The following is a 55,978-nucleotide window of genomic DNA, read 5'->3' as shown; positions in this document are numbered from 1 at the left end:
TCGACGACCGCACCCATGTGCTGAGCCTGCAGGCGAGCCACGACGACGCGCTCGCGCTGCTGCGCACCCATGCGGCGGGCACGGCGCAGTTGCAGCTCGATATCCATTTCACCGGCAGCGTGGACGCGATCCGCGCGCTCAACCAGGGCCGCTGCGTGATGGCGGGCTTCCACACGCTGGAGAACCCGCCGCGCGGCTCGCTGGCGCAGCGCACCTACCAGCCGCTGCTCAAGCCGGGCCAGCACAAGCTGATCGGCTTTGCGCGGCGCACGCAGGGGCTGCTCGTGGCGCCGGGCAATCCGCTGCGCCTGCGCTCGCTGGCCGACGCGGCACGCCTGCGCGCGCGCTACGTGAACCGCGCCATCGGCACCGGCACGCGCGTGCTGCTCGACGACCTGCTCGCCCAGGCCGGGCTCGACGGCACCGCGCTCGCGGGCTACCACGAGCGCTGCGAAACCTCGCATGCGGCGGTGGCGCATGCCGTGGCATCGGGCCAGGCCGACGTGGGCCTCGGGCTCGCATCGGCGGCCGATGCCGAAGGCCTGGGCTTCGTGCCGCTGGTGCACGAGCGCTACCACCTCGCCTGCCTCAAGTCGGCGCTCGACCAGCCCGCCGTGCAGGCGCTGGTGCAGGTGCTGCGCAGCGCCGGGTGGCAGCACCTGCTGGGCACGCTGCCCGGCTACGAGACCGCAGGCAGCGGCGAAGTGCAGTCGCTGCGCGCGCTGCTGCCCTGGTGGACCTTTCAACGCGAGAAGGAGCACGGAGCGCATTGACCGACCAAAGCAGCAGCAACACCCTCTACAGCGACATCCCTGCGCGGCTCGACCGCCTGCCTTGGTCGCGCTGGCACTGGCGCGTGGTGATCGCGCTCGGCGTCGCCTGGATTCTCGACGGGCTCGAGGTGACGCTGGTCGGATCGATCGGCGCGGTGCTCGAACGGCCCGACACGCTCGGCCTGAGCGCCACCGAGATCGGCCTGTCGGGCTCGGTCTACATCGCAGGCGCGGTGATCGGCGCGCTGCTGTTCGGCCGCCTCACCGACCGGCTCGGGCGCAAGAAGCTGTTCCTCGTCACGCTGGTGGTCTACACGCTCGGCACCTTCGCCACCGCGTTCTCGCCCGACTTCGCGTTCTTCGCGGTCTGCCGCTTCGTCACCGGCCTGGGCATCGGCGGCGAATACGCGGCCATCAACTCGGCGGTGGACGAACTCATCCCCGCGCGCGTGCGCGGCCGCGTGAACCTCGCGATCAACGGCAGCTTCTGGGTCGGCGCCGGACTGGGCGCCGGGCTCAGCCTGGTGCTGCTCGATCCGCAGGTGATCGGGCCGGTCTGGGGCTGGCGCGTGGGCTTCGGGCTCGGCGCGGTGCTGGCGGTGGCGATCTTGCTGGTGCGGCGCGACGTACCCGAAAGCCCGCGCTGGCTTGTGGCGCACGGCCGCGCCGACGAGGCGCTCGCGATCGTCGAGCGCATCGAGGCCGAGGTGCGCGTGCAGCATGGGCCGCTGCCGGCCCCCTCGACGAGCCGCGTGGCCTACGGCGGCGAGCGCCGCAGCCCCACCCTGCGCGAAGTGGCGCAGGTGCTGTTGCACCGCTACCGTGCGCGCAGCGTGGTCGCGATGGCGCTGATGGTGTCGCAGGCCTTCTTCTACAACGCGATTTTCTTCACCTACGCGCTCGTGCTCACGCGCTTCTACGGCGTGGCCGAGGAGAACGTGGCGCTCTACATCTTTCCGTTCGCGCTCGGCAACGTGCTGGGTCCGCTGCTGCTCGGGCCGCTGTTCGACAGCGTGGGGCGGCGCAAGATGATCGCGCTGACCTACGTGCTGGCCGGCATCGGCCTCGCGCTCACGGGCTGGGCCTTCATGATGGGCTGGCTCGACGCGCGCAGCCAGGCGCTGTGCTGGTCGGCGGTGTTCTTCCTGGCCTCGGCCGCCGCGAGCTCCGCCTACCTGACGGTCAGCGAGGTCTTCCCGCTCGAGATGCGCGCCATGGCGATCGCGATCTTCTATGCCATCGGCACAGGCGCGGGCGGCTTCGTGGCGCCGCTGCTGTTCGGCATGCTCATCGAGACCGGCAGCCGCGGCGCGGTGACGGTCGGCTACGCGATCGGCGCCGTGCTGGTCATCGTGGCGGGGCTGCTGGCGCTGCGCTATGCGGCCGACGCCGAACGCAGGCCGCTCGAGGAAGTGGCGCCGCCGATGTCGACAGGCCCGCACGGCCGTTGACCTGTTCGGGGGTGGCGGGTCACAGGCTACAAGTCCGGAAGCCGAAGAACCCGTCGTCGCGTTCGGGCATCGCGAAACTGCGGCGCCGCAGCGACCGCAGCCGCGCGCGCGTCGCGAACGAGGCGCCGCGCAGCACGCGCGCGCGGCCGAAGGCGGGCACGGGGTCGAACTCGCTGCCCGCACTCCAGGGATCGGCGCGAAAGCCTGGCCACGGCCGCAGCGTGCCCGCCGTCCATTCGTGCACATCGGCCCAGCGGAAGCCGCGCCGCGCGGCAGTGTGGGCCGCGATCTCCCATTCGACCTCGGTCGCGATGCGCCGGCCGGCCCAGCGCGCCCAGGCATCAGCCTCCCACCAGCTCAGGTGCACCGCGCTGTGATGGCCCGCGGCGCGCACCGTGGCGCCAAAGCGGTGTTGCAGCACCGAGCCGCCGCCGGTGCCGATGCGTGCCGCGCCGATCTGCTCGACGTGGCGCGGACTGCGACGCCCCTCGGCCTGCTGCCCGAGCCAGCGCCAGCCTTCGGGATGCCAGAGCGCCTCGCGGTCGTAGCCGCCCTCGTCGACGAACTCGATGTACTGGCTCCAGGTCACGGGCTGCGCGTCGATCTCGAATTCGGGCACCTCGAGGCGTTGCAGGCCGGTCTCCTGCGCAAAGGCGAAGCCGCCGCCCTCGCCCGCGCCGAGCGCCCATGGCGTGGCGGGCAGCAGCAGCGGCTCGCGCACCACGGCGGCTGGCGGCTGGCCGATGCCGAGCGGCAGCCCCAGCGTTTGCGCCATCACGATGAACTGCTCGCCGCGCAGGTCTTCGTGGAACAGCGCCAGGCGATAGAAGTAGAGCCCCGGATCGGTCTCGGCCGCATGCTCGAGCAGTTCGAGCGTGCTCTCCAGGGTCTCGAGCAGGTAGGCCCGGGTGTGCGCCAGGTCGGGCAGGTCCGACGACCCGCCCTGCGCCGGGTTCCACCATTCGTCGGCCTGCGGGTCGATGGCGGCGAGTCGGGTCGGGCGCACCGGGCAGTCGGCGCCGAAGGCACGCTGGGTGTTGCGGCCGATCCACCATTCGGCGAACCAGCCGATGTGCCCGGCGAGCCAGAGCGGCGGCACCACGTCCGGCTCGCCCGCGGGCACCGGCAGCCTGGCCGATCCCAGCGCCTGTTCGTAGAGCGACAGCAGGTGGAGCGTGTGGTTGCGCGCGTCGATCAGCGCCAGTGAGAGCAGGTCGCGCCCGGCCCGATGCATCTCGGGCGAATCGATGCCGGCGGGCACGGAGATCGCCGGATCGAATGCGGAGCGCGGTGCCTGGGCCATGGTCCGCATTATCGGCACCGTCCCGCGGGTAGCCCCTGAAGGTATTCCCCTGGGTAGTTCATTAGAATTCAGCCCGCCCTCCCGCACCCGACCCATCGGCGCACAACGCCGGTGCGTCGGGTGCATTCGTATCGGGGGCTTCCAATACAAAGATGGAGATGTGATGCAAGGCTTGCTCAAGCTGTCCCGGGCCATTGACTGGCTCAATGCCCAAGTGGGCAAATACGCCATCTGGCTCATCCTAGCGGCCACCGTGATCAGCGCACTCAATGCGGTGGTCCGGAAGGTCTTCAACATGAGTTCGAACGCGTTCCTCGAAGTGCAGTGGTACCTCTTCGCCTGGTCGTTCCTGGTTGCGGCGGGCTTCACGCTGCTGCACCGCGAGCATGTGCGCATCGACGTGGTCAACAGCCGCCTGTCCAAACGCAAGCAGGTGTGGATCGACATCATCGGCTTCGCCTTCTTTCTCACGCCGCTGTGCCTCACGGTGCTGTACCTGTCGACGCCGGTGGTGCTCCAGATGTACCAGTCGGGCGAGACCTCGGGCAATTCGGGCGGCCTGATCCGCTGGCCCGTGTGGGCGGCGCTGCCGGTGGGCTTCATGCTGCTGATGCTGCAGGGCTGGTCCGAGCTCATCAAGCGCATCGCATTCCTGCGCGGCGAGGGGCCCGACCCGATGGGCCGCCTGACCGACAAGACGGCCGAGGCCGAACTCATCGAAGCCCTGCGCCTGCAGGCCGAGGTCGAGGCCGCCAAGGCCGCCGCCGAGCCCAAGCCACAGCACTGACCCCGCCAGAACCACATCATGGAATTCATTGCTGCCAACTTCGCCCCGATCATGTTCGCGGGGCTGATCTGTTTCCTGCTGCTCGGCTTTCCGGTGGCTTTCAGCCTCGGCGCCTGCGGCCTTTTCTTCGGTCTCGTGGGCATCGAACTGGGCGTGTTCCAGTCCTCGGTGATGGCATGGCTGCCGCAGCGGCTCATCGGCATCATGGCCAACGACACGCTGCTGGCCGTGCCCTTCTTCACGCTCATGGGGCTCATCCTCGAGCGAAGCGGCATGGCCGAGGACCTGCTCGACACCGTCGGCCAGGTCTTCGGCCCCATGCGCGGCGGCCTGGCGCTCGCGGTGATCTTCGTCGGCGCCCTGCTGGCGGCGACCACCGGCGTAGTGGCCGCCTCGGTCATCTCGATGGGCCTGATCTCGCTGCCGATCATGCTGCGCTACGGCTACGACCGGCGCCTCGCGAGCGGCGCGATCGCCGCCTCGGGTACGCTGGCGCAGATCATCCCGCCCTCGCTGGTGCTGATCATCATGGCCGACCAGCTCGGCCGCAGCGTGGGCGACATGTACAAGGGCGCGTTCCTGCCCGGCTTCATGCTGATGGGCCTGTACGTGCTGTACGTCGTGCTCCTCGCGATCTTCAAGCCGTCGCAGGTGCCTGCGCTGCCGCCCGAGGCGCGCACCTACCGTGAGCCCAACGGCAGCGGCGGCTACATCTCGCTGGTGGGGCTCACGGCGCTGTCGGCCGTGGTGGCGGTCTGGCTGGCGCGCAACATGGAAGCGGTGCACACCTGGATCCAGGGCCGTGAAGTCACCTTCGTGGCCACCGACGAGAAGGTGGTGGTGGCGCTGTGCGGCGGCGTGTTCCTCGCACTGGTGATCGCCCTGGCCAACAAGGCGCTCAAGCTCAACCTGCTGTCGCGACTGGCGGAGCGCGTGACCTTCGTGCTGATCCCGCCGCTGCTGCTGATCTTCCTGGTGCTGGGCACCATCTTCCTGGGCGTTGCCACGCCGACCGAAGGCGGCGCAATGGGCGCCATGGGCGCGCTGATCATGGCCTGGGTGCGCCGCCGGCTGAGCTTCTCGCTGCTCAAGCAGGCGCTGGCCGCGACCACCAAGCTGTCGAGCTTCGTGATGTTCATCCTGATCGGCGCGACGGTGTTCAGCCTGGTGTTCCAGGCCGCCGACGGCCCGATCTGGGTCGAGCACCTGCTCTCCTCGCTGCCGGGCGGCGCCGTGGGCTTCCTGATCGTGGTGAACATCCTGGTGTTCTTCCTGGCGTTCTTCCTCGACTACTTCGAACTGTCGTTCATCGTGGTGCCGCTCCTGGCGCCGGTGGCCGACAAGCTTGGTATCGACCTGATCTGGTTCGGCGTGCTGCTCGCGGTCAACATGCAGACCTCGTTCATGCATCCGCCGTTCGGCTTCGCACTGTTCTTCCTGCGTTCGGTGGCGCCCGAAAAGCAGTACGTCGACCGCGTGACCCAGAAGGTCATGGAGCCGGTCACCACGATGCAGATCTACAGGGGCGCGATTCCCTTCCTGCTGATCCAGCTGACGATGGTGGGCATCCTGATCGCGTTCCCGCAGATCGTGACGGGCAGCCTCGAGAAGGCGCCGAACGTCAATCTCGAGGACATCGGCCGCCAGATGCGTGAAAGCCTCACGCCCGAAGGCGGCGGACTCGCGCCCGAGCCCTATGGCTCCGAAGTGCCGACCTTCGGCAGCAGCCCTGCGCCGGAAGAACCGCCGCCGTCGGCTGAACCCGCCGAACCGGCGGAGAGCGCAGAGAGCGATCCGCTGAAGGCCATGGAAGACGCGCTCAAGCAGCAGGAGGGCAAGAAGCCCTGACCTGCCGCCAGGCACTGACGGCAAAAAGGCCGGCCACTCTTGCGAGTGGCCGGCCTTCTTTTTTGTCGTGCGCCCGACGATTGCTCGCCGGTGCGTCCGGTCAGATCTTGACCGAGTTCATGTACTGGTTGAACGGGTACTCCGAGAAGCGGTTCCACAGGATCTGGTCGCGCTGGAAGGCGCGCATGTCCTGGTGGATCTTCTTGAACTCGGGCGACTTGCCCTCGTGCAGGGCGAACACTTCCATCGAAGCCTTGAAGCCGGCGTCCATCACTGCCTTCGGGAAGGCCTTGAGCTGGGTCTTGTCGGCCACGAGCTTCTTCAGCGCGATGGGGTTGTACGCGTCGTACTTGGCGAGCATGTCGCGCGCGGCAACCTTGGTGGCCGCGTTGAGGATCGCCTTGTTCTCGTCGGACAGCTTGGCGAATGCCTTGTTGTTGATGAAGAACTCGAGGTCGGCGCCGCCTTCCCACCAGCCGGGGTAGTAGTAGTACGGCGCAACCTTGTTGAAGCCGAGCTTCTGGTCGTCGTGCGGACCGACGAACTCGGCCGCGTCCAGCGTGCCCTTCTCGAGCGCCTGGTACACGTCGCCGGCCGGCATGTTCTGCGAGATCACGCCCAGCTTGGCCATCGCCTCGCCGAACACGCCGCCGCCCATGCGCATCTTCAGGCCCTTGAGGTCCGCGACGGTCTTGATCTCCTTGCGGTACCAGCCGCCCATCTGCGTGCCGGTGCTGCCGGCGCTGGCGGTGTGGAAGTTGTAGTTGGCGAAGAAGGCATCGAGCAGCTTGCGGCCGTTGCCGTATTCCTTCCAGGCGTCGTTCTGGCGTGCGGTGAGGCCGAAGGGCACGGCGCAGCTGAACGCAAAGATCGGGTCCTTGCCGGTGAAGTAGTAGGCGGCGCTCTGCGCCATCTCGAGCGTGTCGCCCTGCAGGGCATCGACCACGCCGAACGCGGGCATCAGTTCGCCGGCGGGGTGCGCCGAGATCTCGAACTTGCCGCCCGACATGGCCTTGACCGTCTTCGACAGCATTTCGGCGCTGCCGAAGATGGTGTCGAGCGAGCGGGGAAAGCTCGATGCGAGGCGCCAGCGGACGGCGGCCTGCGCGTGAACCGCGGGCGCAATGCCGGCAGCCAGAACGCCGGCGATGCCTGCGTTTTTGATGAGAGAACGACGATCCATTGATTTCACTCCGGGTGCTTCAGAAAAAACGAAACGCGGCTTGTGACCGCGTTGGGGACTTTTGTGAGTCTTCGCGATTGTAAAAACCCGCTTACACCCGGCTCGCCGGGGTTTACCCTGCGACCGCGCCGAAGCGCTGGGCGATGGCGGCCTCGATGCCGGCCGCGTCGAGCCCGATCGACGCCAGCAGCCCGGCCGGGTCGCCATGCTCGATGAAGCGGTCGGGCAAGCCCAATTGCAGCACCGGCTTCTGCACGCCCGCAGCCTGCAGCGCCTCGAGCACCGCGCTGCCCGCGCCGCCCATGACCGCGCCCTCCTCGAGCGTGACGATGGCCTCGTGCGTGCGGGCGGCCTCGAGCAACAGCTCGACGTCGAGCGGCTTGGCCCAGCGCATGTTGAGCACCGTGGCGTCGAGCGATTCGGCGGCGGTGAGCGCCGGATAGAGCAGCGTGCCGAACGCGAGGATCGCAATGCGCCGTCCCTGGCGGCGCACCTCGCCCTTGCCGAAGGGCAGCGCGTCCAGCGCAAGGTGCGGCACCACACCGGCGCCCGCGCCCCGCGGATAGCGCACCGCCACCGGATGGTTCTGCTCGTAGGCGCTCGTGAGCAGTTGCCGGCATTCGCGCTCGTCGGCCGGGCAGGCGATGCTCATGTTCGGAATGCAGCGCAGGAACGGGATGTCGTAGGCGCCCGCATGGGTGGCACCGTCGGCGCCCACGAGGCCCGCGCGGTCGAGCGCGAACACCACGGGCAGGTTCTGGATCGCCACGTCGTGGATCAGCTGGTCGTAGGCGCGCTGCAGGAAGGTCGAATAGATGGCGACCACCGGCTTCAGGCCCTCGCACGCGAGGCCGGCCGCGAAGGTGACCGCATGCTGCTCGGCAATGCCCACGTCGTAGTAGCGGTCGGGGAAGCGCTGCTCGAATTCGACCAGCCCCGAGCCCTCGCGCATCGCGGGCGTGATGCCCACGAGCCGTCCGTCGTGCGCCGCCATGTCGCAGAGCCACTGGCCGAAGACCTGGGTGAAGGTCTGCTTGGCCGGCGCGGCGGACTTGACCAGGCCGACCTGCGGATCGAACTTGCCGGGCCCGTGGTAGGCCACCGGATCGGCCTCGGCCAGCTTGTACCCCTGCCCCTTCTTGGTGACCACGTGCAGGAACTGCGGGCCGTCGAGGTGCTTGAGGTTCTCGAGCGTAGGCACCAGCGAGTCGAGGTCGTGGCCGTCGATCGGTCCGACGTAGTTGAAGCCGAACTGCTCGAACAGCGTGGCCGGTACCACCATGCCCTTGGCATGCTGCTCGAAGCGCTTGGCCAGCTCGAACAGCGGCGGCGCGGCGCGCAGCACGCTCTTGCCGACGTTCTTGGCCGCGGCGTAGAAGTTGCCGCTCATCAGTTGCGCGAGATAGCGGTTGAGCGCGCCCACGGGCGGGCTGATCGACATGTCGTTGTCGTTCAGGATCACGAGCAGCTTGCAGTCGCACACGCCCGCGTTGTTGAGCGCCTCGAAGGCCATGCCGGCGGTGAGTGCGCCGTCGCCGATGATCGCGACCGTGTGGCGGTCCTCGCCCTTCTGCTTGGCCGCCATCGCCATGCCGAGTGCGGCCGAGATGCTGGTCGACGAGTGCGCGGTGCCGAAGGTGTCGTATTCGCTCTCGGTGCGCTGCGGAAAGCCCGAGATGCCGCCGATCTGTCGCAGCGTGGGCATGCGATCGCGCCGGCCGGTCAGGATCTTGTGCGGATAGGTCTGGTGGCCCACGTCCCACACCAGCCGGTCGTGCGGTGTCTCGAACACATGGTGCAGCGCGACCGTGAGCTCGACCGTCCCGAGGTTGGAGCTCAGGTGGCCGCCGGTGCGCGAGACGTTGTCGAGCACGCAGGCCCGCACCTCGTCCGCCAGCTGCTTGAGCTGGGCCCGGTCGTACTGCCGGATCGGCGCCGGGTCGTGGAGCGTGGAAAGCAGCGGTGCCATGGGTTCGTCGTGGGTCTTCTTGTCCATCGGTGGTCAGTTCATCGGTCGCGGTCGACGACCATGTGGGCCAGCGCGCGCAGCGCGGCCGTGTCGGCGAGGCCGCTGCGTTCGAGCGCGGCGAGCGCCTGGGCGAGCAACTGGGCCGCCTGCGCGCGCGCGCCCTCGAGGCCCCAGAGCGAGACGTAGGTGGGCTTGTCCGCGGCCGCATCCTTGCCGGCCGTCTTGCCGAGGGTCTGCGAGTCGGCCGTCACGTCGAGGATGTCGTCGACCACCTGGAACGCCAGGCCGATCGCGGCTCCGTATTCGCGCAGCGCGGCGACGGCGCCGGGCGGCATCGTACCGGCCGCGCAGGCCGCGCCCATCTCGACGCTGCCTTGCAACAACGCGCCGGTCTTCAGGCGGTGCATCTCGCGCAGCTGGGCTTCGTCGAGCGCCATGCCGACACTGGCAAGGTCGATGGCTTGGCCGCCCGCCATGCCCTGGCTGCCTGCGGCGCGCGCGAGCAGCCGGCACAGGGTGGCCTGCATCGCCGTGGGCACCTCGTCGCCTTCGGGCGTCAGCAGCTCGAAGGCCAGCGCCTGCAGCGCGTCGCCGGCCAGCAGCGCATCGGCTTCGCCGAACTTCACGTGGACCGTGGGCTTGCCGCGGCGCAGCACGTCGTTGTCCATGCAGGGCAGGTCGTCGTGCACCAGCGAATACGCATGAATGAGTTCCGCCGCGCAGGCCGCACGCAGCGCCGCGGCGGGATTGCCGTCGACCGCCTCGCTCGCCGCCAGCACCAGCAGGGGCCGCAGGCGCTTGCCACCGTCGAGCACTGCATAGCGCATGGCATCGCCGAGCAGCACGGGCGCATCGACACCGACCCAGGCCGACAGCGCCGATTCGACGCGTGCGAGGTGCGGTTCGCTCCAGCGCGCGAGGCGCGCCGAGTCCCAGTGCCCGGCCAGACGTTCAGCGCTCATTCGGCGGCCCACGGCTTCAGCGCGCCGGCATCGAGCACCTTGATCTGGTCTTCGACCGCCTGGAGCTTCTCGCGGCAGAAGGCGAGCAGGGCGGCGCCACGCTGGTAGCTGCCCAGCAGTTGGTCGAGCGGCAACTGGCCCGACTCGAGCTCTGCAACCAGCTTCTCCAACTCCTGGAGCCCGGCTTCGTAGCTGGCCGGCAGCGGACCTGTGTCGGGCGAGGCTTCCGGGCTGGACGAAGCGGAGGGAGTGACCTTGGGCATGCGAGGGAATGTGAATGAAACATGGCATTTTAGGACGGGGAACCAGCGGGCTGCCGCCGGGCCTCGACCTTGGGCCGGCGCGATGACGCCCCCTTGGGTACAATGCCCGATTCCCCCGCCGGCAGCGCCGGCACAACTCTCGGGCCGTCGCATTGCCGCACGGCGCCCTTCCGTCTTTCTCTTTTCTCCCTGTGGGGAGCTTGGTCAGGTCCTCCATGTCTGATTTAAGTCTTCAACTGCAGCAGGCCGCGAGCCAACTTCCAGTTTCAGCGTACTTCGACGACTCGCTCTACGCGCGCGAGATGCAGACGCTCTTCGCCCAAGGCCCGCGCTACGTGGGTCACCGGCTGGCCGTGCCCGAACCGGGCAACTTCCACACCTTGCCGCAGGAGCACCAGGGCCGCGCGCTTGTGCACACGCCCAAGGGCGTGGAGCTCATCTCCAACGTGTGCCGCCATCGGCAGGCGCTGATCCTGCAGGGCCGCGGCCAACTCGACAGCCAGGCGGGCGGCAACATCGTGTGTCCGCTGCACCGGTGGACCTACGCGGCGAGCGACCCGCGCACCACGGGCACGCTGATCGGCGCGCCCCACTTCGACCAGGACCCCTGCCTGAACCTGCACAACTACCCGCTCACCGAGTGGAACGGACTGCTGTTCGAGGCCAACGCGCGCGACGTGGCGGCCGACCTCGCCACGCTGGGGCCGCGAGCCGAACTCGACTTCGAGGGCTATGCGCTCGACCACGTCGAGCTGCACGAGTGCAACTACAACTGGAAGACCTTCATCGAGGTCTACCTCGAGGACTACCACGTGGGCCCCTTTCACCCGGGCCTGGGCAGCTTCGTGACCTGCGACGACCTGCGCTGGGAATTCAACAAGAATTTCTCCGTGCAGACCGTGGGCGTGGCCAACCGGCTCGGCCGCGCCGGCAGCCCCGTCTACCAGCGCTGGCAGGAGCAGTTGCTCAAGTACCGCGAAGGCAAGCCGCCGAAGTTCGGCGCCATCTGGCTCACCTACTACCCGCACGTCATGATCGAGTGGTATCCGCACGTGCTGACCGTCTCCACGCTGCACCCGGTGGGGCCGCAGAAGACGCTCAACATGGTCGAGTTCTTCTACCCCGAGGAAATCGTCGCCTTCGAGCGCGAATTCGTCGAGGCCCAACGCGCTGCGTACATGGAAACCTGCGTCGAGGACGACGAGATCGCCGAGCGCATGGACGCCGGGCGCCGCGCGCTGATGCTGCGCGGCGAGAACGAGACCGGCCCTTACCAGAGCCCGATGGAAGACGGCATGCAGCAGTTCCACGAGTGGTATCGGCAGACGATGCATGCCGCCTGAGGCGATGACCGCTGCGCTGGCGGGCAGGGGCGACTGATGCAAGCACTGTGGATGGTGCTGGGCGCCTTTCTTTTCGCAACCATGAGCGTGGTCGTCAAGATTGCATCGGCCTGGTTCAACAGCGGCGAGATGGTGCTCGGGCGCGGGCTGATCGGCATCGTGTTCCTGTGGCTGCTGGCGCGCAGCCGCGGCGTGTCGATGGCCACGCGCTACCCCGGCATGCACGCCTGGCGCAGCATCATTGGCGTGGTGTCGCTCGGCGCGTGGTTCTACGCCATCGCCCACATGCCGCTCGCCACGGCCGTCACACTCAACTACATGAGCAGTGTCTGGGTCGCGGCCTTCCTGGTCGGCGGCACGCTGCTCGCCTGGGTGCCGGTGCGCGGGCGCGACGGCCGCGTCGAGCGCCCGCCGCTGCAGGGCACGCTCGCGGCCACGGTGCTCGCGGGCTTCGTCGGCGTGGTGCTGATGCTCAAGCCCACGGTGGACGACAGCAACGGCTTCGCGGGCATGCTGGGCCTGCTGTCGGGCCTGACGGCCGCCTTCGCCTACATGCAGGTGGTGGCGCTGTCGCGCATCGGCGAACCCGAGCTGCGTACCGTCTTCTATTTTGCGGTGGGCTCGGCCGTGGCCGGCGCATTCGCGACCGGCGCCACCGGGTTTTCGGGCAACGGCGCATGGACGTGGCAGCATGCGCTCTGGCTGCTGCCCATCGGCCTCCTGGCCGCCCTCGGCCAGCTCTGCATGACACGCGCCTATGCCACTGCCAAGACGCAGGCCGGCACCCTCGTGGTCGCCAACCTGCAGTATTCCGGCATCGTCTTTGCGGCGTTCTACGGCGTGGTGCTGTTCGACGACCGCATCGACGCCACCGGCTGGGCCGGCATGGCGCTCATCATCGCGAGCGGCATCGCGGCCACCGTGCTGCGTCAGCGCGCCGTGCCCAAGGCGCCCGCCGAGGAACACTGACACGCCGGCGCATCAAACCGATCAACGCGACAGCGAAGGAACTTGCCATGTACACCACCCTCGTCAGCGTCGAACAACTCCGCGCGCTTCAAGCGGGCGACACGCCCTTGATGGTCTTCGACTGCACCTTCGACCTCATGGCGCCCGAAGCCGGCGCAAAGCAATATGCGGCGGCCCACATCCCGGGCGCAGTGCATGCCGACCTCGACGACAACCTGAGCGCGCCGCACGGCAGGCCCGGCGCGCACGGTGAGGTGGTGGTTGCACAAGAAGACGGCGTGCCGGCCTCGGGCGGGCGCCATCCGCTGCCGAGCCGCGAGAAATTCGCGCAGTGGCTGTCGAGCGTGGGCTTTTCCAACGACATGCAGGCCGTGGTGTACGACCGCAACGGCGCCAACTACTGCGGCCGGCTCTGGTGGATGCTCAAGTGGATGGGCCACGATGCCGTGGCCGTGCTCGACGGCGGCCTGCAGGCGTGGCAGGCCGCAGGCGGCGAAGTGACCGACCGCGAGGAGCCGGCGCGCTTCCAGTCGAACTTCGTCGCCAGCGAGCCGCTCGCTCGGCTCGTGACCACCGACGACGTGGTCCGCCGGCTCGGCCAGCCCGGCCAGAACTTGATCGATGCGCGTGCCGCCGCACGCTATCGCGGCGAGGTGGAACCTCTGGACCCGATCGCGGGTCACATCCCCGGGGCCCTGAACCGGCCCTTCGCCGAGAACCTCGGCCCCGACGGCAAGTTCAAGCCGGCATCGCAGCTGCGTGCCGAGTTCGAGGCGCTGCTCGCGGGACGCGATCCGGCGACGGTCGTGCACCAATGCGGCAGTGGCGTGAGCGCCGTGCCCAACCTGCTGGCGATGCAGATCGCGGGGCTGGGAACGACCGCGCTCTATGCCGGCAGCTGGAGCGAATGGAGCAACACCCCGGGGCTGCCGACCCGGCAAGGCGCAGAACCATGAAACGCATTCGACTCCGACGCACGTCGTCCGGCTTCGCCCTCGCAATGGCAGCAGCATTGGCTGCCGCCTGCGTTCTTCCTGCACAGGCCCAGCACCAGCATGCGCATGTGCATGGCCAGCTCACGCTCGACGTGGCCGTCGACGGCCCCACGGTGGTGATCGCCATGGAATCCCCGCTCGACAACCTCGTGGGCTTCGAGCGCGCGCCGCGTACCAACGCCGAGAAAAAAACCTCCGAGGACGCCGTGGCCCAGTTGCGCGCGGCCGACAAGCTCTTCGCCATCGATCCCGCGGCCAACTGCAAGCTCGGCCCGGTCGAGCTGCGCTCCAGCGCGCTGGGCCTGGGCCAGCCGGACCCCGCCGAGGCCGCGGGCCATGCCGACCTGGACGCCACCTTCTCCTTCAACTGCACCAGCGCAGCCGCGGCCAAATTCATCGACGTGAACCTCTTCTCCGCCTTCAAGGGCATACGGCAGATCGACGTGCAGGTCGCCACGGCCCAGGGACAGTTCAAGCGCCAGCTCAAGCGCCCGGGCGGCGCCAAGGCGGCCCAGCCGGTTCGCCTCGGCTGGGGCCAATGAGGCCGTGAGCACCCTCGCCGCGGGCCAAGCGAAGCCGCTGCGCGTGGTGCTTGCCGCCGAAGGCCTGCGCTTTGCATGGCCCGGCGCGACGCGGCCCTGCATCGACATCGAAGCCTTCCGCATCACCGCCGGCGAATCCGTCTTCCTGCACGGGCCGAGCGGCTGTGGCAAGAGCACGCTGCTGTCGCTGCTGGCCGGCGTGCTGGTGGCGGACGAAGGCCGCGTGAGCCTGCTGGGCCACGACTGGTCGAAGCTTTCGGGCGCGGCGCGCGACCGCTGCCGCGTGGCGCATGTGGGCTACATCTTCCAGCAGTTCAACCTGCTGCCGTACCTGAGCGTGGTCGACAACGTGCTGCTGCCCTGCCGATTCTCCGAGCGGCGCAGCAACCAGGCGGCGCAGCACGGCGGCAGCGCGCGCGCCGAGGCCGAGCGCCTGCTCGGCGACATGGGCCTCGAGCGCAGCCTCTGGCAGCGCCCGGCCATGCAGCTCTCGGTGGGCCAGCAGCAGCGCGTGGCCGCGGCACGCGCGCTCATCGGCCAGCCCGAGGTGGTGATCGCCGACGAACCCACCTCGGCGCTCGACGAGGACCGGCGCGAAGCCTTTCTCGACGTGCTGCTGACCGCCTGCGCACTGAACCAGAGCGCGCTCGTCTTCGTGAGCCACGACCAGCGCATCGCCCAGCGCTTTGCGCGCCACGTGCTGCTGCCCGAGATCAACCGCGCGGCGGCGGGCGCGTCGGAAATGATATGAGCGCCCTCTTCTCGATCGCCTGGCGCAGCGCCTGGAACCGCCGCTTCACGCTCGCGCTCACCGTGTTCTCGATCGCGCTGTCGACCTTCTTGCTGCTCGGGGTCGAGCGCATCCGCACCGAGCTGCGCCAGAACTTCGCCGCGTCGGTCTCGGGCACCGACCTGATCGTCGGCGCGCGCACGGGCTCCACGCAGCTGCTGCTGTATTCGGTATTCCGCATCGGCTCGGCCACCAACAACATTGCGTGGAAGAGCGTGCAGGCGCTCGCCGCGCACCCGGGCGTCGACTGGGTGGTGCCGCTGTCGCTCGGCGATTCGCACCGCGGCTTTGCCGTGCTTGCCACCTCGCCCGAGTACTTCATGCGGTTCCGCTACGGCAACCGGCAGCCGCTCGTGCTGCGCGAGGGCAAGCCCTTCGACGCGCTGTTCGACGCGGTGGTCGGCGCCGAAGTGGCCGACCGGCTCGGCTACCACGTGGGCCAGAAGATCACGCTCGCCCATGGCGGCGGCGAACTCAACACCGCCGAGCATGCCGACAAGCCCTTCACCGTGGTGGGCGTGCTCGCGCGGACCGGCACGCCGGTCGACCGCACGGTGCACATCGGCCTCGAGGCGATGGAGGCGATCCACCTCGAGTGGGTGGGCGGCGCACCGATGCCGGGCGTGAAGATCCCGGCCGAGCAGGTGCGCAAGTTCGACCTAACGCCGAAGAACGTGACGGCCGCGCTCGTGGGCCTGAAGAACCGCGCCGCGGTGTTCGGCGTGCAGCGCTGGATCTCGACCTACAACGGCGAGCCGCTCATGGCGATCCTGCCCGGCGTGGCCCTCGACGAACTGTGGAGCGTGATCGGCGTGGGCGAGAACGCGCTGCTCCTGATGTCGGCGCTGGTGGCGCTCGTCAGCCTCGCGGGGCTGGTGTCGGTTGTGCTGGCGGGGCTCAACGAACGGCGGCGCGAGCTCGCGGTGCTGCGCGCCGTCGGCGCCGGCGGGCGCCATGTGCTGGCGCTGCTCGCGCTCGAAGGCGCCATGGTCACCGTGCTCGGCGTGGCCTTCGGCGTGGCGATGGCGGTGCTCGGCATTGCCCTGCTGGCGCCATGGCTGCAGTCGCAGTTCGGGCTGACACTGAGCCTTTCGGAACCTACACTGAACGAATGGCTGCTGCTGGCGAGCCTGCTGGCCGCGGGCTGGCTGGCAAGCCTGCTGCCCGGAATCCGCGCGTACAGGCTGTCGCTGGCGGACGGGCTTTCTCCGAGGATCTAGAAACATGAACACCCCCCGACTTCGCGGCTTCCGTTCCTGCGCCGCCCTGGCGCTGGCCAGTTCGCTGCTCACGGCTGCGGCCTGGGCCGCCGAACCCGCGCCCAAAGACACCACCGCCACGAACCCGCTCGGCGGCAAGGGGGGTGCGCCGGCGGCCGCAGCCAAGGCTGCCGCCGGGCAGCCACGCCAGATCAGCTGGGAAGAACTGGTGCCGAAGGACTGGGATCCCGCCAAGGAGTTCAAGGGCATCGACCTGAGCGCGCTCGAGGACGGCGACCCGCGCGCGAACGAGCTGCTCATGAAGATGCAGGAAGTGTCGAACAACGCGCCCACCAACCCGGCGATGAACGGCGTCGACGTCAAGATCCCGGGCTTCATCGTGCCGCTCGAAGAGGTCAAGGGCGAAGTCACCGAGTTCCTGCTCGTGCCCTACTTCGGCGCCTGCATCCACACCCCGCCGCCGCCCGCGAACCAGATCCTGCACGTGGTGACGCCCAAGGGCGCCAAGTTCCGCGCGATGGACACCGTGTGGGTCACGGGCAAGCTGCAAACCAAGCGCAACGATTCGATGATGGGCGTGAGCGGCTACCACGTGAGCGCCACGAGCGTCACCAAGTACACGGGCGGCGCGAAGTAAGGCGGCTCAGGCCTTTCGGCCTCGGGCGGCGCCCTTCGGCGCCAGCGCCGGCGCCTCGCGCGCCGACTTCATGTGCCCGCTTTCACCCGTGGTCATGCCCACGATCTTCGCGAGCTGGCGGCTCACGCTCTTGTACGCATGGCCGATGCGGCTGTCGAAGTACAACGAGTCGCCGCGCGCGAGGCGCACCACCTCGCCGTTCTCGAAATGCACCTCGATCTCGCCTGAGAGCACATAGGCAAACTCTTCGCCCGCATGTCGCACGAAGTCTTCGGGGCCATGGATGCGGCGCGCGTGCACGGTGCCGACGATCGGGCTCATCTGCTTGCCGGCCGCGGTGGTGCCGAGGAACTCGTAGGCGATCGAAAGCCCCCGGTACACCACGCCCTTGCCCGCGCGCGTGACCACCGGGCCGCCGAGCTGCGCGGGCTTGATGCCGGCCCCGGCGAACATGGCGTTCATGTCCATCTCGAGCGCGCGCCCCAGCGCGGTGAAGTTCTCGTAGCCGAGTGCGAGCTGACCGCGCTCGGCGCGCGAGATGGTGGTGATCGACACGCCCGATCTCTCGGCCAGCTGCGCCAGCGTCCAGCCGAAACGCTTGCGCGCACTGCGCAGCCGGTGACCGAAAGTGGTGCGGTCCAGTGTGGGCGGCTCGTCCTTCGGCTTGGTCCCCGCTCTGGTCACTGTGTGTGGATTCACGCTTGGCTTTCTCTTGTGATGCATCGCGATTCTGCCAGTGGGCAGCACGCCATCCATGGCAACCCGGATGACGCAGGCGCGGAAGTTGCGTATCCGCAAATTGCATTCACGCAAATTTCACCGATGCGGTGCGTCATGGTTTCCCCTTGGTGCGTTGCAAATAATTTGCGTATCCGCAAAATCCTGCCTACACTTTTCGCCAATGACTTCCAGCACACCCGCGCCCGTTGTGGCAGCCGACTACCTCGTGATTGGCGGCGGCATTGCCGGGGCTTCGGTGGCCCATTGGCTCGCGCCGCACGCGCGCGTGATCGTTCTCGAACGCGAGGCCCAGCCGGGCTACCACGCCACCGGCCGCTCGGCCGCGCTGTTCATGGAAAGCTACGGCACGCCGCAGGTGCGGGCCCTCACCATGGCGAGCCGCGCGTTCCTGCGGAACCCGCCCGAGGGCTTTGCCGAACATCCGCTGCTCACGCCGCGCGGCGCCATGATGGTGGGCAGCGCCGCGCAGTCCGCCGTGCTCGATGCGCACTGGAACGTGCTGCGCGCCATGGACCGCGAGGCGATGCGCCTCAGCGGCGCCGAGGCCATCGCCATGGTGCCGGCGCTGCGCCCCGACCAGGTCGACGGAGCCGTCTACGAGCCCGATGCCGCCGACATGGACGTGCACGCCATCCACCAAGGCTACCTGCGCGGCATGCGCCAGGCCGGCGGCAAGCTGGTGTGCGACGCCGGCGTCACGGCCATCGAGCGCATCGGCGAACGCTGGCGCGTGACGGCCGGCGGCGTTGCCTACGAAGCGCCGGTGCTGCTCAATGCCGCTGGCGCCTGGGTCGACGCCATCGCGCAGCTGGCCGGCGTGCGGCCCATCGGCATCGAGCCGCGCCGTCGCTCGGCCTTCATCTTCGCGCCGCCCGAGGGCGAGAACGTCGCGCACTGGCCCATGGTCTTCAGCGCCGACGAGGGCTGGTACATCAAGCCCGATGCCGGCATGCTGCTCGGCTCGCCGGCCAATGCCGATCCGGTCGACCCGCAGGACGTGCAGCCCGAGGAGCTCGACATCGCCATCGCGATCCACCGCATCGAAGAAGCCACCACGCTCGCCATCCGCCGGCCCACGCGCACCTGGGCCGGCCTGCGCTCCTTCGTGGCCGACGGCGACCTCGTCGGCGGGTTCGAGCCCGGCGCGCCGGGCTTCTTCTGGGTCGCGGCGCAAGGCGGCTACGGCATCCAGACCTCGGCGGCGATGGGCGAGGCCTGCGCGGCCCTGGCCCGCGGGCTGCCGCTGCCCGAACGCATCGCGTCCTTCGGGCTCACGGCCGCCATGCTCGGCCCCGAGCGGCTGCGCAGCGCGTCGCCCGCCTGACAAGAACAACCACCCCCTCGAACGAAAGACCATCCCATGCGTGTCTTCAGCGCCTCGCTCGCCACCGAGACCAACACCTTCGGCCCGATGCCGACCGGCCTTGCCTCCTTCAAGGACCGCGGCTATTTCGCGGCCGGCAAGCACCCCGATGCGATGACGCTGTTCTCGGGCCCGCTGTGGGCCGCGCGCATGCGCGGCGCCGACAAGGGCTGGCAACTGTTCGAGGGCATGGTGGCCGGCGCACAGCCCAGCGGCACCACCACGCGCCACGCCTACGAGACGCTGCGCGACGAGCTGCTGGCCGACCTGCGCGCGGTGATGCCCGTCGACATGGTGCTGCTCGGCCTGCATGGCGCGATGGTGGCCGATGGCTACGACGACTGCGAAGGCGACCTGCTGGCACGCGTGCGGCAGATCGCCGGGCCCGGCGCGGTGATCGGTGCCGAGCTCGATCCGCACAACCATCTCACGCCCGAGATGGTCGCGAACGCCGACCTGATGATCTCGTTCAAGGAATACCCGCACACCGACGTGCTCGAGCGCGGGCTCGAGCTGGTGGACCTCTGCGCCGCAATGGTCGAGGGCAAGGTCAAGCCGGTGGCGGCGGTGGTCGACTGCGACATGATCGTGACGGTGCACACCTCGCGCGAGCCGGCGCGCGGTTTCGTCGAACGCATGCAGTCGCTCGAGGGAAAGGACGGCGTGCTGTCGATCTCGCTCACGCACGGCTTCTCGTGGGGCGACGTGCCCGAGATGGGCACCAAGGTGCTGGTCTACACCGACGGCGACCAGGCCAAGGCCGATGCGCTCGCGCGCCAGCTCGCCGACGAAGTCATCGCGATGCGCGACGGCCTCACCGTGAACTACCCCGGCATCGATGCCTCGCTCGACGAGGCGCTGGCATTCGACGGCGGTCCTGTGGTGCTCGCCGATGGCGCCGACAACCCCGGCGGCGGCGCCGCCAGCGACGCGACCTTCATCCTGCGCCGCATGGTCGAACGCGGCATCGCCAATGCGGCGCTCGGCCCGATGTGGGACCCGATCGCGGTGCGCATCGCCTTCGACGCGGGCGTGGGCGCCCAGCTGGCCATGCGCCTCGGCGGCAAGATCAGTCCGCTCTCGGGCGACCCGATCGATCTCGAATGCACGGTGAAGGCGCTGCGGCCCGACCTGGTGATGACGGGGCTTGCCGGCACGCCCACGCTGATGGGCGACAGCGCCCTCGTCGAAGCCAACGGCATCGAGATCGTGCTGATCACGCTGCGCAACCAGGCCATGGGCACCGACCTGTTCACCCAGCTGGGCTGCGACCTCGCGGCCAAGAAGATCATCGTCGTGAAGTCGTCGCAACACTTCTACGCGTCGTATTCGAAGGTCGCGAAGCACGTGATCTACGCCGGCGCGCCGGGCGCGGTCACGCTCGATCTCAACACCCTGCCCTACCGCAAGGCGCGGCTGCCCAAGTGGCCGATCGGCGTCGCCGCTTGAGTTTTCCTTTCTTCTTTTGCCCCACCGGAGTACCGACCATGAAACGACGAACGCTCGCAGTCCACGCTGCTGCTGTTGCCCTGGCGCTTTCCGCCGCGTGCCTGCCGGCGCTGGCACAGGCACCCGCGAACAAGACACTCAAGGTGGTCGCGCATGCGGATCTGAAGATCCTCGACCCGACCTTCACCACCGCCTACATCTCGCGCAACTTCGGCTACATGGTGTACGACACCCTGTTCGCGCAGGATGCGTCGGGCAAGCCGCAGCCGCAGATGGTCGAGAAATACACGGTCTCGAAGGACGGCAAGGCCTGGAACTTCACGCTGCGCGAGGGCCTCAAGTTCTCCGACGGCAGCGCCGTCACCTCGGCCGACGCGGTGGCCTCGCTGCAGCGCTGGGCCGCGCGCGACAGCCTCGGCCGTGCCATGACCGCGGTCGGCGCCGAGTGGAAGGCCACCGATGCGCGCAGCTTCACGCTCACGCTCGCCGAGCCCTTCGGCATGGTGCTCGATGCGCTCGCCAAGCCCTCGGGCTTTCCGCCGGTGGTGCTGCCCGAGCGGCTCGCGAAGATGTCGGCGACCGCGCCGCTGTCCGAGGTGCTGGGCTCGGGCCCGTTCGTCTTCAAGCGCGATGAATGGGTGCCGGGCAACAAGGCGGTGTTCGTGCGCAATCCGCACTACGTGGCGCGCAGCGAGCCGCCCAACGGCCTCGCGGGCAGCAAGAAGCCGCACTTCGACCGCATCGAGTGGCTCTACCTGCCCGATTCCAACAGCGCCATCGCGGCGCTCAAGCGCGGCGAGGTCGACCTCGTCGAGCAGTTGCAGCCCGACTACATCGCGCCGCTGCGCACCGACAGCAGCATCAAGATCGGCTCGGGCGGCGCCTACCAGGGCTTCCTGGTCATGAACCAACTGCATCCCCCGTTCAACAACCCGAAGGTGCGCCAGGCGCTGCTCGCAGCGGTGAACCAGGAGCGCTTCGTCGCGGCCATGGGCTATCCGCTCGACATGCGCATGGCCTATTGCCCCACCTTCTTCATCTGCGGCAGCCCGAACGAGACCGCGGCCGGTGCCGAGCCCTACCGCAAATCCGACGTCGCCAAGGCCAAGAAGATGCTGGCCGACGCGGGCTACAAGGGCGAGAAGGTGGTGCTGCTGGTGCCGAGCGACGTGCCTTACCTCAACGCCGAGGCGCTGATGGCCGCCCAGACCATGAAGAGCATCGGCATCAACGTCGATGCGCAGAACCTCGACTGGGCTTCCATCGGCGCGCGCCGCGCCAAGCGCGATGCGCCCGAGGCCGGCGGCTGGAACATGTACGTGACGGTGGCCGGCGAGTTCGACGTCAACTCGCCGATCAGCAACGCCTACCTGGGTGCAGCCTGCGGCAACACGCTGCCGGGCTGGCCGTGCGACAAGCCGCTCGACGAGCTGCGCACCGCCTGGCTGAAGGAAACCGTGCCCGCCAAGCGGAAGGAGCTGCTCGACGCCTTCCAGGTCCGCGCCTACGAGGCGGTGCCCTACATCAACGCCGGTCAGTACTCGGCCGCCTTCGCCGCGCGTGCCGACCTCAAGGGACTCGACAAGCTCTGGGCCGGCATGCCGATGTTCTGGGCGCTCAGCCGATAGGCAACGCAGGCACCGCCATGGGCTACATCGTTCGACGCGTCATCGCGACGCTTCCCGTCATGGCGGTGGTCGCCGTCGTGGTGTTCCTGCTGATCCACCTGTCGCCGGGCGATCCGGCCGCGCTGATCGCGGGCGACCTCGCGAGCGTCGAAGACATCGAGAAGCTGCGCACCGCGCTCGGGCTCGATCTGCCGCTGTGGCAGCAGTTCGTGCTGTGGCTCGGCAAGCTCTTCACCGGCGACCTCGGCACCTCGATCTTCACGCAGGTGCCGGTGTCGCAACTGCTGGGCCAGCGGCTGGAGCCCACGGTCTCGATCGCTGCGCTCACCATGCTGATCACGCTCGTGGTTGCGGTGCCGCTGGGCACGCTCGCGGCCTACCGCGCGGGCACCTGGGTCGACCGCCTCGTGATGCTGTTCGCGGTGCTCGCGTTCTCGGTGCCGGTGTTCCTCGTCGGCTATCTGCTGATCTATGCCTTCGCGATCCAGCTGCCGTGGTTTCCGGTGCAGGGCTACGTGCGCTTCGCCGACGGGCCCAGCGAATGGCTGCGCTCGCTGGTGCTGCCGTGCGTGAACCTCGCGCTGGTGTACATCGCGCTCGTGACGCGCATGACGCGCGCCACCGTGCTCGAGGTGCTGCATGAAGACTACATCCGCACCGCGCGCGCCAAGGGCCTCGGCGTGCTGCCCGTGCTCGGGCATGCGCTGCGCAACGCGGCGATCCCGATCGCCACCACCGTCGGTGTCGGCATCGCGCTGCTGATCGGCGGCGTGGTGGTCACCGAGACCGTGTTCGCCATTCCGGGCGTGGGCCGGCTGGTGATCGATTCGGTGCAGCGCCACGACTACCCGGTGATCCAGAGCGTGCTGCTGCTGTCGGCCGGCGTGTACGTGCTGATCAACCTGTTGATCGACCTGAGCTACCGGTTCTTCGATCCGCGCATCAGTTACTAGCCCACCGTGATGTCCAGCATCCTTCCGATGAACGAACACACCCTGCCCGCGGCGCCTGCCGCTGCCATGCCCGACGAGGCGCCCTTCGTGCCGCCGCGCTGGCGCTGGGCGCGCAAGCACCCGACGCTGATCGTCGGCGCGCTGCTGCTGATCGCCGTGGCCGTGCTGTCGATCGCCGCACCGTGGATCGCCACCCACGATCCGCAGGACATCGATCCGCTCGCGCGCATGCAGCCGCCGTCGGCCGAGCACTGGTTCGGTACCGACGCGCTCGGTCGCGACGTGTTCAGCCGCGCGGTGTGGGGCGGGCAGGTGTCGATGATCGTCGGCGCTGCAGTGGCCGCGCTGGCCACCGTGTTCGGTGTGCTGATCGGCCTGTTCGCGGGCTTCGTGCGCTGGGCCGACGGGCCCGTGATGCGCGTGATGGACGGGCTCATGGCCATCCCCGGCATCCTGCTGGCGATCGCGCTCATGGCCGTGACGCGCGCGAGCCTCACGACGGTGATCGTCGCCATCACCGTGCCCGAGATCCCGCGCGTGGTGCGGCTGGTGCGCTCGCTCGCGCTCACGCTGCGCGAACAGCTCTACGTGGAAGCCGCGCACGCCGTGGGCACGCGCCTGCCGTTGATCCTGTTTCGCCACGTGCTGCCCAACATGGTGGCGCCGCTGATCGTGCAATCGACCTTCGTCGCGGCCGCGGCGGTGCTGACCGAGGCCGCTCTCTCGTTCCTGGGCGTGGGCGTGCCCGCGCAGACGCCGAGCTGGGGCAACATGATGGCCGAGGGCCGCAACTTCGTGGCGGTGGCGTTCCACATCATCCTGTACCCGGGGCTGCTGCTGGCCGCGACGGTGCTGGCGATCAACCTGCTGGGCGACGGCTTGCGCGATGCGCTCGATCCGCGCCTGGCGCGGCAACTGTAGAAAGTGGGAAGAGCGCCATGAAGCCGATGTCCCATGTGGCCCTCGCCCCCGGCGAGCCCCTGCTCGAGGTCGACGAGCTGCGCACGCACTTCCACACGTTGAATGGCGTGGTGCGTTCGGTCGATGGCGTCTCGTACACGGTGCGCGCGGGCCGAACGCTCGGCGTGGTCGGCGAGTCGGGCTGCGGCAAGAGCGTGACCGCGCTGTCGATCCTGCGGCTCGTGCCCACGCCGCCCGGGCGCCATATGGGTTCTGTGCGCCTGCGCGGCACCGACCTGATGCAGCTGAGCGAGCGCGAGATGCGGCAGATCCGCGGCAACCGCATCTCGATGATCTTCCAGGAGCCGATGACCTCGCTGAACCCGGTGCTCACCGTGGGCCGGCAGATCGCCGAGACGGTGCAGCTGCACCAGAAGGCGACCCGCACCCAGGCGATGCAGCGCGCGGTCGAGATGCTGCGCGTGGTGCAGATCCCCGAGCCCGAGCGGCGCGTGAACGAATACCCGCACCAGCTGTCGGGCGGCATGCGGCAGCGCGTGATGATCGCGCTGGCGCTGGCCTGCAACCCCGAGGTGCTGATCGCCGACGAGCCCACCACCGCGCTCGACGTGACGATCCAGGCGCAGATCCTCGACCTCATCAAGCGGCTGCAGAAGGAACTCGGCATGGGCGTGGTGATGATCACGCACGACCTCGGTGTGGTGGCCGAAAGCTGCGACCGCGTGGTGGTGATGTACGCCGGCAAGAAGGTCGAGGAAGCCGACGTGATCGACCTGTTCGACCGGCCGCTGCATCCGTACACGCGGGCGCTGATGGCCTCGATGCCCGCAATGAACACGGCGCGTGCGCGGCTCAGCGAGATCCCGGGCCTGGTGCCCGCTGCGCACGAACTGGGGCGCGGTTGCGCCTTCGCCGCCCGCTGCAGCCACGCGCGCGAGCGCTGCCGCACCGAGGCGCCGCGGCTCGCGCCGCAGGGCGGCGACCACGAGGTGGCCTGCTTCGCCGTCGAGGAACGCTGGGACCAGCCCGCCGATGCCGTGGAGGTGAGCGCATGACGACGACCGACAGCGCGCCGCTGCTCCAGGTACGCAACCTGCGCAAGCACTACATCTCGCCCAAGCGCTGGCTGCGACCCGCTCAGCCGGCGATCCAGGCAGTCGACGGCGTCTCGTTCTCGGTCGCGCGCGGCGAGACGCTCTCGCTGGTCGGCGAGTCGGGTTGCGGCAAGACGACGACGGCCAAGTCGGTGATGCGGCTGGTCGAGCCGACCTCGGGCTCGGTGGCGCTCGAGGGCGAAGAGCTGCTGACGCTCTCGGCCAACGAGATGCGGCTGCGCCGCAGGCAACTGCAGATCATCTTCCAGGACCCGTACGCCTCGCTGAACCCCCGCCTGGCGGCCGGCGAGATCGTGGCCGAGCCGTTGCGCAACTTCGGCATGGGTGCCGCCGCCGAGCGGCGTGAGCGCGTGCAGTGGCTGTTCTCGCGCGTGGGGCTGCGGCCCGAAGCGGCCAGCAAGTTTCCGCACGAGTTCTCGGGCGGCCAGCGGCAGCGGCTGGGCATTGCGCGCGCGCTCGCGCTCAACCCGAAGCTCATCGTCTGCGACGAGCCCGTGTCGGCGCTCGACGTGTCGGTGCAGGCGCAGGTGGTGAACCTGCTGATGGACCTGCAGGCGGAGTTCGGCATCGCCTACCTGTTCGTCGCGCACGACCTGGCCGTGGTGCGGCACATCAGCCACCGCGTGGCGGTGATGTACCTCGGGCACATCGTCGAGATCGCCGACCGCGACACGCTGTTCTCGACGCCGCTGCATCCCTACACCGAGATTCTTCTTTCGGCGGTGCCGGTGCCCAATCCGCGCACGCCCGCGCGCCGGATGCTGCTGCAGGGCGATCCGCCGAGCCCCGCAAACCCGCCCTCCGGCTGCCGCTTCCATACGCGCTGCCCGATGGCGCAGGCGGTCTGCAAGGAAAAGACGCCCGAACTGGGCGAGCGCCCTTCGTCATCGGCCGGCGGCCATTGGGTCGCCTGCCACTTCCGCTGAAGAAACGACCTCACCGATGACCGATAAGCCCCCCCACTACGAGCTGCTGATCCGCGGCGGCACCGTGATCGACGGCACCAAGGCGCCGCGTTTCGATGCCGACGTCGGCATCGCGGGCGGCCGCATCGCCGCCATCGGCCAGCTCGCGGGCCACACGGCCGACCGCGTGCTCGACGCCACCGGCCGCATCGTCGCGCCGGGCTTCATCGACTCGCACACGCACGACGACCAGGCCGTGCTGTCGCAGGCGCAGATGCCGTTCAAGGTGTCGCAGGGCGTCACGACCGTGGTGGCCGGCAATTGCGGCATCAGCGCTGCACCGCTTCGGCCCGACATGGACCTGCCGATGCCGCTGAGCCTGCTCGAGGCGCCCGCCGAAGGCCGCTTCACCAGCTTCACGGCCTACCTCGACGCGCTGCGCGCCGCGCCCTCATCGGTGAACGTGGCCGCGATGGTCGGCCATTCGACGCTGCGCGCGGTGGTGATGTCCGACCTCGACCGCGCCGCGACCGCAGAGGAAATCTCGGCGATGCAGGCGCTGGTCGAAGAAGCGATGCAGGCCGGCGCGATCGGCCTGTCGACCGGCACCTTCTACCCGCCCGCGACGAAGGCGACGACCGAGGAGATCATCGAGGTCGCACGCCCGCTCACCGCCCGCAAGGCGCTCTACGTGACGCACATGCGCGACGAAGGCGACCGCGTGATGGAATCGCTCGAGGAGACCTTCCACATCGGGCGCGCGCTCGGCATTCCGGTGGTGGTGTCGCACCACAAGGTGCAGAACGCGCAGAACTTCGGCCGCACGAAGGTCACGCTTCCTTTCATCCAGCAGGCGATGCAGCACCAGTGCATCGGGCTCGACTGCTATCCGTACACCGCAGGCTCCACCATGATCCGTACCGACCGGGGCATGCTCGACGGCCGCGTGCTGATCGCCTCGAGCGTGCCGCACCCCGAGTGCGCGGGCCGCGACCTGAAGGACATCGCCGCCGACTGGGGCGTGCCGGCCGAAGAAGCGGCAAAGCGCCTGCTGCCCGGCAGTGCGATCTATTTCATGATGGACGAGGACGACGTGCAGCGCGTGCTGGCGTTCGACGAAACCATGATCGGCTCCGACGGCATTCCGCTAGGCGAGAAGCCGCATCCGCGGCTCTGGGGCACCTTCCCGCGCGTGCTAGGCCACTACAGCCGCGACATCGGCCTGTTCCCGCTGGAGACGGCGGTGTGGAAGATGACCGGGCTCACCGCGCGCAACTTCGGTTTGACCGAACGCGGCACACTGGCGCCGGGCCACCATGCCGACGTGGTGATCTTCGATGCCGCCACGGTGCGCGACACCGCGAGCTACGCAGCGCCGGCGCAGCCAGCCGAGGGCATCGACGTGGTGATCGTGAACGGCGCCGTCACCTGGCAGCACGGCGTGCACAGCGGGGCGCGCAACGGGCAGGTGATCGTGCGGCGGGACGCGGCAGCGGCGCGTTAGTTGGGCGGGTTAGTCGGGCGCGTTCATCACGCGCGCGAATTCCTCGTCGGCCGGCACGTTGTCGGCATCGAGATCGCTGGCGTCCGTGAGGTCGAGGCCGGCCTCGGAGAGATCGTCGCCCGCTTCGGATTCCATTTCCTCGAAATCGTCGACCGGCGAGTCGTCTTCATCTTCGTTCGATGGCGGCGGGGCGGAACGCTTGTGGGCGTCGACGTGCTTCATGATCGGCTCCTCGGCGAAGGGAATGGACGAAACAATCGCGAGCCCCGATGGTGCGCCTGTTTCGGGATTGCGCCAAATCCCCGCCGGCCGCGGATTCAGTCCTTGTGTCCGGGCTCGCCGTGCGTGCCGTGGTCATGGCCCTCGTGGCCATGTTCCTCATGTCCCTGGGCATGCCCATGCGCATGGTCGCCGTGGGCCAGCCCGCTCACGAGCGCGACCAGCAGGATGCCCACCGCAAGCCAGGCCACCTGGGCCGCGGTCTGCCGTGCGCCCAGGCGCTTCTGCAGTTGCGGAATCAGGTCGGCCAGCGCCACATAGACGAAGCTGCTGCTCGCCAGCACCAGGAAATACGGCAGCCAGTCCTTGAGCTGGTCGACCAGCCACCATCCCGCGATGCCGCCGAGCATCGTCATGGTGCCCGCAAGCGACACCTTGACGAGTGCAGCGCGCGGGTTGGCCGAGGTCTGCCGCAGCACGACCAGGTCGCCGATGTGGTGCGGCACCTCGTGCGCGAGCACCGCCACGGCCGCCACGAGGCCCAGGCGCATGTCGGCAACGAAGGCCGATGCGATCAGGATGCCGTCGCCGAAGCAGTGCACGCTGTCGCCGGTCAGCACGGCCCAGCCGCCGCCCGCGCGCGGGGCATGCGCGTGGTCGTGATCGTGGCCATGCGCGTGGTGATGGCCGCCATGTTGGTGATGCTCGTGGCCGTGGTGCCAGAGCTCGGCCTTGTCGAGCAGAAAGAAGAACACGATCCCGAACAGCAGCACGCCGAACAGGAGCGCGGGCGCGATGCGGCTCTCGAAGGCCTCGGGCAGCAGGTGCATGAAGGCGGTCGCGAGCAGCGCGCCCGCGGCGAGGCTCAATAGGTGCTGCGGATTCACGCCGCCCGAGCCGCTGCGCACGCCCACGCGCAGCAACCCTGCGGCGAGCCACACGCTTCCGATGCCGGCAACCAGGGTCGCCACGATGATCACTATCAAATTCATAGCTGCTTGCGCAAGGTCGATGGGCGCATGCGCCCGATGTCGTTCATCAACAAATAAACGGAAAAGGCCGTCACGCGGACGGCCTTCGGCAGTGGTTGGCTACTGGCGATCGTCAGGCGACGCCATTGGCTTTGAACCAGGCCGAGGCGCGCTGCCATCCGTCGTCGGCTGCGCTCTTGACGTAGCTCGGGCGGTAGTCGGCATGGAACGCGTGGCCTGCTTCGGGGTACACGACGAAGCTCGAGGCCTTGGCAGCCGGGGTTCCGGTCGCCAGGGCGGCCTTCATCTTATCAACCGTGTCAAGGGGGATGCCCTGGTCCTTGCCGCCATAGAGGCCGAGCACCGGCGCCTGCAGGCTGGCGGCCACGTCGACCGGGTGCCTGGGCGTCAGTTCGCTCGCGTTGCCGACGAGCCGGCCGTACCACGCCACGCCCGCCTTGACCTTGCCGGTGGCGGCATAGAGCCAGGTGATGCGGCCGCCCCAGCAGAAGCCGGTGATGCCCGCCTTGCTGGTGTCGCCGCCGTTGGCCGCGGCATAGGCGAGTGCGCCGTCGAGGTCGGCCATGACCTGCGCATCGGGCACCTTCGAGACGATGTCGGCCTGCAGCTTGGGGATGTCGGTGTAGCCGCGCGGGTCGCCCTGGCGCGCATAGAACTCGGGTGCGATCGCCAGATAGCCGAGCTTCGCGAGGCGGCGGCAGGTGTCGGCGATGTACTCGTGCACGCCGAAGATCTCCTGCACCACGAGGATCACCGGCAGCCCGGTCTTGCCGGCCGGCGCGGCGGCATAGCCGGGCACCTCGAAGCCGTTGACGGTGTACTTGATCGGGCCGGCCTTCAGGCCCTCGGCCGAGGTGCTGACGGTGCTCTGCGCCATCACCGGCATGACGGCGGCGGCATAGCCCACGCCGATCGCGGCCTTGAGCGCGGTGCGGCGCGTGGCGCCCTGCTCGGTGCTCTCGCCGGGGCGCAGCGAATCGAATTCGGATCGGAGGTCGGAACGGCTGTCGTCGCGAAGGGACATGGGAGGGGCTCCAGTGGGTTCGTCGAACAGAAGGGGCATGCGGACCAGGCTCTGGAACGCACGCCGCAATGTAGGCGAAATCAGGCCGGCCCGACTGACGGCAGGGTTGTCCAGCCGCGGTAGGCGCGCCGCGCCAACGCGTCGGCGAGCACCTGCGCCGGATCGACCAGGGCGAGGCCCGCCACGGCCGCCGAGCCCTGCAGCCCGAGCGGCACCTCGGTGCAGCCCATGATGATGGTGACCGGCCCGTGCCGCTCGGCGAGCCGCAGCGCCACCTGCGAGAAGCATTGCTCGGCGAGCGGCATGTTGCCCGCCTTGACGCCGTCGAAGATGCCCCGTGTGATGGCGCGGCGTTCGTCGGCGAGCGGCACGTGGCATTCGAGCCCCGCCTCGGCCAGCGCCTGTTCGTAGAGGCGCACGCGGTAGGTGCCCTCGGTGGCCATCAGCGCCACCTTGCCCACGTTGTGCGCGGCCAGGTGCAGCGCCACCTCGCGCGCCATGTGCAGCAGTTCCACCTGCGGAAAGCGCTCCTGCAGCTTGGCGTGCCAGGCATGCGCCGTGTTGCAGGCGATGGCCACGGCCTGGCTGCCGAGCGCGGCCAGGCGCCCGAGCGCCTGCAGCATCGGCTCGAGCGGCTGGTGCGCGCCGCTGTCGGGCGAGCCGAGCGCCTGCGTGCGGTCGGGCACCGGCACCTGCGCGAGCCAGTGCTCGGGAAAGGACTGGTCCCGCACCGGCAGCCCGCGCGCGCGCATCTGCCCGGCACAGGCCTCGACGAAGAGCCGCACGAAGTCGGCCCCCGCCGCCGGGCCCATGCCGCCCAGGATGCCGACGACGTTGGGGGAAGCCATGCCGCGTGCGCCTTGCCCGATCAGGTCGCCGGCTTGTCGCTCGGGTTCGCGATGTTGTCCTTGAGCTGCTGGTTCATCGGCAGGTTCAGCGGCACGTTGCGCGGCGGGATCGGCGACATGAACCACTTGGTGTAGAGCTTCTCGAACTCGCCGCTCTTCATCATGCCGGTGAAGGTGTCGTCCACGAGCTTCTTGAAGGCCGGGTCGTCCTTGGGCAGCATGCAGGCATAGGGCTCGACCTGCAGCGCGTCGCCCACCACCTCGTAGTCGGCCGGGTTCTTGGCGTTGGCGATCAGGCCGAACAGCAGGATGTCGTCCATCGCGAAAGCCACCGCGCGATTGCTTTCGACGAGCAGGAAGGCATCGGCGTGGTCCTTTCCGAGCACGATGTCCATGTCGAGGTTCTTCTCGGCGTTGTACTTGCGCATGACCAGCGCGTTGGTGGTGCCGGTGGTGCTCGCCACCGTCTTCTTGGCGAGGTCGGCGTAGTTCGTGATCTTCGACGACTTCTTCGCCAGCAGCCGCGTGCCCGTGTAGAAATGGTTGACGGCAAAAGCCACGTCCTTGCCGCGCGCGGTGTTGTTGGTGGTGGAGCCGCACTCCAGGTCGACCGTGCCGTTGGTGATCAGCGGGATGCGGTTCTGCGAGGTCACCGACATGAGCCCGACCTGCAGGTCCGGCTTGTTGAGCTTCTTCTTGACCGCCTCGACCACGGCGTTCGAAAGCTCGACCGAGAAGCCGATCGGCTTGTTCCCGTCCAGGTAGCTGAAGGGCACCGACGACTCGCGGTAGGCGAGCGTGATCTTGCCGGAGGCGGCGATCTTGGCCAGCGTGTCGGCGGCCTGGACGCCGGTGGCGGTGAGCGTCACCAGGGCGGCGGCCATCAAAGCGGAGAGTTTCATGCGTGCCTTCTTCAGTGGGTTGAACGGAGCGGCCAGTGTAAGAAGGAGTGACACACCGCGACAATTCCAAATGAACCCTAGGCCATACCCAAAGGTTATGGGTACCTGGCAGGCCAGCCATGCGGTTTGGCTATGGGGCGCGGCGCTTTTGGCATTTCCGGCACGGCCGAGGCGCACCTACATTCGTCGTTCCGGTTCGTTCTTCTGCTTTCTGTCTTCTCCGTTGTTCCCGTCTTCCTTCCTGAAAGTTGCCTGATGCATGTGTGTGTGCTCGGCGCCGGCATCGTGGGCCTGGCGACCGCCTGGCAGCTCGAGCGCCAGGGCCACGAGGTCACGGTCATCGACCGTGCCGCCCCCGGTGCGGGGGCGAGCGGCGGCAACGGCGCGCAGCTCAGCTACTCGTACGTGCAGCCGCTGGCCGACCCGTCGATCTGGAAGCAGCTGCCCAAGCTGCTGCTGTCGCCCACCTCGCCGCTCAAGCTGCGGCCGCAGCTCGATCCGCTGCAGTGGCGCTGGGGCCTCGCCTTCCTGGCGGCCTGCAATGCCCCGACCTCGCGCGACACAACCGCCCGGCTGCTGGCGCTGGCCGCACTGAGCCGCACCGGGTTCGAGGCGATGCAGGCCGATGTGTCGCCCGATTGCGACTTCTCCGCCACCGGCAAGCTGGTGCTCTATGCGAGCGAGGCCTCGCTCGCGGGCGCGCACGCGCAGCTCGAACTGCAGCGCACGATGGGCAGCGAACAGCGCATCGTCACGCCCGACGAGTGCATCGCGATCGAACCCGCGCTGGCCGGCTACCGCGACCGGATGGCCGGTGCGGTGTACACGCCGAGCGAATGCGCGGCCGATTGCCTGAAGGTGTGCGCCGAGCTGATGCGCGTGCTCGAAGCGCGCGGCGTGCGCTTTCTGCTCGGCACCGATGTGCATGGCTTCGTGCAGCACGGCGGCCGCGTGGCCGCGGTGCAGACGAGCGCGGACGCGATCGAGGCCGATGCCTTCGTGATGGCGCTGGGCACGGCCTCGCACCGGCTCGGCCGCGCGCTCGGCGCATACCTGCCGGTGTACCCGCTCAAGGGCTACAGCATCACGGTCGAGGTCGACCCGGCGCCCGGCGCCGCGCCGCACGTGAACGTGACCGACAGCGCACGCAAGGTGGTGTTCGCGCGCATCGGCTCGCGGCTGCGCGTGGCGGGCATGGCCGAGCTCGTGGGCCACGACGCGAGCATTCCGGCCACGCGCATCGAGACGCTCGCGGCAGCCACGCGCGCGCTGTTCCCGCACGCCAGCCGGCTCGCGGAACTGCACCCCTGGACCGGCATGCGGCCGGCCACCCCCACGGGGCTGCCGATCATCGGTCGGCTCGCCGGCGCGCCGTCGAACATGCTGTTCAACACCGGGCATGGCGCGCTGGGCTTCACGCTGGCGTTCGGCTCCGCGCTGCGGGTTGCCGAGGCGCTGGACGCCGCCCCGCCGTCGCCGTCCTGAGCTTGCGACCCAGGCGGCGCCAGCCGATGACGACGCCGGTCAGGCTCAGCAGCGCACCGCCAAGGCTCAGCGCGACCAGCACAAGATCCCAGAGCGGGCGCCGCTCGAGCAGCGGCAGCCAGTCCCAGCTGTGCAGCATCGCGAACAGCCAGCGGCTCAGGCGGCGCTGATTGTCGGAGCGGCCGAGCACCGCGCCGGTCTGCGGGTCGACATGCACCCAGGTGGCGTTCGCGTCGGCGAAGACCACGCGCCAGACGGGCAAGGGCTTCTCGTTGCCGCCCGTCATGGTGTGCGGATCGCGGGCGTAGTAATGGCTGTCGTAGGCGCGCAGCACCTCGACGCGCTCGACCTTGTCGGGCAATAGCCGCGCCACCGCACGCCGCAGCGCCTCGGCATCGACCGCCTGCGGCGCGGCATTGCGTGCGTCAAGCAATTGCGGGCGGCCGCCCGCCTGCTCGGCGCGCACCAGCGTGCGCCCGGCGACGCGCACCCAGCGCAGCTCGCGCACCCCGGTGCCGGCAGAAGCCAGCAGCGCCGCCGGCGCGGCGTCGTCCGCCGACGGTTCGAGCGGGCCGCCATTCATCGCCTCGGTGCGGAGCGCCGGTGCGCCGCTGTCGAAGATGCGCCACGGGTTCATCGACATGAGCCCGCTGAAAATCCACGTCAGCGTCACGAGCGCGAACAACAGCCCCGCGATGTGATGCCAGCGCATCATGCGTCCCTGATAGGGCGAATGCGAGCCGCTGCGGTGGTAGCTGCGGCGAAAGCGCCAGCGCATCAGGCCGACCGCGGTGCCGGTCAGCGTGAGCGCGATGCCCGCGATCGACAGCCAGTTGACGATGTCGGCCCAATACCGATCGAGCGCGGTGCCGCGCAGCGGATAGAGCCAGTGGATCCAGGCGCCGGCGTAGTTCCAGAGCCGCTCGGTGCGCGGCGCATCGCGCACCACTTCCCCGGTGCGCCCCGACACGTAGAGCCGCGTGGCCCCGGCATCGGCGAGATCGACCACCTGCAGCGGGCGGTGGGCATCGAGCGCGCGCGAATGCGTGAACGCGTCCTCGCCGATCGTGCCGCGGTGCTCGGCGGCCACGCCCTCGCCCGCCCGGCCCTCGCCCACATAAGCGCGCGCGCTCGCGAGTGCGCGCTCCCGGTCGACCTCGCGCAGCACGGCGCCCGTGCGTGCGTCGATCACCACCACCCCGCCGCGCGCCGCCGGCCCCGCCAGGTACACGGGGCGCCCGCCGCTCGCCGCCGCGAGCCGCAAGTCCTTCAGCGGCCCGGCGAGCCCCGCCGCGTCGAGCGCCTGCCGTGGCGCGAGCAGCGGCGCAGAAGCGTCGAGCACGGGCAGGTGCCGCAGCCGCTCGGCCTCGGTGAGCTTCGGATAGCCCACGTACATCATCACCACGCCCGAGACGAACCACATCGCGAAGAAGGCGCAGGCCAGCACGCCGAGCCAGCGGTGGACCAGGAACAACCAGCGCTTCCAGTGCATGGTGCGGCTCCGGTTCAGAAGGCCACGCGCACGGACACGTCCGCCGTGCGCGGCGCGCCGAGGTAGGCAAAGGTGCTGCCCACGTTCGTGGCATGGATGCGATCGGTCGCGTTGCGGATGCGGCCGACCAGCGTGACCGACCGGTTGAGCTTCCAGCTCAGGCCCAGGTCGAGCAGCGTGTAGCCGGGCCAGTGCAGCGTGTTGGCCGCGTCGGCATACACCTTGCCGACATGCCGCACGCCCACGCTGCCCTGCAGGTTGGGCGTGAACGCATACGACACCCAGAGGTTCGCCACCGTGGCCGGCGTGTTGGTCGGCGTGCGGCCGGCCAGTGACACGCCGCCCTGCGTGAAGCGCTCGTAGCGCGCATCCACATAGCTGAGGTTGCCCTGCAGCGACCATCGCGGCGTCGGCTGCAGCCCGACGGCCAGCTCGACCCCCTTGGACGACTGCTCGCCGACCAGCAGCGTGAGTGCGCTGTTGGCCGGGTCCTGCGCGGCGATGTTGTTGCGGCGGATGCCGTAGGCCGCGAGCGTGGCGCTGCCCTTGCCTTGCCAGAAGTCGAGCTTGGTGCCGACCTCCAGCTGACGTCCGGTGGTGAGTTCGCTGTTGTTGCGCACGTCGGCGAACGATGCGGTGGAGAGCACGCCCGAGGGCGGATCGGCCGCCGTCGCGTACTGCGCATAGAGGCTCGCGCCCGGTGCGACATCCCACACCAGGCCGATCCGCCCGGTCGTGGGCTTGTAGCCGCGGTGGAACGTGGCGGGATTCGACGCGTCGACCGTGCGGCGGTTCACCAGGTCGAGGTCGATGCGCTCGTGGCGCAGTGCCGTCACCAGATGCAGTGTCGGCGCCAGCGCGGTGCGGTTCTCCAGATAAAGCGCGGTGGTGCGCACCCGGTTGTCGCGGTCGGGCCGGAAGCCCGGCACCATGCCCGGCACCTCGAAGAAGCGCTCGGTCGCGAACAGGTAGGGGTCCACCGTGCTCACCGTACCCGGCAGGCTGTTCGGAAAGCGCGTCTGCCGGTTCTCGCTGAAATCCAGCCCGAACGACCAGTCGCTCTTCAGCCCGCCGAGCTGCCCTTTGTAGACGCCCTCGATGCGGTTGCCCCACACCGTGTGGTCGTGCTGCTGCAGCAGCGCGGCCGAGCGGACCACGGCCGTGTTCGACGGGTTGTAGCGGTAGCTCTCGACGTTGCGGTAGTCGCGCAGGGCGTCATAGGCATAGAAGGTGTTCTTCAGCTGCAGCGCGTCGGTGGCCTGCCATTCTGTGACCGAGCGCAGCCACTGCACGCGTTGCGCATAGCGGCCGTCGCTGCTGTTGTAGTTCTTGAAGCGGGTGGCGGGGTCGATGCGCATCGTGCCGGCCAGCGGGTTGAGCGCCGGCGTGCCCCAGTACGGCCGGTCGACCTGCTCGTCCTGGAATTCGTAGGCCAGCGTGTGCGTGAGGCCGCCGCCCAGATCCGACAGCAGCGAGGCCGCGAGCTGCGTGGCACGGCGCCTGGTGCCGTCGGTCCAGCCGTCGGCATCGCGGTGGTTCACGTCGATGCGCGCATGCTGGCTGCCCGGCCCGCCATCGCCCACAACGCGGCGGTTCAGGCCGAAAGAGGCCTCCCTGAGGTGCTCGGTGCCGAGCCGCAATTGCGCCTCGGCAAAGTCGTTGCCGCGCTCGGCGACCTTCGTGGTGTAGTTGACCGAGCCGCCCAGCGCGCCCGAGCCGAACAGAAAGCTCGAGGGTCCGCCGATGGCTTCGACGCGGTCGTAGATCCAGCTGTCGACCGGGCGCGCCGCAATCGAATACTGCACGCTGATGCCGTTGAAGAGCTGGCCGATCGAGTTGCTGCCGAAGCCGCGGTAGCTCACGCCAACGTTGCCCGGCGCGTCATGGGCGGTCACGCCCGGAATGGCGCGCAGGATCTCCTGCGTGTCCTGCGCGCCGCGCGCCTCGATCGCGGTGCGGTTCACCACCGTGACCGAGGCCGGCGTCTCGCGCGGCGTGAGGCCGAGCCGGCTCGCGGTGCCGGACGGAATATCGAGGTCGAGGCGGCCGTTCGCGCGCGGCGCCTCGTCGACCACCTCGATCGGTGGCAGCGTGGGCGCGCCGGCGGTCTGGGCGCGTGCGGGGGCGCTCGCGGCGCCGACAAGGGCAAGCAGCCCGAGCGTGGGAGCAAAAGGAAGGCGGAACATGGAATCTCTCTGGCCATCGGCGTGCGCGCGCAAGGAAGAAAGCGCAGACGCAGCGCCGGCCACGGAACGACCGGGAACCGCCACGCGCCCCAGGGCGGGCTGCGTCAGGCGGACGAAAGGCGGAAGTTCAGGAGAGCGCGGGCGGCCCGCGCGCCGGCAACGGCGCGGCCGTGGCTGCCGCGATGCGGGCAGCGGGAATCGATTGCAGCGCGCGGCCGAGCGGCAGCGGCGTGGGCAGCACGACCTGCACGGCGGCAGGCGGTGGCCCGGAGACCATGCACAGCGGGCAGTGCATGGCGGCCGCGTTCAATTCAGCCGGACCGTCGTCACCCTGCACGATGAGCTTGACGGTTCCGGCGGCGGAACAGATCAGCTCGATCGACTGCGGGTTGACCAGCGGCGAGGCCCCGGCCACCAGCAGCGAGCCCATGAACCACGCCAGCACCAGGCGGTGCAGGAAGCGGAGGGCTCGAAGGGCGTGCATGGGCCGGGATTATGCCGCCTGCTCGATGGCCTCGCGCATGCAGCGCGTGATGCCGCGCACCGCCACCGAGTCGGGCCGCCCCGCGAAGCGCAAGGCGCGCACCGGCACCGGAATGTGCGGCTCCAGCGCGAGCACGTCGACCTTGGCCGCGTCGGCCGAGCGCGCGGTGCAGCCGTCGACCAGCGCCACGCCCAGGCCGTGGTGCGCCATCGACAGCGCGGCGTGGTAGGTCTGCACCGTGACCACCGCCTGCTGGAAGCCCACGCCCGCCTGGCGGCAGGCTTGGCTCAGGCTGGTGCCCACCGGGTCGCGGCTGTCGAGGCCGATCACCGGCCGGTCGACCAGGTCGTGCAGCGCCACCGAACCGTTGCGCACCAATGCCCGCGGCAGCATGCCCTTGGGCGCGATGCACACCATGCGCGTGTCGGCGAGCGTCTCCTGCGTGAGCGACGGATGCACCGCGGGGCTGAAGACGAAGCCCACGTCGGCCTCCTGCAGCAACAGCGCCGACATGATCTGCGGCGAGTGCAGCGACTCGACGGTGATCGCATGGCCCGGGTGCTTCTCGCGGAAGGCCTTGAGCGCGCGCGGCAGGATTTCGTAGCTCAGCGCCAGCACGCTCAGGATGCGCAGTTCGCCCGTGTCGCTGCCCGCGCGCAGGTTCGACGCGAGGCGCTGCACCTCGTCGAGCTGCGCGAACAGCCGCTCGATGTGCGGGTACAGCGTGAGCGCCTCGGTGGTCGGCGTGAGCCGGCCCTTGGCGCGCTGGAACAGCGGAAAGCCCAGCTGCAGCTCGGCATGCTGCAAGGTGCGGCTCACCGCCGGCTGCGTGATGTTGATGAGCCGGGCCGCCGCACTCACGCTGCCCGTGAGCATGATCGCGTTGAAGACCTCGATGTGGCGCAGCCGCATCGCTCAGCGGCCGCCGACCTTGTCGCGCGAAAGATCCATCACCATGCGCGTGGCAAGGTAAAGGCGCGGTTCGATCGAGTCGACCAGCACGTATTCGGCATCGGCCGAGTGCGCGCCGAAACCCTGCAGCCCGAAGCGCTCGACCACGGGCGCCTTGGTCTTGAGCGCGGCAAAGGCCGCATCGGTGCCGCCGCCCGCGGCCTTGTCGTCGGCACCGAGTGGGCGGCCGAGCTCGTCCTTGTAGATCGCCTGCGCATGCCTGGCGAGCGCGCGCGAGGCGTCGGTGGCTTCCAGCGGCGGACGGCGGCGCTCGAACTTCATGTCGACCTTGGCCTCGGGGATCAGCTGCTTCTTCACGCGCTCCTGCACCTGCTGCTCGATGCGGTCGTAGTCGCTGACCTTGAGCACGCGCACATCGGCCGCCGCGGTGGCGCTGGCCGGAATCACGTTGCGGTTGCTGCCCGACTTCGAAATCGTCCAGTTCATCTTGAGGCCTGTCGCGGGGTCGGACAGGTCGCGCATCTGCAGCACCTGGTGCGACAGCTCGTAGAGCGCGTTCACGCCGAGCTCGGGCGCCGAGCCCGCATGCGAGGCCTTGCCCGTGACGTTGAGCGTGACCGAGGCGATGCCGGCGGTGGCGAGCGAGAGCTTGTCTTCCTTGACCGAGGCGCCCTCGAACGACAGCACCGCGTCGTGCTCGCCCCCGAGGCGCGTGATGAGCGCGCGCGAGCCCGGCGAGCTGATCTCCTCGTCGCCGTTGATCAGCACCGTGAGCGTGCCGTAGTCCTTGAACTTGAGCGCCTGCAGCATCGCCACGGTGTGGATGATGACCGCCACGCCCTGCTTGTCGTCGGCGATGCCGAGGCCGAAGGCCTTGTCGCCCTCGATGCGGAACGGCTGCTTGTTGAGCATGCCCACGGTGTAGACCGTGTCCATGTGCGCGATCAGCATGATCTTCTTCTTGCCCGTGCCCTTGAAGGTGGCACGCACGACGCGCCCCATCGTCTCGGGCGTGTCCTCCATGCGGTAGGCCTCGGCGCTGGGGTCGATCAGCTCGACCTCGCCGCCCAGCGCCTTGAGCTTGCCGGCGATGAGGTCGGAGATCTTCGCGAGGCCTTCGAGGTCGCGGCTGCCCGACTCGATGCCCACGAGCTGCGACAGCGAATCGAGCAGCGGCTGCTTCTGCTCGGCGGCCAGGGTGGCGATGCGCGCATCGGGCGCAGCCAGCGCGGCGCCGCACATTGCAGCGAGCAGGCCGGCGCTGCCGAGGTGGCGCCAGGAACGAACGGAAAACGGATTCATGGTCAACGTCCTTTTGTTTTATGGGGCCGCGCGGCCGGTACCGCACGGTGCGGGCATTCTTCCATGCAGGCCGGCATCGCGGCGACCAGCGCATCGATCGCGCAGCGCGTCTTCGCGGGCAGATGCCGCGCGTGCGGCCAGAGCACGTGGATCGGCATCGCGTCGGCGTGGTGGTCGGCCAGCACGCGTTCGAGCTGCCCGGCTTGCACGTACCGCGCCAGCAGCCAGTTCGGCAGCCAGGCGAGGCCGGCTCCTGCGATGGCCGCATCGGCCACGGCCTGCAGGTCGTTCAGCCGTGCATGCCAGGGCAACTGCACCGTGAGCAGCCGGCCCTGCGGATCGCGCAGCTGCCAGCGCTGCGAATCGCCGGGGCCGCAATAGTCGATGCCGCGGTGCCGCGCCAGCGCGGCCACGTCCGCCGGCCGTCCGAAGCGTGCGAGGTAGGCCGGCGAGGCCGCCAGCACCATCGTCTGCTCGCCGAGGCGGCGCGCCACCAGCCGGTCGCTGTCGGGCAGCTCGCCGATGCGCACCGCGAGGTCGTAGCCCTCCTGCACCAGGTCGACCATGCGGTCGCTGATGGCGATCTCGACCTGCAGCTGCGGATGGCGCTCGATCAGCCCCAGCAGCGCTGGCGCGGCGTAGTGATGGCCGAAGGCCAGCGGCAGGCTGGCGCGCAGCCGGCCGCGCGGCGCGCGCCCGCCGCTGTCGAGGCCCGACTCCGCGGCCTCGAGTTCGGCCTGTGCACGCAGGCAGTGCTCGTAATAGGCCTGCCCTTCCTCGGTCAGGCTCTGGCTGCGCGTGGTGCGCTGGAGCAGGCGCACGCCGAGCCGCGCCTCGAGCCGCGCGAGCGCCTTGCCCACCGCCGAGCGCGTGAGATGGAGCCGTTCGGCCGCGAGCGTGAGGCTGCCGCTCTCGACCACCTCGAGGAAGGTCTGGATGCCATCGAATCGGTCGGTCATGGCGCGGGATTGTGCCTTCTAATTCCCGAATCTGCAGAACCGATGTCGCCAATGCGGAAGTGCTTTCCCATCAAGATGACCGCATGACTCCACCGCCACAGCCTGTTTCCCCACCCAGCCCGCGCCGCGATGCCGCCGCGCTCGCCGCCATCTGCCTCGTCGCGCTGATGTTCGGCCTCGAAATCTCCAGCGTGCCCGTGATCCTGCCGGCGCTCGAGCAGGTGCTGCACGCCGACTTCCAGGACGCGCAATGGATCATGAACGCCTACACGCTGGCCTGCACCTCGGTGCTGATGGCCGCGGGCACGCTGGCCGACCGCTACGGCCGGCGCCGGGTGCTGGTGGCGAGCCTGTGGCTGTTCGGCGTGGCATCGCTGGCGTGCGGCCTGGCGCCGAGTGCGCCGCTCTTGATCGCGGCGCGCTTCGTGCAGGGCGTGGGGGCCGGCGCGATGATGATCTGCCAGTTCGCGATCCTGTCGCAGCAGTTCCGAGAACCCGCAGCGCGCTCGCGCGCGTTCGCGCTCTGGGGCGTGGTCGCGGGCATCGGCCTGGGGTTCGGCCCGATCGTGGGTGCCGCCATCGTGGCCCTGGCCGACTGGCGCTGGGTGTTCCTGGTGCATGCGCCGCTCACGCTGCTGACGCTCGGCCTGGTGCATGCCAGCGTGCAGGAATCGCGCGACCCCGATGCGCACCGGCTCGACCTGGCCGGCATGCTCACGCTAACGCTCGCGGTGTTCGCGCTGGTCTGGTTCATCACGCTCGGCACGGTGCGCGGCTTTTCGAATCCGCTCGGGCTCGCGCTCCTGGCCGGCGCGGCGCTGAGCCTTGCGTTGTTCGTGCTGGCCGAGCGGCGCAGCGCGCACCCGATGTTCGACTTCTCGGTCTTTCGCATCCACCGCTTCAACGGCGCGATGATGGGCTCGATCGGCATGAACTTCAGCTTCTGGCCGTTCATGATCTACCTGCCGATCTACTTCCAGGCGGGCCTCGGCCACGATGTGATGCGCACGGGCTGGGCGCTGCTGGCCTACACGCTGCCCACGCTGCTGGTGCCGCCCTTGGCCGAGCGGCTGGCGCTGCGCCACGGCGCCGAGCGCGTCATTCCCGGTGGCCTGGGGCTGATGGCCGCGGGGTTCGGGCTCATGGCCCTGGGCGACGCGCAGGGCAGCGACGCCGTGGTGATCGCCGCCTGCCTCGCGGCGGGCATCGGCCTGGGCCTCACGAACTCGCCCGTCACCAACACCAGCACCGGCTCGGTGGCGGCGGCGCGCGCGGGCATGGCCTCGGGCATCGACTTCAGCGCGCGGCTCATCACGCTGGCCTTCAACATCGCGCTCATGGGCTTCGTGCTGGTGAGCGGCATTGCGCGCCACCTGGGCGAAGCGGGGCTGCCTTCAGGGCCCGGCGAACTGCTGCAGCTCGCGCAGGGCGTGGCGGCCGGCAAGCTCGACGTGCTGCCGGGCGCCGCCGGCCCCGCGCTCGCACAGGCGGCGCTGCGCGAAGGCTTCGGCGACGTGATGCGCTATGCGGGCATCGGCGTCGGCCTGCTGGCGCTCGCGAGCCACGCCTTCTTCAGGCGCAGCCGCCGCTCAATGGGCCTTGTCCCAATTGGGGCCGATGCCGATCTCGGCCAATAGCGGCACCTTGAGCTCGGCCACGCCGGCCATCAGGCGCGGGATCTCGGTGCGTACCCATTCGACCTCGGCCTCGGGCACTTCGAACACCAGTTCGTCGTGCACCTGCATGATCATCTTGGTGGCGCGCTGCTCGGCATCGAGCACGTCCTGCACCTTGACCATGCTGAGCTTGATCAGGTCGGCCGCGGTGCCCTGCATCGGCGCGTTGATGGCCGCGCGCTCGGCACCGCCGCGGCGCGGGCCGTTGGGCGAGTTGATCTCGGGCAGGTACAGGCGGCGGCCGAACACCGTTTCGACGTAGCCCTGCTCCTTGGCGATCGCCTTGGTCTCGTCCATGTACGCCTTCACGCCCGGGTAGCGCGCGAAGTAGCGCTCGATGTAGGACGCCGCGGCCTTGGTCTCGATGCCAAGGTTGCGCGCCAGCCCGAAGCTGCTCATGCCGTAGATCAGCCCGAAGTTGATCACCTTGGCATAACGGCGCTGTTCGCTCGATACCTGATCGGGCGTGGAACCGAACACCTCGGCAGCGGTGGCGCGGTGCACGTCGATGCCTTCGCGGAACGCACGCAGCAGCGACTCGTCGCCGCTGATGTGGGCCATGATGCGCAGCTCGATCTGCGAGTAGTCGGCACTCGCGATCACGCTGCCCGGCGGGGCGACGAAGGCTTCGCGCACGCGGCGGCCTTCGGGCGTGCGGATCGGGATGTTCTGCAGGTTGGGATCGTTGCTCGACAGCCGCCCGGTCACCGCCACCGCCTGCGCATAGTGCGTGTGGACGCGGCCGGTGCGCGGATTGGCCAGCTGGCCCAGCTTGTCGGTGTAGGTGCCCTTGAGCTTCGACAGGCCGCGGTGCTCGAGGATCTTGGCCGGCAGCGGAAAATCCTCGGCCAGCTTCTCGAGCACTTCCTCGTCGGTGCTCGGCGCGCCGCTCGGCGTCTTCTTGACGACCGGCAGCCCGAGCTTGGTGAAGAACACCTCGCCGATCTGCTTGGGCGAACCGAGGTTGAAAGGCTGGCCCGCGAGCTCGTAGGCCTCCTGCTCGAGCGCCATGATGCGGGTGCCGAGTTCGTGGCTCTGCGCCGCGAGCGTGGGTGCGTCGATCAGCACGCCGTTGCGCTCGACGCGGTAGAGCGCCTCGCTCGAGTCCAGCTCGAGCCGGTAGATGAAGCGCAGCTTCTCGTCGCGCTCGATCTGCGGCCACAGCGCGCGGTGCACGTCGAGCGTCTGGTCGCTGTCCTCGCACGAATACTCGGCGGCCTTGGCGATGTCGACCTGGCTGAACGGGATCTGGTGCGCGCCCTTGCCGCACAGGTCTTCGTACGAAATGCCGCTGCGCCCCAGGTGGCGCTCGGCCAGGCTCGCGAGGCCGTGCGGCCGGTGCGCCTCGAGCACGTAGCTCTGCAACATCGTGTCGTGCGCATAGCCCTGCACCTCGATGCCGTGGTTGGCGAACACATGGCGGTCGTACTTGATGTGCTGGCCGAGCTTTTTCTTCTCGCCGTTCTCGAGCCAGGGCTTGAGCCGCGCGAGCACCTCGTCGAGCGGCAGCTGCGCGGGCGCATCGGGGTAGTCGTGCGCGAGCGGCACGTAGGCCGCCTCGCCGGGCTCGACGCTGAAGCTCACACCGACGATCTGCGCCACCATCTCGTCGAGCGAGGTGGTCTCGGTGTCGATCGCCACGAGCTCGGCGGCCTCGAGCCTGGCGAGCCAGGCGTCGAACAGTTCCCAGGTCGTGACCGTGTCGTACTTGAGGTTGCTCGCCGGTTCGGCGGCCGCCAGCGCGCCGAGGTTGGTCGATTCGTCGAACAGGCCGGCCTGGTCGGTGCTCGCCGCACCACCGCGCGCCGCCTGCTTCTTGATGTTCTCCTCGATCAGCTCGGGCGGCACTTCCATCGCCTCGATCGACTTGACCAGGCTTTTGAAGCCGAAGCGCTCGTAGAAGGGCTTGAGCTCGGCCGTCTTGGGTGCGCTCACCGGCAGGCCCTCGAGCGAAGGCAGGCCCGCCACATGCGCGGCCAGGTCGCAGTCGGTGCGGATGGTGACGAGCTGGCGCGACAGCGGCAGCCGGTCGATCGCCTTGCGCAGGTTCTCGCCGGCTTGCCCCTTGACCTCGGCGGCGCGTGCGATCAAGCCGTCGAGCGAGCCGTATTCGAGCAGCCACTTGGCCGCTGTCTTGGGCCCGACCTTGTCCACGCCCGGCACGTTGTCGACCGCGTCGCCCACGAGCGTCTGGTAGTCGACCATCAGCTGCGGCGGCACGCCGAACTCGGCCGTCACGCCTGCCACGTCGCGCTTCTTGCCGTTCATCGTGTCGATGATCGTGATGTGCTCGTCGACCAGCTGGCTCAGGTCCTTGTCGCCGCTCGACACGATGACCTCCACGCCCTGCGCCGCGGCCGTCCTGGCGAGCGTGCCGATCACGTCGTCGGCCTCGATGTCGGGCACGCAGAGCACCGGCCAGCCCATCAGCTTCACCACCTCGTGGATCGGCTCGATCTGGCTGCGCAGCTCGTCGGGCATCGGCGACCGGTTGGCCTTGTATTCGGGGTACAGGTCGTCGCGGAAGGTCTTGCCGGGCGCGTCGAACACGCAGGCCGCGTAGTCGGCGCGGACCTCGCGGCGCAACGCCGTCATCATGTTGATCATTCCCCGGATCGCGCCGGTGGCCGGGCTCTTGGGATCGCCCGGCACGGCCCGCAGGTCGGGCATGGCGTGGAAGGCGCGGTACAGATAGCTCGATCCGTCGACGAGCAGCAGCGTTTTCTTGTCGGTCATCGGGCCATTTTGCCGTGCCCGCCGCGGCCTTCCGAACCACGGGCGCATGCGCGGCCAACCGACACGCTGGAACGGGCGCGCGCCTACAATCCGGCCATGCCTGACTCCACACTCCTGGTCGCCCGCCGCATCCTGCTGGCGCTGGCCTTCGCCACCCCCGTTGCCGCCCTGCAGGCGCAACCCGCGCCCGCCGCGCCGCCGGCCGAGTCGCTACAGAACCAGGAGCAGACCGACGGCCGCCGCAACCAGAAGATCGAGCACATCCGCACCGAGGACAGCGGCGCCACGGTCGACGAAGTCCGCTACGGCGGCCGCACGCAGAGCATCAACGTCAAGCCCAAGTCGAACATGCCCGGCTACGAGGTGCTGCCGCAGGACGCCGGCACCGCCCGCCCCGGACCGAGCGACTCGAGCGGGAACGGCGCGCGCGTCTGGAACGTGATGAAGTTCTGACCGTGCTGCGCCTTCCTTTGGCAGCACCCCGCTGAGCACCGCCATGGCAGTTTTTACCGAAGTCGAGTTCGGCGAGGCCGACGCGCTCGTGCAGCGCCTTGGCCTGGGCCCCCTGCGCGAACTGCGCGGCATCGAGGGCGGCATCGAGAACACCAACTATTTCGCGACCACCGAGCGTGGCGAGTTCGTGTTGACGCTGTTCGAGCGCCTGGGCGCCGAGCAGTTGCCCTACTACCTTTGCCTGATGAAGCACCTGGCCGCGCGCGGCCTGCCGGTGCCCGAGCCCGTGGCCGACCCAGCCGTCGCGCCGCCTTCGGGCCACCCCCTCACCATGCCCGCCCAGGCGCCCTGCGAACTGCTGCTGCAGGTGGCGGGCAAGCCGGCCGCGCTGGTGCAGCGCCTTTCGGGCCGCAGCGAACTGGCGCCGAACGCCGCGCACTGCACCGAGCTCGGCAGCATGCTCGCGCGCATGCACCTCGCGGCGCGCGACTTTCCGCGTATCCAGCCGAACCTGCGCGGCCTTGCGTGGTGGAACGAGACGGTGCCGGTGGTCCTGCCCTACATCGACGAGGCCCAGGCCGCCCTGCTGCGCGCCGAACTCGCCTACCAGAACCACGTTGCCGAATCGGCGGCCTATGCGGCGCTGCCGCGCGGGCCGGTGCATGCCGACCTGTTCCGCGACAACGTGATGTTCGCGAGCGGCACCGAGGCCGACGCTGAAGCCGGCGCCACACCGCGCCTGACGGGCGTGTTCGATTTCTACTTCGCGGGCACCGACACCTGGCTGTTCGACCTCGCCGTGTGCCTGAACGACTGGGCCATCGACCTCGCGACCGGCCGGCACGATGCCGCGCGCGCCGACGCGCTGCTCGCAGCCTACGAGACCGTGCGCCCGCTGAATGCGGCCGAGCGCGCCCTGCTGCCCGCCATGCTGCGCGCCGCGGCGCTGCGCTTCTGGACCTCGCGGCTCTGGGACTTTCACCTGCCACGCGAAGCCAGCATGCTGAAGCCGCACGACCCGGCGCACTTCGAGCGCGTGCTGCGCGAGCGCGTCTTCCATCCGCACGCCATGGCGCGATCGCTCGAGTCCATGGCCGCCTGAGCCCCAAGAAATGAAACTCCACATCGTGCCGGCGCGAACCGGCGCCGAATGGGTCCGCCTCGGGCTCAAGACCTTCTGGCGCCAGCCGCTGGCCTTCATCTCGCTGTTCTTCCTGCTGATGGCGATCATCTCCACGGTGTCGCTGCTGCCGCTGGTCGGCAGCCTGCTGGCGCCGATCCTGCTGCCGTTCATGACGCTGGGCTTGATGGTCGCCACCTCCGTGGCCTACGGCGAGGGTCCGCCGCAGCCCGCCACCGCGGGCCAGGTGCAGCGGCCCATGGGCTCCGCGATGCTGGTCGCGGTGATCGGCGCCATGCGGGCCGAATGGCGCGCGCTCGTCAAGCTCGGCGTGATCTCGGCGGTGTACTTCGCGCTCGCGGTGCTGCTCACGGGCTTCATCGACGGCGGCGAACTGGCGCGTGCCTACCTGCTCGACCAGGCGCCCACGCCCGAGGTGATGGCAAGCAGCGACTTCCAGCTCGCGCGCATGTTCCTGATGTGCCTGAACCTGCCGCTGTCGCTGGCCATGTGGCATGCGCCCGCGCTGGTGCACTGGCACCGCGTCGAGCCGGTCAAGAGCATCTTCTTCAGCATCGTGGCGCTGTTCCGCAACTTCGGCGCCTACGCGCTGTTCGCGGTGGCCTGGTTCGGCGTGTTCCTGCTCGCGGGCATTGCCATGGGCCTGGTCGCGACCGTGCTGATGAGCGTGGGCTCGGCGGCCTTCCTGGGCAACATGCTGATCGTCGGCTCGGCGCTGGTGCTCGCGGCGATGTCGCTGAGCTCGACCTGGTTCACCTTCCGCGACAGCTTCGACCCGAACTGAACGCGGCGCGAGACGCGCCGCTCAGCCGCGCGCCCGGTCCTTGCGCAGGCTCGCGAACAGCGACCAGACCATGCCCGCCAGCAGCAGCAGCGCGACGCACAGCGCGCCCCACAGCCACCATTCGCGCGCGGGGTGCGGCTCGATGGGCACCGGCAACTGAACCGCCGCGGCAACGGCCGCATCGACGGCCTCGAGCACCGGTGGCCGGCGCATCGCGGCGTCGTCCACCGCCATGCGCGTGACCGCGGGCGTGTCCGGTGCGGTGCCGACCGGCTGCTGTGCGCCGGCCGCGCAGAACCAGGCCGCGGCCAACGCCACGGACCAACGGACAACACACACCATGGGGCGCGATGAGTTCGCACCAGGCTTCATGCGGCACCTCCTTCGGGCAGAAGAAGCCGCATCTTTCCCGATTTCTCGCCGCGTTGGGCACGCCGATGCGAAATAACCCGCTGCCGCGAGGGCGACGGTGGCCGCAGTTTGAACTATCGACCTAAACCGCAGCCCGCCTGCGGCGCGGGCATCGTCAAACCGGCGTGAGCTTGGCGACCGACAGCGCGAGCCACTTCACGCCGTGGCGCGAGAACTTCACCTGCGCGCGCGCATCGTCGCCGGTGCCTTCGAGTGCGAGCACCGTGCCTTCGCCGAACTTGTTGTGGAACACCTGCATGCCCGAGCGCAGGCCGTGCGAGGGCGCGGCCTTCTGCGGCGGCACCGGCGGACTCGCGAAGCTGTCCTTGTTGCTGCTGCCGTAGCCGCTGCCCCCGCCGTAGCCGCCGCCGCCCCCGGAACGCGTGCTGCCGTAACCACCGCCGTAGCCGAAAGCCGAGGGCTTGAACCCCTGGTTCTTCGGCGTGAGCCACTTGAGCGCGCCCTCGGGCAGCTCGTCGAAGAAGCGGCTCTTCAGGTTGTAGCGCGTCTGGCCGTGCAGCATGCGGGTCTGCGAATGGCTCAGGTAGAGGCGCTTGCGCGCGCGCGTGATCGCCACGTACATCAGGCGGCGCTCTTCCTCGAGGCTCTCGAAGTCGCTCATCGAGTTCTCGTGCGGAAACAGGCCCTCTTCCATGCCGGTGATGAACACGCAGTCGAATTCGAGCCCCTTGGCGGCGTGCACCGTCATGAGCTGCACCGCGTCCTGCCCGGCCTGCGCCTGGTTGTCGCCCGACTCGAGCGCCGCATGCGTGAGGAAGGCCGCGAGCGGGCTCAGCGTCTCGCCCGTTTCGGCGTCGGGTGCGAGCGGTTCGTCTAGCACTGGCCGGCTCGGGTCGAGGCCCTGGCTCGCGGGCGACTGCCGCAGCTCGTCGACTGGCAGTGCCACCGCATCGCGGCCGAAGCCCTCCTGCGTGACGAAGCTCTCGGCCGCGTTCACCAGTTCTTCCAAGTTCTCGATGCGGTCGGCGCCTTCGCGGTCGGCGCGGTAGTGCTCGACGAGGCCGCTGTGGTCGAGCACCAGCTCGATGATCTCGCGCAGGCTGATGCCCTGCGTCTGCTCGCGCAGCACGTCGATCTTGGCGACGAATGCCGTGAGGTTCGCACCCGCCTTGCCGCCCACGGCGTGCACCGCGTCGTGCAGCGAGCGCCCGGCGTTGCGCGCGGCGTCCTGCAGCTGCTCGAGCGTGCGCGCGCCTATGCCGCGCGGCGGAAAATTGACCACCCGCAGGAAGCTGGTGTCGTCGTCCTTGTTCTCGAGCAGGCGCAGGTAGGCCAGCGCGTGCTTGATTTCGGCGCGCTCGAAGAAGCGCAGGCCGCCATACACGCGGTACGGCACGCCGGCATTGAAGAGCGCCGTCTCGATGACCCGGCTCTGCGCGTTGCTGCGGTAGAGCACGGCCATTTCCTTGCGCTCGAAGTCGTCGCGCACGAGCTGGCGCATCTCCTCGACCATCCACTGCGCTTCGGCCAGGTCGCTCGGCGCCTCGTACACGCGCACCGGCTCGCCGGGGCCTTGGGTCGTGCGCAGGCTCTTGCCGAGCCGCTTCTTGTTGTGGCTGATGAGCTCGTTGGCCGAATCGAGGATGTTGCTGTAGCTGCGGTAGTTCTGCTCGAGCTTGATCTGGTTCTGCACATCGAACTCGCGCACGAAGTCGGCCATGTTGCCCACGCGCGCGCCGCGGAAGGCATAGATGCTCTGGTCGTCGTCGCCCACCGCGATCACGCTGTTGGGACCGGGCACGAAGTGCCCCGAGACCGTGTTGCCCGCGAGGATCTTGATCCAGGCGTACTGCAGCCGGTTGGTGTCCTGGAACTCGTCGATCAGGATGTGGCGGAAGCGCCGTTGGTAGTGCTCGCGCACCGGCTCGTTGTCGCGCAGCAGCTCGTAGCTGCGCAGCATGAGCTCGCCGAAGTCGACCACGCCCTCGCGCTGGCACTGCTCTTCGTAGAGCTGGTAGAGCTCCACCTTCTTGCGGTCGTCCTCGCTGCGGATCTCCACGTCCTTGGGGCGCAGGCCGTCTTCCTTGGCGCCCGCGATGAACCATTGCGTCTGCTTCGCCGGGTAGCGCTCGTCGTCGACGTTGAACTGCTTCATCAGCCGCTTGATGGCCGAGAGCTGGTCCTGGGTGTCGAGGATCTGGAACGTGGACGGCAGGTTGGCGAGCTTCCAGTGCGCGCGCAGGAAGCGGTTGCACAGGCCGTGGAAGGTACCGATCCACATGCCGCGCACGTTCACCGGCAATATCGCCGTCAGCCGCGTCATCATCTCCTTGGCGGCCTTGTTGGTGAAGGTCACGGCCAGGATGCCGCCTGCGGAGACTTGGCCGGTCTGCAGCAGCCAGGCGATGCGCGTGGTCAGGACGCGGGTCTTGCCCGAGCCCGCGCCCGCGAGGATGAGTGCATTGCCCGCAGGCAACGTGACCGCAGCGCGCTGCTCCGGGTTCAGGTTCTGCAGCAGCGGCAGGTCCGAGGGGTGGGCATCAGCCGCAGGATCGTTGAACAACATCCGTCGATTGTAGAAACCGCCGCGTATGGGGGTTATATGAAGAAGCGGAAGACCCGCCTTCGTGGGACTGCGTAAAATCAATCACCGGGCCCAAGTTTCTTGCGCCCGGTTTTTTGTGCCCGCTCACTTTGGTGAAAAGCACACGAGAACCGGCCGGACCAAGCGCTCATTCGTTTTTTTGGGACGAAATTTCCGAGGAGCCAGTCCATGCAGATTTTCGATTACGACAACATCCTTTTGCTGCCGCGCAAGTGCCGCGTCGAGAGCCGTTCCGAATGCGACGCCAGCGTCGTGCTCGGCAGCCGCAGCTTCCGCCTGCCGGTGGTGCCCGCCAACATGAAGACGGTGGTCGACGAGCCGATCTGCCTCTGGCTGGCGCAGAACGGCTACTTCTACGTGATGCACCGCTTCGACCTCGACAACGTGAAGTTCGTGCGCGAGATGCAGGCCCAGGGCGTGTTCGCCTCGATCTCGCTGGGCGTAAAGAAGCCCGACTACGAGACGGTCGACCAGCTCGTGGCTGAGGGCCTGGTGCCCGAATACATCACGATCGACATCGCGCACGGCCATGCCGACAGCGTGAAGAACATGATCGGCTACCTCAAGCAGAAGCTGCCGGGCGCCTTCGTGATCGCCGGCAACGTGGGCACGCCCGAAGCCGTGATCGACCTCGAGAACTGGGGCGCCGACGCGACCAAGGTCGGCATCGGCCCGGGCAAGGTCTGCATCACCAAGCTCAAGACCGGCTTCGGCACCGGCGGCTGGCAGCTCAGCGCGCTCAAGTGGTGTGCGCGCGTGGCCACCAAGCCGATCATTGCCGACGGCGGCATTCGCGACCATGGCGACATCGCCAAGAGCGTGCGCTTCGGCGCCTCGATGGTGATGATCGGCTCGCTGTTCGCGGGCCACGAGGAGTCGCCGGGCCAGACGGTCGAGGTCGACGGCGCCCGCTTCAAGGAGTACTACGGCTCGGCCAGCGACTTCAACAAGGGCGAGTACAAGCACGTCGAGGGCAAGCGCATCCTCGAGCCGATCAAGGGCCTGCTGGCCGACACGCTGGTCGAGATGGAGCAGGACGTGCAGAGCTCCATCAGCTACGCGGGCGGGCGCACGCTGATGGACATCCGCAAGGTCAACTACGTCACGCTCGGCGGCGACAACGCAGGCGAACACCTGCTGATGTAGCGCCCGGCCCGGAGGCCTCCTCTTTCGTCAGGCCTCCAGCAACTGCACCGCGCACCGGTGCAGCCGGTGCGCCGGGTCGGCCAGCGCATCGACGATGCTGAAGTGGTCCAGGCCCGGCAGCGTCTCGCACACCGGCACCGCATGCCGGCCCCAGGCGGCGCGGATCATCGCGTTGTGGCGCAGGAACTCGTCGCTCTCGTTGCCCCCCACCAGCGCATGGAGCTGCCCGCGCGCGGGCGCCGGCCACAGCGCCGGGCTCGCGCGCAGCGCATCGGCATCGCCGAGCTTCAGCGTGTTGGCCAGGAACGGCGTGCGCTGCAGCGGGCGCAGGTCGTAGAGGCCCGAGATCGACAGTGCGTTGCGCACCAGCTGCGCCGGCAGGTCGGGCGCCACCGCCTGCCAGTCGCAGGCCAGCAGCGCAGCCGCCATGTGGCCGCCGGCCGAATGCCCCGCCACCGTGATGCGCGCGGGGTCGGCGCCCAGCGCCGCCGCATGCCGCCAGACCCATTCGAGCGCGCGCACCATCTGCATCAGGATGCCGGGCACCGTGACCGGCTGCTCGGGCGTGCCGGGGCACAGCGCGTAGTTCGGCATCACCACGCAGACACCGCGGTCGTTGAATGCGGGTGCGATGAAGGAATGGTCGCGCTTGTCCATCGCGCGCCAGTAGCCGCCGTGGATGAACACCAGCACCGGCGCGTCGGGCACCGGCGCGGGAAAGATGTCGAAGGTCTCGTTGACACCGCCTCCGTAGGGCACGTCGATGCGGCACGGCAGCGCTTCGCGCGCCGCGGCCGATTCGCGCGCCCAGCGCGAGAAATACGCCGGATACTCTTTGACCCGGGAGAGGTTGTTGTACATGCCTTCGAGCCAGGCGGGATCGTCGTGCGCGGCCATGCGGATGCTGCTCCTTGTGGGGGGACGCGCATCTTGGCATGCACTGGCCGGCCCTGCGCCGGCGGACACGATCTGGTTAGAATTCGGCTTGCGTTGGGGGGGTAGCTCAGCTGGGAGAGCGCCGCGTTCGCAATGCGGAGGTCGTGAGTTCGATCCTCATCCTCTCCACCAATCCATTCGAGGGCTCGGTTTTCACCGAGCCCTTTTTCTTTGCGGCGCGCGCTGCGGCCGCAACCTCCAACGGCTCCCGCTCGCATTTGCACTCCTGTGTTAACAAAAGCGTACTGCTTTAGTGGGTTTTTCAGATTAAGTTTGCAATTGACTACAAAGGTAGTACTGTAAATGCCTCGCATTTATTAAATATCTATCCAAAGTGAACCAAGGTGTTACGTCCTCCCACCTCCCCTTCCGGGGTGCGGACGCCTTGGCCTGTTGGAACGGGCAGGCATGAGCCGCGGTATGGACTGGAACCAACTCCGTGCCAGCCAAACCCCTCAGCCCGCCCCTCGGGCCCGACCCAGGCATCGCCGCCGATGCGCTCATGGTGGCGGGCATGCGGCTGGTGCTGGCGATCTCGGCCCTGCTGGCCGTTGCGGTTGACGCTGGAGAGTCGCAACGGCGCCTGGACGGCGGCACCTGGCTCGCGTTCTCGGGCTACGCGCTCTACAGCCTCGGGGTCTACGCCTGCACGCGCAGCGGCCAGCCGTATTTCCAGGGCAAGGCGATCCACTGGTTCGACGTGCTGTGGTCGACGCTGCTCATCTTCGTGACCGGCGGCATCCACAGCCACTACTTCCTCTTCTACTTCTTCGCGATCCTCACGTCATCGTTCCGCTGGGGCTACGAGGAAGGCGCACGTATCACGATGGCATCGGTGGTCTCGTTCGGCGCCTGCTGCCTTGCGAGCGTCACGGGAAACAGCACGCCGCAGTTGCTCATGCGCGCCACTTTCCTGCTGGCGCTGGGCCACATGGTCGGCCACTGGGGCGGATCGAAAGTGGCGCTGCAGCGGCGCCTCGCGCTGCTGAGCCAGGTGAGCCGGCTGTCGAACCCGCGCTTCGGTGTCGACCGCACCCTCGCGAGCACGATGGAAAAGACGATGGCCTTCTTCGAAGCGAGCCATTGCATCCTGCTGATGCGCGACGCGGCCAACGGCCCCTGGGCCATGCGCAGCCTCGGACACGCCGACCCGGGCAAGCCGGCGAGCGTCGAAACGCTCGACCTGCTCTCGAGTTCGCCGCTGATGGGGTTGGGCGCCGAGCACATCGTGCTGAGCAACCGCAGGCCCTGGCCGCTGAGCCTGCTGGGCGCGCAGGGCCAGATCTGCGCCCCGCGCACGCAGCGCTGGCTTGCCCAGGATGCGCAAGGGCTCGCACGCAGCGCCGCGGTGGCCGCCATGCTCGAGGTGCGCGCCTTCATCAGCGCGCCGCTGCCGCTGCGCCAGGGCGAGGGGCGAATCTTCGTGGGCTCGCGCGGCGGGCTGTTCCAGAAGGCCGACGCGACCTTCCTCGCGCACATCATGAGCCAGGTCATCCCGGTGATCGAGACGATCAAGGTGCTCGACCGCATGGCCTCGGAGGCCGCCTCGAAGGAGCGCCTGAAGATCTCGCTCGACCTGCACGACACTGCCATCCAGCCCTACATCGGGCTCAAGCTCGGGTTGAGCGCGCTGCGCAAGAAAGCGTCGGCCGACAACCCGCTGATTGCCGACCTCGACCGGCTGGCCGCGATGGCCGACGGCGTGGTGGCGGAACTGCGCCACTACGCGGGCACCGTGCGCGACGGCGCCGACAACCGCTGCGAGTTCATCCTGCCGCACCTGCACCGCCAGGCCGCGCGCATCAAGGTGCTCTACGGTATCGACATCGACATCGTGGTCGAGGGCGACGTACAGCTCGACGACCGCATGACGGCCGAAGTGCTGCAGCTCGCGCGCGAAGGCCTGCACAACATCTGCAAGCACACCGACGCGCACCACGGCCGCATCCGCATCGGCTGCGCCGACGGCAAGCTGCAGTTGCGCATCGAGAACGATGCCTGCGACGCGGAACCTGTCGAATTCCACCCGCGTTCCATCAGCGAACGCGCAGCCGCCCTAGGCGGCAGCGCCAGAGTGAGTCGGGGCTGGGACGGCGCCACTGCCGTGCTGGTCGAAATACCCATCTGAATCAAGGAGAAGGTGCCCATGCAGCCAACCACCGCCCGACCCATCAGCGTCATGCTCGTCGACGATCATCGGACCATGCTCTGGGGCCTCTCGAAGCTGATCGACGGCGAACAGCCGCGCATGAAGGTCGTCGCCACGGCCAACTGCGCCGAACAGGCACTGGAGCGAAGCGAGGCGACGATGCCCGACGTGATCGTGCTCGATCTCGACCTGGCCGGCCAGAGCGCCCTCGACATCCTGCCGATGCTGCTCGCGAACGAGGTGTCGCGTGCGCTCATCCTTACGGCCGAGCGCCAGCAGCACACGCTCGACCTCGCGGTGCTGAGCGGGGCGCGCGGCGTGCTGTGCAAGGACGCCCCTGCGGAACAGGTGCTCGACGCGATCGAGCGCGTCCACAAGGGCGAACTCTGCATCGACGCACAGGCGATGGGCCGCGTGTTCTCGCAGCTCACTTCGCCGAAGAAGGCCGCCAGGCCCGACCCCGAAGCCGCCAGGATCGCAAGCCTGACGCAGAAGGAGCGCCAGGCCATCCGCGCCGTCGTCGAAGGCAGCGGCGCGCCGAACAAGACGCTCGCATCGCGGCTGTTCGTGACCGAGCACACCTTCCGCAATCACCTGACGTCGATCTACCAGAAACTCGACGTCGCGAACCGCCTCGAGCTGTACATCTACGCGATGAAGCACCAGCTCCACGTCGCGCCGCACTGAGCGCGGCAGGCCGCGCCCGGCGGTATCCGCTCAATCACAGACGGACCGGGCGAGGCAGGCCGTGAGACGACCGAAGATCGTCTCGAAGCCGCCGATGTCTTCGGCGAGCGCCCTGAACGACACGACCAGCGTGATCGACACCACCGCGATGACCAGCGCGTATTCGACCAGCTGAGCGCCCTCTTCGCCGCGCAGGAACCCGCGGGTCGATTGGCCGAGGGCCTGGAGAACCTGGTTCATTGTTCTTTCCCTTTCATTTCAACCAGCCCAGTTGGTTCGCGAGGATCTGGGTCACGGTCCCGGCGCAGATGCAGATGCCGTAGGGCAGCTTTCCGATCGACTGGCGCAGGTCGCCGGCCGCGTCCGGCCGCATGCAGGCCATCCCCGAGACCACGTTGGCGAGCATGTGGCAGAGGCGGCTGCGGTGGATGGCAAAGGCGATGGCGGCCACGCCCCCGGCCATGCATGTGAAGAAGATGGCCGTCAGCGTCTGGTGGGGGCCGAGAAAGGCACCCACCATCGCCATCAGCTTGACGTCGCCCGCACCCATCACACCGAGCAGGTAGAACGGCAGCATGATGGCTAGGCCGAGGCCAAGGCCGCCGAACGCGTGCGACGCACCTGCCGCCGGCGTGCGCGCCGCGATGGTGCCGTAGACCACCGCGAAGACCATGCCGCCGAAGGTCAGCCAGTTGGGAATTCGGTAGAAGCGCCAGTCGCTGACCGCGGCCAGCGCCAGCAGCACCAGCAGCCCGCCCAGGCGAAAATCCAGTGCCGCCACCGTCAACAGGTCGAGGAAGGCGTCGAGTCCGCGCATGGCCTGATGCTCCTGTCTGCCGGCGGTCAGGCGCTGCGCCGCACCGCGAGCAGCAGG

The 55,978-nt window shown here is 68.9% G+C and carries 51 protein-coding genes and 1 tRNA gene (2 of these 52 cut by a window edge); 28 read left to right on the top strand and 24 right to left on the bottom strand.

Translation table 11 applies throughout. The features are described 5' to 3' along the window. Both AC3A6G_RS08125 and AC3A6G_RS08120 read left to right on the top strand, forming a co-directional pair. A protein-coding gene (locus tag AC3A6G_RS08125; protein WP_487873503.1) for a substrate-binding domain-containing protein crosses the window boundary here: on the top strand, positions 1-773 show its 3' portion. It extends 340 nt beyond the left edge of the window; 773 of the gene's 1,113 nt are visible here — the last part of the coding sequence; the start codon falls outside the window, past its left edge; it ends in the stop codon at positions 771-773. Next, positions 770-2,224, top strand: a complete 1,455-nt coding sequence (locus AC3A6G_RS08120; RefSeq protein ID WP_487873502.1) for an MFS transporter — start codon at positions 770-772, stop codon at positions 2,222-2,224. Before AC3A6G_RS08125 ends, AC3A6G_RS08120 begins: the two co-directional genes overlap by 4 nt. 19 nt (positions 2,225-2,243) lie before the next feature. Here AC3A6G_RS08120 and AC3A6G_RS08115 read toward each other — a convergent pair whose 3' ends face one another. Beyond that, the gene (locus AC3A6G_RS08115; protein WP_487873501.1) at positions 2,244-3,527 is read right to left on the bottom strand and encodes an SUMF1/EgtB/PvdO family nonheme iron enzyme; all 1,284 of its coding nucleotides are present in this window, start codon (positions 3,525-3,527) and stop codon (positions 2,244-2,246) included. 163 nt (positions 3,528-3,690) lie between these two features. Here AC3A6G_RS08115 and AC3A6G_RS08110 point away from each other — a divergent pair, with 163 nt between their 5' ends. Next, positions 3,691-4,314 (top strand): TRAP transporter small permease subunit, encoded by a 624-nt coding sequence (locus AC3A6G_RS08110; RefSeq protein ID WP_487859755.1) that lies wholly within the window; start codon positions 3,691-3,693, stop codon positions 4,312-4,314. Between the two features lie 18 nt (positions 4,315-4,332). Beyond that, the gene (locus AC3A6G_RS08105) at positions 4,333-6,162 is read left to right on the top strand and encodes a TRAP transporter large permease (protein WP_487873500.1); all 1,830 of its coding nucleotides are present in this window, start codon (positions 4,333-4,335) and stop codon (positions 6,160-6,162) included. Positions 6,163-6,262: 100 nt separating this feature from the next. Here the strand turns inward: AC3A6G_RS08105 and AC3A6G_RS08100 are convergent, their stop codons facing one another. The 4 genes from AC3A6G_RS08100 to AC3A6G_RS08085 all read right to left on the bottom strand — a co-directional run bounded on the left by AC3A6G_RS08100 (position 6,263) and on the right by AC3A6G_RS08085 (position 10,539). Further along, a complete protein-coding gene (locus AC3A6G_RS08100) occupies positions 6,263-7,345 on the bottom strand; it encodes a TRAP transporter substrate-binding protein (protein WP_487859753.1) in 1,083 nt (360 codons plus the stop codon). Positions 7,346-7,457: 112 nt separating this feature from the next. After that, positions 7,458-9,314 (bottom strand): 1-deoxy-D-xylulose-5-phosphate synthase, encoded by a 1,857-nt coding sequence (gene dxs / locus AC3A6G_RS08095; RefSeq protein WP_487860049.1) that lies wholly within the window; start codon positions 9,312-9,314, stop codon positions 7,458-7,460. Positions 9,315-9,352: 38 nt separating this feature from the next. Next, complete coding sequence (locus AC3A6G_RS08090) at positions 9,353-10,276, bottom strand: polyprenyl synthetase family protein (RefSeq protein WP_487873499.1); 924 nt, start codon at positions 10,274-10,276, stop codon at positions 9,353-9,355. After that, a complete protein-coding gene (locus AC3A6G_RS08085) occupies positions 10,273-10,539 on the bottom strand; it encodes an exodeoxyribonuclease VII small subunit (protein WP_487859751.1) in 267 nt (88 codons plus the stop codon). Before AC3A6G_RS08085 ends, AC3A6G_RS08090 begins: the two co-directional genes overlap by 4 nt. Positions 10,540-10,754: 215 nt before the next feature. On the opposite strand from AC3A6G_RS08085, the gene AC3A6G_RS08080 reads away from it, so the two are divergent. Genes AC3A6G_RS08080 through AC3A6G_RS08050 form a run of 7 tightly spaced genes read left to right on the top strand, consistent with a single transcriptional unit; the run spans position 10,755 to position 17,035 of the window. Next, complete coding sequence (locus AC3A6G_RS08080; RefSeq protein WP_487873498.1) at positions 10,755-11,882, top strand: aromatic ring-hydroxylating oxygenase subunit alpha; 1,128 nt, start codon at positions 10,755-10,757, stop codon at positions 11,880-11,882. Positions 11,883-11,918: 36 nt separating this feature from the next. Then, a complete protein-coding gene (locus tag AC3A6G_RS08075; RefSeq protein ID WP_487859749.1) occupies positions 11,919-12,851 on the top strand; it encodes a DMT family transporter in 933 nt (310 codons plus the stop codon). 47 nt (positions 12,852-12,898) lie between these two features. Then, complete coding sequence (locus AC3A6G_RS08070) at positions 12,899-13,807, top strand: sulfurtransferase (protein ID WP_487859748.1); 909 nt, start codon at positions 12,899-12,901, stop codon at positions 13,805-13,807. Then, positions 13,804-14,388: a DUF2796 domain-containing protein gene (locus tag AC3A6G_RS08065; protein WP_487873497.1), complete on the top strand. Its 585-nt coding sequence runs from the start codon at positions 13,804-13,806 to the stop codon at positions 14,386-14,388. The genes AC3A6G_RS08070 and AC3A6G_RS08065 overlap by 4 nt, the downstream gene beginning before the upstream one ends. Positions 14,389-14,392: 4 nt before the next feature. Next, positions 14,393-15,139, top strand: coding sequence for an ABC transporter ATP-binding protein (locus AC3A6G_RS08060; protein WP_487873496.1), 747 nt, complete (start codon positions 14,393-14,395; stop codon positions 15,137-15,139). Continuing rightward, entirely contained in the window at positions 15,136-16,398 is a 1,263-nt protein-coding gene (locus AC3A6G_RS08055) for an ABC transporter permease (protein ID WP_487873495.1), read from the top strand. The genes AC3A6G_RS08060 and AC3A6G_RS08055 overlap by 4 nt, the downstream gene beginning before the upstream one ends. Before the next feature lie 4 nt (positions 16,399-16,402). Then, positions 16,403-17,035 (top strand): DUF3299 domain-containing protein, encoded by a 633-nt coding sequence (locus AC3A6G_RS08050; RefSeq protein ID WP_487859744.1) that lies wholly within the window; start codon positions 16,403-16,405, stop codon positions 17,033-17,035. 6 nt (positions 17,036-17,041) lie between these two features. On the opposite strand, the gene AC3A6G_RS08045 is transcribed toward AC3A6G_RS08050, so the two are convergent. Beyond that, on the bottom strand, positions 17,042-17,734 hold the full coding sequence (locus AC3A6G_RS08045; RefSeq protein WP_487873494.1) for a helix-turn-helix domain-containing protein: 693 nt from the start codon (positions 17,732-17,734) through the stop codon (positions 17,042-17,044). 202 nt (positions 17,735-17,936) lie between these two features. On the opposite strand from AC3A6G_RS08045, the gene AC3A6G_RS08040 reads away from it, so the two are divergent. Genes AC3A6G_RS08040 through AC3A6G_RS08005 form a run of 8 tightly spaced genes read left to right on the top strand, consistent with a single transcriptional unit; the run spans position 17,937 to position 27,614 of the window. Next, a complete protein-coding gene (locus AC3A6G_RS08040) occupies positions 17,937-19,100 on the top strand; it encodes an NAD(P)/FAD-dependent oxidoreductase (protein ID WP_487873493.1) in 1,164 nt (387 codons plus the stop codon). Between the two features lie 36 nt (positions 19,101-19,136). After that, positions 19,137-20,588, top strand: a complete 1,452-nt coding sequence (locus AC3A6G_RS08035) for a M81 family metallopeptidase (RefSeq protein WP_487873492.1) — start codon at positions 19,137-19,139, stop codon at positions 20,586-20,588. Between the two features lie 38 nt (positions 20,589-20,626). Then, a complete protein-coding gene (locus AC3A6G_RS08030; RefSeq protein ID WP_487873491.1) occupies positions 20,627-22,216 on the top strand; it encodes an ABC transporter substrate-binding protein in 1,590 nt (529 codons plus the stop codon). 17 nt (positions 22,217-22,233) lie between these two features. Further along, on the top strand, positions 22,234-23,169 hold the full coding sequence (locus tag AC3A6G_RS08025) for an ABC transporter permease (protein WP_487873490.1): 936 nt from the start codon (positions 22,234-22,236) through the stop codon (positions 23,167-23,169). A 27-nt stretch (positions 23,170-23,196) separates the two neighbouring features. Further along, positions 23,197-24,090 (top strand): ABC transporter permease, encoded by an 894-nt coding sequence (locus tag AC3A6G_RS08020; protein WP_487859738.1) that lies wholly within the window; start codon positions 23,197-23,199, stop codon positions 24,088-24,090. Positions 24,091-24,107: 17 nt separating this feature from the next. Next, positions 24,108-25,145 (top strand): ABC transporter ATP-binding protein, encoded by a 1,038-nt coding sequence (locus tag AC3A6G_RS08015; RefSeq protein WP_487859737.1) that lies wholly within the window; start codon positions 24,108-24,110, stop codon positions 25,143-25,145. Next, a complete protein-coding gene (locus AC3A6G_RS08010; RefSeq protein ID WP_487859736.1) occupies positions 25,142-26,131 on the top strand; it encodes an ABC transporter ATP-binding protein in 990 nt (329 codons plus the stop codon). Before AC3A6G_RS08015 ends, AC3A6G_RS08010 begins: the two co-directional genes overlap by 4 nt. A 16-nt stretch (positions 26,132-26,147) precedes the next feature. Continuing rightward, positions 26,148-27,614, top strand: coding sequence for an N-acyl-D-amino-acid deacylase family protein (locus AC3A6G_RS08005; RefSeq protein WP_487859735.1), 1,467 nt, complete (start codon positions 26,148-26,150; stop codon positions 27,612-27,614). A 9-nt stretch (positions 27,615-27,623) separates the two neighbouring features. On the opposite strand, the gene AC3A6G_RS08000 is transcribed toward AC3A6G_RS08005, so the two are convergent. The 5 genes from AC3A6G_RS08000 to AC3A6G_RS07980 all read right to left on the bottom strand — a co-directional run bounded on the left by AC3A6G_RS08000 (position 27,624) and on the right by AC3A6G_RS07980 (position 31,599). Beyond that, positions 27,624-27,836, bottom strand: a complete 213-nt coding sequence (locus AC3A6G_RS08000) for a hypothetical protein (protein ID WP_487859734.1) — start codon at positions 27,834-27,836, stop codon at positions 27,624-27,626. Between the two features lie 95 nt (positions 27,837-27,931). Continuing rightward, the gene (locus tag AC3A6G_RS07995; protein WP_487859733.1) at positions 27,932-28,825 is read right to left on the bottom strand and encodes a ZIP family metal transporter; all 894 of its coding nucleotides are present in this window, start codon (positions 28,823-28,825) and stop codon (positions 27,932-27,934) included. A 112-nt stretch (positions 28,826-28,937) separates the two neighbouring features. After that, positions 28,938-29,849: a dienelactone hydrolase family protein gene (locus AC3A6G_RS07990; protein WP_487859732.1), complete on the bottom strand. Its 912-nt coding sequence runs from the start codon at positions 29,847-29,849 to the stop codon at positions 28,938-28,940. Positions 29,850-29,929: 80 nt separating this feature from the next. Beyond that, positions 29,930-30,697, bottom strand: a complete 768-nt coding sequence (locus AC3A6G_RS07985) for an aspartate/glutamate racemase family protein (RefSeq protein ID WP_487859731.1) — start codon at positions 30,695-30,697, stop codon at positions 29,930-29,932. 20 nt (positions 30,698-30,717) lie between these two features. Continuing rightward, the gene (locus AC3A6G_RS07980; protein WP_487859730.1) at positions 30,718-31,599 is read right to left on the bottom strand and encodes a transporter substrate-binding domain-containing protein; all 882 of its coding nucleotides are present in this window, start codon (positions 31,597-31,599) and stop codon (positions 30,718-30,720) included. Between the two features lie 255 nt (positions 31,600-31,854). Here AC3A6G_RS07980 and AC3A6G_RS07975 point away from each other — a divergent pair, with 255 nt between their 5' ends. Further along, positions 31,855-33,084 carry a D-amino acid dehydrogenase gene (locus tag AC3A6G_RS07975; protein WP_487863415.1) on the top strand — a complete coding sequence of 410 codons (1,230 nt, stop codon included), beginning with the start codon at positions 31,855-31,857 and terminating at the stop codon, positions 33,082-33,084. Here the strand turns inward: AC3A6G_RS07975 and AC3A6G_RS07970 are convergent. From AC3A6G_RS07970 to AC3A6G_RS07945, 6 genes are all read right to left on the bottom strand, one after another. Beyond that, complete coding sequence (locus AC3A6G_RS07970; protein ID WP_487873489.1) at positions 33,014-34,576, bottom strand: PepSY domain-containing protein; 1,563 nt, start codon at positions 34,574-34,576, stop codon at positions 33,014-33,016. The genes AC3A6G_RS07975 and AC3A6G_RS07970 overlap by 71 nt on opposite strands. A 14-nt stretch (positions 34,577-34,590) precedes the next feature. Further along, on the bottom strand, positions 34,591-36,762 hold the full coding sequence (locus tag AC3A6G_RS07965; RefSeq protein WP_487873488.1) for a TonB-dependent receptor: 2,172 nt from the start codon (positions 36,760-36,762) through the stop codon (positions 34,591-34,593). Positions 36,763-36,889: 127 nt separating this feature from the next. Next, positions 36,890-37,246, bottom strand: coding sequence for a DUF2946 family protein (locus AC3A6G_RS07960; RefSeq protein ID WP_487859726.1), 357 nt, complete (start codon positions 37,244-37,246; stop codon positions 36,890-36,892). Between the two features lie 9 nt (positions 37,247-37,255). Then, on the bottom strand, positions 37,256-38,158 hold the full coding sequence (locus AC3A6G_RS07955) for a LysR family transcriptional regulator (RefSeq protein WP_487859725.1): 903 nt from the start codon (positions 38,156-38,158) through the stop codon (positions 37,256-37,258). A gap of 3 nt (positions 38,159-38,161) precedes the next feature. Next, positions 38,162-39,460 carry a M20/M25/M40 family metallo-hydrolase gene (locus AC3A6G_RS07950; protein WP_487859724.1) on the bottom strand — a complete coding sequence of 433 codons (1,299 nt, stop codon included), beginning with the start codon at positions 39,458-39,460 and terminating at the stop codon, positions 38,162-38,164. 2 nt (positions 39,461-39,462) lie between these two features. Continuing rightward, on the bottom strand, positions 39,463-40,419 hold the full coding sequence (locus AC3A6G_RS07945; protein ID WP_487859723.1) for a LysR family transcriptional regulator: 957 nt from the start codon (positions 40,417-40,419) through the stop codon (positions 39,463-39,465). An 83-nt stretch (positions 40,420-40,502) separates the two neighbouring features. Between AC3A6G_RS07945 and AC3A6G_RS07940 the strand changes: the two genes are divergently transcribed. Continuing rightward, positions 40,503-42,056 (top strand): MFS transporter, encoded by a 1,554-nt coding sequence (locus AC3A6G_RS07940; RefSeq protein WP_487873487.1) that lies wholly within the window; start codon positions 40,503-40,505, stop codon positions 42,054-42,056. On the opposite strand, the gene polA is transcribed toward AC3A6G_RS07940, so the two are convergent. Continuing rightward, positions 42,009-44,831, bottom strand: a complete 2,823-nt coding sequence (polA, locus tag AC3A6G_RS07935; protein ID WP_487873486.1) for a DNA polymerase I — start codon at positions 44,829-44,831, stop codon at positions 42,009-42,011. The genes AC3A6G_RS07940 and polA overlap by 48 nt on opposite strands. A gap of 96 nt (positions 44,832-44,927) precedes the next feature. Between polA and AC3A6G_RS07930 the strand changes: the two genes are divergently transcribed. Genes AC3A6G_RS07930 through AC3A6G_RS07920 form a run of 3 tightly spaced genes read left to right on the top strand, consistent with a single transcriptional unit; the run spans position 44,928 to position 47,209 of the window. Further along, positions 44,928-45,284, top strand: a complete 357-nt coding sequence (locus AC3A6G_RS07930) for a hypothetical protein (protein ID WP_487863409.1) — start codon at positions 44,928-44,930, stop codon at positions 45,282-45,284. 43 nt (positions 45,285-45,327) lie between these two features. Next, positions 45,328-46,386, top strand: a complete 1,059-nt coding sequence (locus tag AC3A6G_RS07925; RefSeq protein ID WP_487859719.1) for a homoserine kinase — start codon at positions 45,328-45,330, stop codon at positions 46,384-46,386. Between the two features lie 10 nt (positions 46,387-46,396). Next, positions 46,397-47,209 (top strand): BPSS1780 family membrane protein, encoded by an 813-nt coding sequence (locus AC3A6G_RS07920; RefSeq protein WP_487859718.1) that lies wholly within the window; start codon positions 46,397-46,399, stop codon positions 47,207-47,209. A gap of 21 nt (positions 47,210-47,230) precedes the next feature. Here the strand turns inward: AC3A6G_RS07920 and AC3A6G_RS07915 are convergent, their stop codons facing one another. Next, positions 47,231-47,551, bottom strand: a complete 321-nt coding sequence (locus AC3A6G_RS07915) for a hypothetical protein (RefSeq protein ID WP_487863407.1) — start codon at positions 47,549-47,551, stop codon at positions 47,231-47,233. A 184-nt stretch (positions 47,552-47,735) separates the two neighbouring features. Next, the gene (locus AC3A6G_RS07910; RefSeq protein WP_487873485.1) at positions 47,736-50,147 is read right to left on the bottom strand and encodes a UvrD-helicase domain-containing protein; all 2,412 of its coding nucleotides are present in this window, start codon (positions 50,145-50,147) and stop codon (positions 47,736-47,738) included. A 207-nt stretch (positions 50,148-50,354) separates the two neighbouring features. On the opposite strand from AC3A6G_RS07910, the gene AC3A6G_RS07905 reads away from it, so the two are divergent. Beyond that, positions 50,355-51,332: a GMP reductase gene (locus tag AC3A6G_RS07905; RefSeq protein ID WP_487859715.1), complete on the top strand. Its 978-nt coding sequence runs from the start codon at positions 50,355-50,357 to the stop codon at positions 51,330-51,332. A 27-nt stretch (positions 51,333-51,359) separates the two neighbouring features. On the opposite strand, the gene AC3A6G_RS07900 is transcribed toward AC3A6G_RS07905, so the two are convergent. Beyond that, positions 51,360-52,229 carry an alpha/beta hydrolase gene (locus AC3A6G_RS07900; RefSeq protein WP_487873484.1) on the bottom strand — a complete coding sequence of 290 codons (870 nt, stop codon included), beginning with the start codon at positions 52,227-52,229 and terminating at the stop codon, positions 51,360-51,362. A 95-nt stretch (positions 52,230-52,324) separates the two neighbouring features. Between AC3A6G_RS07900 and AC3A6G_RS07895 the strand changes: the two genes are divergently transcribed. The 3 genes from AC3A6G_RS07895 (at position 52,325) to AC3A6G_RS07885 (ending at position 55,104) form a co-directional block, all read left to right on the top strand. After that, positions 52,325-52,400 (top strand) — tRNA-Ala (locus AC3A6G_RS07895). Between the two features lie 307 nt (positions 52,401-52,707). After that, a complete protein-coding gene (locus AC3A6G_RS07890) occupies positions 52,708-54,396 on the top strand; it encodes a sensor histidine kinase (RefSeq protein ID WP_487873483.1) in 1,689 nt (562 codons plus the stop codon). Positions 54,397-54,414: 18 nt separating this feature from the next. Next, on the top strand, positions 54,415-55,104 hold the full coding sequence (locus AC3A6G_RS07885) for a response regulator (protein WP_487859712.1): 690 nt from the start codon (positions 54,415-54,417) through the stop codon (positions 55,102-55,104). Positions 55,105-55,134: 30 nt separating this feature from the next. On the opposite strand, the gene AC3A6G_RS07880 is transcribed toward AC3A6G_RS07885, so the two are convergent. The 3 genes in view from AC3A6G_RS07880 to AC3A6G_RS07870 are tightly spaced (at most 26 nt apart) and all read right to left on the bottom strand, a layout consistent with a single transcriptional unit that may run on beyond the window. Continuing rightward, positions 55,135-55,344: a Flp family type IVb pilin gene (locus tag AC3A6G_RS07880; protein WP_487859711.1), complete on the bottom strand. Its 210-nt coding sequence runs from the start codon at positions 55,342-55,344 to the stop codon at positions 55,135-55,137. A 13-nt stretch (positions 55,345-55,357) separates the two neighbouring features. After that, entirely contained in the window at positions 55,358-55,921 is a 564-nt protein-coding gene (locus AC3A6G_RS07875) for an A24 family peptidase (RefSeq protein WP_487873482.1), read from the bottom strand. Between the two features lie 26 nt (positions 55,922-55,947). Then, positions 55,948-55,978 carry the 3' portion of a hypothetical protein gene (locus AC3A6G_RS07870; protein WP_487859709.1) on the bottom strand. 116 nt of this gene lie beyond the right edge of the window, so only the last 31 of its 147 coding nucleotides appear in the window; the start codon falls outside the window, past its right edge — the gene reads right to left on this strand; its stop codon occupies positions 55,948-55,950.

Source organism: Variovorax sp. Soil_C_26, from assembly GCF_057657075.1.
The sequence above is the reverse complement of the archived record's forward strand: the minus strand, read 5'-3'. Positions and strand labels throughout refer to the sequence as shown.

Bases quoted from the DNA above. Each gene is read 5' to 3' on its own strand.
- AC3A6G_RS07925 (WP_487859719.1), top strand. From the start codon at position 45,328: ATGGCAGTTTTTACCGAAGTCGAGTTCGGCGAGGCCGACGCGCTCGTG.
- AC3A6G_RS08080 (WP_487873498.1), top strand. From the start codon at position 10,755: ATGTCTGATTTAAGTCTTCAACTGCAGCAGGCCGCGAGCCAACTTCCA.
- AC3A6G_RS07950 (WP_487859724.1), bottom strand. From the start codon at position 39,460: ATGAATCCGTTTTCCGTTCGTTCCTGGCGCCACCTCGGCAGCGCCGGC.
- AC3A6G_RS08010 (WP_487859736.1), top strand. From the start codon at position 25,142: ATGACGACGACCGACAGCGCGCCGCTGCTCCAGGTACGCAACCTGCGC.
- AC3A6G_RS08085 (WP_487859751.1), bottom strand. From the start codon at position 10,539: ATGCCCAAGGTCACTCCCTCCGCTTCGTCCAGCCCGGAAGCCTCGCCC.
- AC3A6G_RS08030 (WP_487873491.1), top strand. From the start codon at position 20,627: ATGAAACGACGAACGCTCGCAGTCCACGCTGCTGCTGTTGCCCTGGCG.
- AC3A6G_RS07875 (WP_487873482.1), bottom strand. From the start codon at position 55,921: ATGCGCGGACTCGACGCCTTCCTCGACCTGTTGACGGTGGCGGCACTG.
- AC3A6G_RS08105 (WP_487873500.1), top strand. From the start codon at position 4,333: ATGGAATTCATTGCTGCCAACTTCGCCCCGATCATGTTCGCGGGGCTG.
- dxs (WP_487860049.1), bottom strand. From the start codon at position 9,314: ATGGCACCGCTGCTTTCCACGCTCCACGACCCGGCGCCGATCCGGCAG.
- AC3A6G_RS08070 (WP_487859748.1), top strand. From the start codon at position 12,899: ATGTACACCACCCTCGTCAGCGTCGAACAACTCCGCGCGCTTCAAGCG.
- AC3A6G_RS07985 (WP_487859731.1), bottom strand. From the start codon at position 30,697: ATGGCTTCCCCCAACGTCGTCGGCATCCTGGGCGGCATGGGCCCGGCG.
- AC3A6G_RS08065 (WP_487873497.1), top strand. From the start codon at position 13,804: ATGAAACGCATTCGACTCCGACGCACGTCGTCCGGCTTCGCCCTCGCA.
- AC3A6G_RS08110 (WP_487859755.1), top strand. From the start codon at position 3,691: ATGCAAGGCTTGCTCAAGCTGTCCCGGGCCATTGACTGGCTCAATGCC.
- AC3A6G_RS07930 (WP_487863409.1), top strand. From the start codon at position 44,928: ATGCCTGACTCCACACTCCTGGTCGCCCGCCGCATCCTGCTGGCGCTG.
- AC3A6G_RS07905 (WP_487859715.1), top strand. From the start codon at position 50,355: ATGCAGATTTTCGATTACGACAACATCCTTTTGCTGCCGCGCAAGTGC.
- AC3A6G_RS07900 (WP_487873484.1), bottom strand. From the start codon at position 52,229: ATGGCCGCGCACGACGATCCCGCCTGGCTCGAAGGCATGTACAACAAC.
- AC3A6G_RS07920 (WP_487859718.1), top strand. From the start codon at position 46,397: ATGAAACTCCACATCGTGCCGGCGCGAACCGGCGCCGAATGGGTCCGC.
- AC3A6G_RS08035 (WP_487873492.1), top strand. From the start codon at position 19,137: ATGCGTGTCTTCAGCGCCTCGCTCGCCACCGAGACCAACACCTTCGGC.
- AC3A6G_RS08000 (WP_487859734.1), bottom strand. From the start codon at position 27,836: ATGAAGCACGTCGACGCCCACAAGCGTTCCGCCCCGCCGCCATCGAAC.
- AC3A6G_RS08090 (WP_487873499.1), bottom strand. From the start codon at position 10,276: ATGAGCGCTGAACGTCTGGCCGGGCACTGGGACTCGGCGCGCCTCGCG.
- AC3A6G_RS07970 (WP_487873489.1), bottom strand. From the start codon at position 34,576: ATGCACTGGAAGCGCTGGTTGTTCCTGGTCCACCGCTGGCTCGGCGTG.
- AC3A6G_RS07955 (WP_487859725.1), bottom strand. From the start codon at position 38,158: ATGCGGCTGCGCCACATCGAGGTCTTCAACGCGATCATGCTCACGGGC.
- AC3A6G_RS07965 (WP_487873488.1), bottom strand. From the start codon at position 36,762: ATGTTCCGCCTTCCTTTTGCTCCCACGCTCGGGCTGCTTGCCCTTGTC.
- AC3A6G_RS08055 (WP_487873495.1), top strand. From the start codon at position 15,136: ATGAGCGCCCTCTTCTCGATCGCCTGGCGCAGCGCCTGGAACCGCCGC.
- AC3A6G_RS08100 (WP_487859753.1), bottom strand. From the start codon at position 7,345: ATGGATCGTCGTTCTCTCATCAAAAACGCAGGCATCGCCGGCGTTCTG.
- AC3A6G_RS07990 (WP_487859732.1), bottom strand. From the start codon at position 29,849: ATGTCCCTTCGCGACGACAGCCGTTCCGACCTCCGATCCGAATTCGAT.
- AC3A6G_RS07980 (WP_487859730.1), bottom strand. From the start codon at position 31,599: ATGAAACTCTCCGCTTTGATGGCCGCCGCCCTGGTGACGCTCACCGCC.
- AC3A6G_RS08040 (WP_487873493.1), top strand. From the start codon at position 17,937: ATGACTTCCAGCACACCCGCGCCCGTTGTGGCAGCCGACTACCTCGTG.
- AC3A6G_RS08015 (WP_487859737.1), top strand. From the start codon at position 24,108: ATGAAGCCGATGTCCCATGTGGCCCTCGCCCCCGGCGAGCCCCTGCTC.
- AC3A6G_RS07915 (WP_487863407.1), bottom strand. From the start codon at position 47,551: ATGGTGTGTGTTGTCCGTTGGTCCGTGGCGTTGGCCGCGGCCTGGTTC.
- AC3A6G_RS08020 (WP_487859738.1), top strand. From the start codon at position 23,197: ATGAACGAACACACCCTGCCCGCGGCGCCTGCCGCTGCCATGCCCGAC.
- AC3A6G_RS08075 (WP_487859749.1), top strand. From the start codon at position 11,919: ATGCAAGCACTGTGGATGGTGCTGGGCGCCTTTCTTTTCGCAACCATG.
- AC3A6G_RS07940 (WP_487873487.1), top strand. From the start codon at position 40,503: ATGACTCCACCGCCACAGCCTGTTTCCCCACCCAGCCCGCGCCGCGAT.
- AC3A6G_RS08050 (WP_487859744.1), top strand. From the start codon at position 16,403: ATGAACACCCCCCGACTTCGCGGCTTCCGTTCCTGCGCCGCCCTGGCG.
- AC3A6G_RS07975 (WP_487863415.1), top strand. From the start codon at position 31,855: ATGCATGTGTGTGTGCTCGGCGCCGGCATCGTGGGCCTGGCGACCGCC.
- AC3A6G_RS07995 (WP_487859733.1), bottom strand. From the start codon at position 28,825: ATGAATTTGATAGTGATCATCGTGGCGACCCTGGTTGCCGGCATCGGA.
- AC3A6G_RS07910 (WP_487873485.1), bottom strand. From the start codon at position 50,147: ATGTTGTTCAACGATCCTGCGGCTGATGCCCACCCCTCGGACCTGCCG.
- AC3A6G_RS07960 (WP_487859726.1), bottom strand. From the start codon at position 37,246: ATGCACGCCCTTCGAGCCCTCCGCTTCCTGCACCGCCTGGTGCTGGCG.
- polA (WP_487873486.1), bottom strand. From the start codon at position 44,831: ATGACCGACAAGAAAACGCTGCTGCTCGTCGACGGATCGAGCTATCTG.
- AC3A6G_RS08025 (WP_487873490.1), top strand. From the start codon at position 22,234: ATGGGCTACATCGTTCGACGCGTCATCGCGACGCTTCCCGTCATGGCG.
- AC3A6G_RS07885 (WP_487859712.1), top strand. From the start codon at position 54,415: ATGCAGCCAACCACCGCCCGACCCATCAGCGTCATGCTCGTCGACGAT.
- AC3A6G_RS08005 (WP_487859735.1), top strand. From the start codon at position 26,148: ATGACCGATAAGCCCCCCCACTACGAGCTGCTGATCCGCGGCGGCACC.
- AC3A6G_RS07880 (WP_487859711.1), bottom strand. From the start codon at position 55,344: ATGAACCAGGTTCTCCAGGCCCTCGGCCAATCGACCCGCGGGTTCCTG.
- AC3A6G_RS07945 (WP_487859723.1), bottom strand. From the start codon at position 40,419: ATGACCGACCGATTCGATGGCATCCAGACCTTCCTCGAGGTGGTCGAG.
- AC3A6G_RS08115 (WP_487873501.1), bottom strand. From the start codon at position 3,527: ATGGCCCAGGCACCGCGCTCCGCATTCGATCCGGCGATCTCCGTGCCC.